Raw genomic sequence first — 57671 nt, forward strand, 5'->3', positions numbered from 1 at the left:
GCTTTAAGGCACCCTGCGATTTGAACCACAAAGCACACAAAGAGCACAAAGGAAAAGAAAAGCTCTTCTTAGTGCTCTTTGTGTGCTTTGTGGTTCCAATTCAAATCTCTCAACCTGTATCAATCCCTATGTTTGCGGGGCTTTTAAGCTTAAGTCAGTGCCATTGCAGTTTAACCGGCGTTCCCTGAAAATAGACTCACCTGATAATGTTTTATCGTCGTATAATTGCCAGTCTGATTTTTTTTGTAAGGGATAACAATGCTCTTTCTCCTCTACCTTGTCCTGGGGGCTTGTGCCGGAGTAATGGCTGGTTTGTTTGGTATTGGTGGGGGGCTGATTATTGTTCCTGTACTGATCTTCAGCTTCACCGTCCAGGGTATGTCCCCTGAGGTTTTGACCCACATGGCGGTAGGCACATCCCTGGCTACCATGGTGGTCACATCGCTAAGCTCCATCAAAGCGCACCAGGATGCTGGAGCTGTTCAATGGGCGATATTTGTCACGTTAAGTGTCGGTATTCTTGCCGGTGCTTTTCTTGGGGTTTATACCGCCGTGAATTTGAGTGGGCACCTGTTGCAGAAGCTTCTTGGCGTATTTGCGATTCTGGTGTCAGCAAAAATGTGGTTCGGGTTTAAGGTTTATGAAGGTGTCAGAGTGCCGGGGAAATCAATGCTGGTGAGTGCGGGTGTTGTCATTGGGGCTGTCTCCAGTATGTTTGGCATTGGTGGTGGGACTCTGTCTGTGCCACTTTTGCGCAGAATCAGCCTGACAATGAAGCAGGCAGTGGGTACTTCGGCGGCCTGCGGCTTCCCTATTGCCGTGATGGGGGCTTTATCAAACATGGTGCTCGGTGAAAAGAGTTCAGGCCTGCCTGCTCTGGCTACCGGGTATGTTTATTGGCCTGCTTTCCTTGGAGTTGTCTTGACCAGTGTTCTATTTGCACGGATTGGTGCCCGTATTGCTCATGGACTTGCAGCAGATAAGTTACAGAAGCTGTTTGCCCTGTTTCTGTTTATTGTTGGAATGCAGTTTTTGGCTTAGCACCGGCTGATCCGTTCATTATCCAGTTGTAATGCTGAATCTGGCGTAGCATTTCACACTTGATTTATCAGTTTATCCCGCTCTAAGGTGCTCGCCATTTCAACCAATGTTTCTTCCAGATATTCCTGACGGGGTTTAAAAGGTGGCAAACTTGAGTGGGGGTCATCATGCTGAACCGTACTGTCTACTTCGGCCATAACCTGGCCTACCGTTATATTTTCAAATCCCCTTTGCCTGGCGATAGCGACACACTCGGCAGGCAATAGTACCGGCGATGTTTTCCCGATGTACTGTATGCCATCGGATGTCTCGACAATAACGACGGCTTTATCTAACCATACTTCCTGACCGTTTACCTGCTCATGGAAAATACCATTTTCGATAGCCACCAACAAAAAATCAGCGTTATGACCTGTTGACTGGTACTTTGCTTTCGCGTCTTTTATTCTGTTGCCAGCTCCCGTAAGGGTTTCGTTTTCAACGGGCTGGCTGTTAATCCCGGAATGTGCTTTGGTCGCAATCACATTAACCTTGTAGCAAGCAAATGCATTCTCTACGGCACTAATTTTCATTGTTGACTCAGAGCCCACAACAATATCAATTGCAGGTTTGCTGCCAGGGGCGGAAAGATTCATAGCAATACCTCAGCTTTCTTTTAAAGGATTTTGAAAATTATAGTGAGCTTTTCAGATTGTGCTCATGCTAATTTTCAGTTTGGCAGTTAGCGACTTAACAAGGATCTGACTTCCCACCCTATTTGTCGGGATCGGATTTTAACGGATTGGCCTCAAACTTCTCTTAATTGAACTTTCAGTGGCAGCAGAAGTCCAAAAATTAATTACTCAAAATTTAAGTCCGTTAAACTACTATGAACATCGTAAATCTTGATTTTATTTCAAATTACCTGTTTGACCCCAATGGCAGAAATGGCCTGATACATGCCGGTACTGGAAGATCTGTGGGACCCGATTTTAAAAGTAAACTCATGGAAGTTTATAAACAGGAGGGTCTTTCCCATCACGATAAAAGGCCGCATGACACACCTGTCAATGAAAGAAATATTGAAATTATTCATGTATTACCAGCTCTTGCTAAAGACCGTGAATTTTTTGATAAATTAAACAGGCATGCCGAAAATTTCTGTAGAAATATATTGAGTAATATTGCCGATTCAAAAGAAATACAAGTCGCTCTGGAGGAGCTGGAGGAGCCGGAGAAGCTTGATGCACAAGATGTGCTGGAGGCGATAAAGGCGATAAAGGCAGGAAAGCAGAATTCGAAGGTGATACATTCAAAAGAATCTTTAAGGAGTCTTGAAGGTGTCGGTAACTTCCTGGAATCAATTCTAGAGAAATATGATAACGATGATCTAATAACTGATAATGAAAAAAAAATATTCAGGTTTCTGTTAGTCAGCATGTTAAAGATTGATCCAAATACAGACGATTCAAATATGGCGCATATTATTGGAGTGTTGACAAGATATTTTCATCCTGATAAATCTCGTAAGGATAGCGATCTATATTCCTACATTTTAAATAAAGGATTTCATCTTGCCAAGGTGGTCGGAAATGGTATCAGGCAGGAATTATATGATGACCCGTTGTTACTATCGATTGCCAACTTAAAAAAACTTCGCTATACAGGTGAGTTCGGAGCTGAAGATAAAATAATAAAAGAGATGCTGGCACTCAAGGCTAGTGGCCTGAAAGATAAGTACAAAGAAAAATTATTAAGGTTGATCATCAAATTCAACGAATCAGACCTGCTGGAAATAATGATAAATCGATTAGGGATTAATAATTTAAAAATCAACAATGAAATACCACTTATTTATGTCATTCAGAATGGTTGCAACGAGCTTGTTATCAAGAAATTAATAGAAAATGGAGATGTCAATGCCCTCGGTCTCGAAGGAAAAACACCGCTCCAAATAGCCATTGACTGTTACAAGAATTGGAAGGACAAGAATCCCTTAGAATTTGATAACCCCTTCGAAGAGATAATTCAATGGATTTTGGATTATCATAAACTCTGCGTTGATGCCAGGGACTCTAAAGGTCTTACCGCATTATGCCATATTGCCTTGTGGCCAAAGCTTACTTTATCAACTATTCAGTTAATGAATAAACTAATTACCCAGGGTGCTAATATTGATCAGCCCATTGAGAACGGTGTAACAGTACGTAGCTTTTTACAGCAGAGGTTAAAGAAGAAGTATTTTTCTGATATAGAGACATTGGCAGATAATCCGGAAGATACCAGAATTGACCTGTTGTCGTTAATACAATCGATTGGCAGCCTAAGTAAACATCACTCCAATTGGGGTTCAGGTCTTGAAAAATTAATAGAAAAGATGCAGGCACTCAAGGCTAGTGATCTTAAAGGTAACGACAAAGAAAAATTATTAATGTCGATTATCCAAGCTGACCAATCAAAACTGCTGGACATAATGATATATCGGCTAGGCATTGATAATTTAAAAGTCAACAATGAAACGCCACTTATTTATGCTATTCACAATGGTGGTGAGTATGTTATCAAGAAGTTAATAAAAAAAGAAGATGTCAATGCTCTCGGCCTCGAAGGAAAAACACCTCTGCAAATAGCCATTAGCGGTTACAAGAAATGGAAAAAAGAGCATCCCCGTACTCGTAATCCCTACGAAATGACAATTCGACGTTTATTAAATTGTCATAAACTTTGCGTTGATGCCAAGGACTCCAATAGTGGTTTTACCGCATTATGCCATATTGCCATGCAGCTAGATTTTGATTCAACAAGCCTTCAGTTTATAATTCAACTAATCAATCTGGGTGCTAATATTGATCACCCCTTTGTACCCGGTTTAACAGTGCGTGGCTTTTTAAAGAAGAGGCTTAGCGATGAGCAATTTTCGGATATAGAGATGTTGGCAGATAATCTGGAAGGTATCAGAACTGGAGTTGAATCCCACGGAGATGAAATTGACAGATATTTGCCCGATGCTGTTTCAGCAACCGATAATGTTTCAGCAATCGATGCAGTTCCAACAAACAGTAGAACTACAATGGAGTCATCAAATAGCCCGTTAACTAACACCTGAACTGCCAAATCCACACAACCGAAACGACAAAAAAAGGAGCTTATACCAATACTATAACCAGCACATTTTTTTAAAATTTTGACTGAGCGAAAACTCCAAACACTTGAAAACTTAACTGCTCTTTTTTGGCAGCCAGCGGATCAGGCTTGTAAAGCTGGAAGGAAACAGGGTTCAGCTGGTGTTAAAAATGGCGATATACCAGACATTCAGTATTGAGATTGAATTTTTGAACTTTGCGGTTTTTAGCTAAAAAGGATTACCCATGGCCCCCCCCATTGAACCCAACAAGCCTGGCTTCAGTAGCTTGACCCATGATTTTCTTCCACCTGAAAATAAAATAGCTAAAAAAAAATACCAAAAAGATGTATCACCTGTCAGTCTGAAAGAGCCCGGCATACAGGCAGATGATGGGACGCAGGGAGCAAAAGCGATCACAAGCTTTGAAACAATAAAGCCAGTTAGTACAAGCCCCCTTATGGATGAAAAAAACTGTCCAGTACCAGAGCAGGAATTGGAAGAGCTGCTCTCAACGGATGGAGAGCTTGCGAAAATTCATCGGGAAAATTCAGAAAATCACTATATCAGTGAGTCTGATAGAGCACTGAAATCATTAATGGAGTCCATAAACAATGGTGATCTGAATAATGATCTCTCCAACAAAAGAGCTCTATGTAGTTATAAAAATTTAGTCTTAAATCTTAATTTGCCTAAAGATTTAACAATCACCCTGACAATGCCATCAGGTGATACATTCTGTTTAATTCCTGTCAACAGCCGACTAATGGTTATAGATAACCTGCAACCACTGATTAGCACAGCGATCCAGCTTACTGAAGACATAAAAGATTCAAGAACCAGCCAGCAAAGAGCGCTACCCCCACCCTCCAGAAAAAAAGAAATTCTGGAAAACATCAATCAGCTACTCCCCAGGATCAATAACCCTGAACCGTTTATATCGAGACTTAACGAAATAAAAAGACCACCAATATGCATCACAACCGATAGCTGCAAACCATCTCCTGCTGATGTGCAAAGCCGATCCACACCGGAGGCAGAGCTTGCCATCACAACCATAAATACCCCGGAACAAATAGAAAAGCTGGCTGACCAGTTAACGGTACACCGGGAAAAAGTGCAATCGTTCATCCACTGGACGCAACGCTCATTGTTGGAAAATGGTCCGGATATGAGCTGGATAGCGCCACACTGGCCCAACATTGAGGGCGGCCCACTGCAACAGGCAAGGCAGCTGGTTGGCAGTGGCAGCGAACATCTCAGCGCAAGACTGATAGCAATGACTGGCGCTATTGAAGATGATATAGCGGGCTTGAAGAGATATATACGGGATGCCGCCAAATACGATTTCAGAGGTGGCGAGCAATATCTTAGACAGGTGGATATCTATGCCGAAGTGGTCAGGCGGTTATCCAACACGCAGTCTGCAAAGAAAAAGGCTGACGGGGAAATCGCTGCAATTATCGATAGTAAAAGGGCAATCGCACAGACCAGTACCGGCAAGATGGCTCAGTGCGTTCCTGACGCCATTCAAGAACTTGCCGGACTGCACAAGCAGCTAAAGAAACGATTCAATGCCGATCTATTTGAACAGGAACTTATAAAGGTTCTGGCAGAGGATAGCAAGTCGTTCAGCAGTCGACTTCATATTTATCAGCATGATCGATGGCACCAGGTCACTCTTGAATACACTCCGGCAGCGTCCATGCGTCTCCACGATGACCGTGCTGACACTGCTGATGCTGAAAACAGAGACCCTTTCGCAAATGGCTATCATGACAAATTGGCTCTTTCAATGGAGCGGAACTCACCTCATGCAATAAATATGCTGGCCTACACCATGCAAGTTGACGGTCAGGAGACAGCCAGGCATATCCGGGTCGGCTGCCCTTATGCCTACAAGGAAAAAGGAGAGAATGTAGATCGCATAACCGACCAGCGCCTCGATGAAATCTTTACCGCTCTTCTGCTTCACAACCACAAACCGGCGTTACAAAATGCCATGGAAAATCCCGATCACCAACCCATTCAGCTGGATTGCCTGTACCTGAATTTGCTGAGCCCGGATCATATCCGTGATAGCCGTATTGCCAGGGCCGCAGGCCTTGAAAATGAAAAAGAATGGACTGAAAAGCTGCACGAAAAGTTAATGGAAATGTCCAATAAAGAGCGCACGCTAACCATTCATTATGCTGATGGCAGGTCCGTTGCCGTGAAAATCAGGCCACGGCCCATCATGCTGGTTGCACCCTGCAATAAACTGGCCCTGGCAGACAGGCAAAAATCATTGTCTGGCAAAATACTGATGGCTAATGCCAACACCTGGAAAACGGTGATGGAGGTCAATGGCGCTGCACTTCAACAATTAGTCGGTTCAAACCATCAGTACGGCGGCTTACTGGGAAAAAAGCTGCCAGCACTATCCGCCAGCAACCAGTACAGGGCAAAGGAGCTGGCTGATGATTTATGGGCGCTGTACAACACACCTGGCGGCCTGCAACAGGTTGCCGAACAATCAGGCCCCTTTTATTTCTCCGGAAAATTAAGAGAGCTATCCGCCATTATGGGAATGGACCTTTTCACCGGTTGCAAAAGCAATAAAGATCGAACCGGGCTCTCTGAAGCCGTTGAACAGTCGATGTCGACCTGTGGTACTACCGGTCTTACGGAGCAGTTTATGGTCTACGGTGGCCATATAATGATTCAGATGAAAAATACCGGCCTGCCTGGCTATAAACTGGATGGCACCCAGGCCAAACAGCTGGACGACAGTATATTTTCAAAATTAACCCGCCATTAAGACAGGTTTATGGGCGAAGACATCAACGACTTTTCTTTTGCCGTGAAAGAAAAATTGCCACGGAGACACAGAGGCACGGAGACAAGATAAAGTTTTACCTCTGTGTCTCCGTGCCTCCGTGGCAAATCTTTCATACCAGAGGGTGACGAACAATCGTCATGAGTATTTGATAGCCAAACACACTGTAGGTGCCTGTGCCGGTCTGAACCGCTTTGAAATTGCCATGATCTTTTGACACCGGAAGTCCAGATAGTCTTTTATCGTTATTTCGATCCATGTTTATTTATTCCGGCCTTCTCCAGCAGGGAAGTATCATCGCTATCTGGCGTTAATCTATCCTGTTTCCGGCTGGCTCAGAAGCCAGTTACCTTGGTACACTTGAATTGTATTTTACTGATCGGAACTGGTTTGTGATTGCGTATCCTGAGATAGATCCCGTGGCGTTCAGCCTTGGCCCCTTGCGTGTGCACTGGTATGGCCTGATGTACCTTGCAGGCTTCGCACTGGCACTCTGGCTGGGTGGTCTTCGTGCCCGGAGATCCGGTGGCCTGTGGCGTCCGGAACAGGTCAGTGACCTGGTTTTCTATGGGGCTGTCGGGGTTATCCTGGGCGGACGATTCGGGTATGTCATCTTCTATCACTTTGACTATTTTGTCAGAGACCCGCTCTGGCTGTTCAAAGTGTGGGATGGCGGCATGTCCTTTCACGGTGGCCTGCTTGGGGTGCTTGTGGCCATGTGGCTCTATGGTCGTTCTCAGGGTAAACGCTTTTTTCAGGTGACGGACTTTATTGCCCCTCTGGTACCTTTGGGGCTGGGCCTTGGCCGAATAGGAAACTTTATTGGCGGCGAGCTTTGGGGCAGAGCCTCCGATGTGCCCTGGGCCATGGTGTTTCCCACCGATCCCGGTCAAATGGCAAGACACCCTTCCCAGCTTTATCAGTTCTTCCTGGAAGGGCTCGTGCTGTTTGGCATACTGTGGTGGTTTTCAGCAAAGCCCAGGCCAAGAATGGCCATTTCCGGACTGTTCCTGCTGATCTATGGGCTGGCAAGGTTTGCCGTTGAGTTTGTCCGGGAGCCGGATGCCCAGCTTGGTTTTATCGCCTTCGACTGGCTGACCATGGGGCAGCTGTTGTCTTTGCCGATGGTCGTTATGGGTATAGTGTTTATGGTTTGGGGTTATCGTCACCATGCACTGGTAAATGGCATGAATAGTGATGACGCCACCTGGCTGGCAAAGACCAGGGTGAATAACAGCCCGAAGCAAAGAAACTGCCCAGAGCTTAAGCAAAAACATAGTGGATCGAAAAAACGATGAAAGAATATCTGGACCTCCTGCGCCATGTAAAAGACCATGGCACGTTCAAGGCGGATCGGACCGGCACGGGTACCTACAGTGTGTTTGGCTATCAGATGCGGTTTGATCTTTCCCGGGGCTTTCCACTGGTGACCACCAAAAAGTGTCACCTGAATTCAATCATTCATGAATTATTGTGGTTCCTCAAAGGGGATACCAATATCGGCTACCTGCAGGAAAACGGTGTCCGGATCTGGAATGAGTGGGCAACCGACGACGGTGATCTCGGCCCGGTTTATGGCAAACAGTGGCGCAGCTGGGAGGGGGCCAATGGTGAAGTGGTCGACCAGATTCAGTGGCTATTGAATGAGATCAAAACCAACCCGGATTCAAGACGCATGGTGATCAGCGCCTGGAATCCATCGGTACTTCCGGATGTCACCTACTCGCCAAAAGACAATGCCGCTATGGGGCGTCAGGCGTTACCACCGTGCCACTGCCTCTTTCAGTTTTATGTTTTGGATGGCAAGTTGTCCTGCCAGTTGTATCAACGCAGCGCTGACATCTTTCTGGGAGTGCCTTTTAATATTGCTTCCTATGCGCTGTTGACGATGATGATTGCCCAGGTCTGTGACCTGGAGCCCGGTGATTTTGTTCATACCTTTGGTGATGCTCACCTGTACGCGAATCATCTTGAACAGGCAGAAGAGCAGTTAAGCCGCACACCTTACCAGCGACCTCAGATGAAGTTAAATCCGGCCATTCGTGATCTGTTTGAGTTTTCCATTGATGACTTTGAGCTGGTGAATTATCAAGCACATCCCCATATTAAAGCGGCTGTGTCCGTTTAACCGCGAGCCTCCTGGTGGTTTATCCGTGGGGCAACCTGCGGATTGACTCGTCAGGCGTGAACCTTTCAGGGGGGAGGATTGCATAACCCTGCCTCAAACATAGCCTGTAGTATGGCGTTTCGGTTCTCTTGAAATGTGACCAGGTTCTGGTATTGGAGGGAGTTTTGCACAAACTTCAATGATCTGCGCTGTCTGGCGGCAAGAATCTTACTGTCTATATCCAGTGGGCCCCCTTGTGGATTTTGCCCGTAGTGGCGAATGATATCGCTGGCAACAATAAATGTACCGGTCCGGCCTACCCCTGCGTGACAGTTAACCACCATCGGATTATTTGCCCGCTCCAGCACTGCCGGGTGTTTTCTCAAGGTTTCGGCAATCATCGTGATGGCTGCCAGCCTCACCGGATTGTTGGCTGTTCCATCAACCCACCCCATTTCATTGATGCGAAAGTGCGGTTTGCCATTAATTTCCAGCTGGTCAATCCTCAGCTTCATATCTGGCAGATCAATTGAACCGACCAGGCTTACTGATACGGAAGGCAATGTCTCCGTTCCTGTTGTTGTGGTGATTTCCAGTGCAGGAATGGTTTTCGGCTGATCAATGTCGGTTGGTCCAATGCGGGTGTTATCAGGCCTCTTGAGTTCATTCTCAGTGACCAGGGCAACGGAGATGGCCGTATCGTTCACTGCCAGCAGCTGCAGGAAACGGTTATGGGTTCTGTTGACGGCCCCCTGTGCCGCAATGAAACGACCGTAATGCATGTCGATGTAGTTGGCATGGTATGCCTGGCCAGGCATGGCGCAGTAGGCCTCGTGACAGCTTATATTGCTGTGCTTGGAGAGGGCATAATTTCGGAAGTTAGCGGCACTGGCCCTGGCACAGGCCCCACCATTGAGATTTTGCTCAAAGGGAACATCTCTGGATCTTTTGCGCAGCTCCAGGAAACGTTTGGAGACCTCTGCGGAGCAGAACCGGGAGAAATTGGGAAACGTTTGCGTAACCGATCCAAGGGCCTTCAGGATGTCCTGCAGAGTTTCGGTAATGGCAGGCAGTTCTGTGCTGTTCCCGGTGATGACTGTCCGGATGGGCTGGGTAACGAACTGGCGGGTATTACTGGCTGCAAAGCACTGCGAACCCGGAAGAAGTGATTCAGCCTGAGCCGGTGAGCCTGCTGTCGGTGTTGGCGAAAGCTGCGCAATATTACGCTGAGTTAATGACGATGGGTTAAGGGTTTGACAAAGTGCAGTTGCCAGGCAAATAAGCCCAACAGTGGTAAAAACTGCGGTAGGTATAAAAGCACCACCGGACGCGATCGCTGCAGCGATAAAACCCGCGCCGACAAGCATAATTGTACAGGTACGGACTTTTTGCCAGGGCACTCGGGCGATTATTCCGGTGTTATTCCCGGGCTGCGCAGCTGGATTATGGCGATAAACTCCGGTTGTTTCTGCAGTTGTCGAGGCTGTTGGCATCACTCACCCGGTACTGAAAGTCAGGTACTCCCGAAGTCAAAAACGAAACTTTTTCATTATTGTATGGTCATTGAGCTAGCAATCACTTTTAAATGGCGAACGGCCAGAGAAAATTGAGGAGTTTTCTGATGGGACCCATTTCGTGTTTCTCAATGTTCCGTGAAGTCTGGAAAGACAAAGAGGGTCAATATAGTTCTTTGTATCGAGATCGCAAGTCTTCTGAGTTATTCTGGCGTCATGGTACCGGGCATCAGACCTTTACTACTGATCTTTACAGTGACAGCCTCTTACAAGATGTAACAGTTGACCATCCAGGCTGTTGCCTGGTCTCTTTTGATTCAGGAAAGCGAAAAATTGCTCCACTGAACTCTGGCACTCGACTGCTTTTCAGACACCAGCTACCCCATGAATCGTTCCTGGAGCCGGGAAAAATCAAGGAACTGTCCGACAGGGATATTATCGTGCTCCATGGTTTTTCTGAACTTCATTATGCGCAGGCCTTTGAGCACCATCTAAGAGTGCGCTCTTATTATAACGAAGATGGCATTTGCATATTGGATAAATTCCCGAAATGGCCTTCGGCAGACCAAATGGCAAGTTATGGTTATGTATTTGCCGGGATTCAGTCCATCGGGTGCGCAACGTACCTTAATATGGATTCAATCTGGCAACCTGAAGTGTATAGTAGCTATGATATGGAAGATATGAAACAGTGGGATGGTACCCACATGACGGTGGAGGACATATACACAGATTCCCTTGAGGATGCAGCCTCAGAGTCCTGGCGAGATGGATATTTGTGGCGAGGTGGATATTATCGGCGAGATAAATATTGTATTGAAAAACAGGAATATCTTCCTCAACTCAATGATGCCCGCAGGCAACCTGTTCTTAAACAGAACTACAGAAGCTTGCAGCAAAAAGAGAGGCTAATGCCGGTTCCGGCCTGGCGTTCTGTAGTACAAACTGAACACTCTTGCCTGCCCGAACTGCAGTTAATCATGCCTGCCGATTTTGATATTTTGCCCCATTGCAATCCTTCAGGTTTTGGTATTGCTGCCCGAACATGGCCGACAGGCCCGGGTGTTAGTTATGATCCATCCTCTACAGTTCCTGTTTTCCGACCGAAAGGAACATCGCTTCTGCCTCATTTGAGGCAACCCGTCAAATCGCACCCGTCGATATATCCCTTTTCTCAGTTAAGGACTTTGCATGTGGCCAGGTCTGGTGCTGATTCCCATTCTGCCACTCTGAAATTTGCCGGGACAGTGTTAAGGCGCATGATTTTGCGGCGGTGAAGTACCCATCAGCAAAATCGCCGTAAACCGCTCCTCTAATAATTGCACCTTGCACCCGAGGGCATAGTGAGAATTTCCTTTTTTTTGATTTACATCATCCTGTTGGCTGGATGATAACCACTCGTTGGTCATTGGCAACGCATTAACTATTTCAAATTCGCAGGTTGCCTCTGGGGCGGAGAGAGTCCGGGTTCAGTAAGAGGCGAATCAAGGAGGGAACTATTTCATTATCGTATGGTCAGTGAGTTATCTGACACCTTTTAAACATAGAAAGAAACTTGAGGAGATATTTCTAATGAGTCCAATTTCTTCACATTTCTCAATGTTTCATGAATTCTGGGGCGACGACGAAAATGTTGCTCGGGATCGCCAATCTTCCAAGTTATTCTGGCGTCATGGTACCGGACACAAGACTTTTACTACTGATAGTGCCAGTAACCGTCTGATAGAACAGGCAACAGTTGACCATGTTGGTTGTTGCCTGGTCTCTTTTGATTCAGGAAAACGAAAAGTTGCTCCGCTGAACCCTGACACTCGACTGCTTTTCAGACATCAACTACCCGATGAATCGTTCCTGGAGCCGGGAAAAATCAAGGAACTGTCCGACAGGAACATTATTGTGCTCCATGGTTTCTCTGAACTTCATGATGCGCAAGCCTTTGAGCACCATCTGAGAGTGCGCTCTTATTATAACGACGATGGCTCTTGCATACTGGATGAATTCCCGAAATGGCCTTCGGCTGACCAGATGGCAAGTTACGGTTTCGTTTTTTCTGAGATTCAGGTTCACGGTCCCGAGGGCAAAGCGTGCGTGGATATGGATTCAATCTGGCAAAGTAAATTGTGGACTAACTTTGCGATAGACGATATGAAAAGACAGGATGCTGATGACCTGAAAATTGAGGATATATACTCAGATTCCTGTAGGTTTACTCTGAATGTTGATAAACAGCAATACCTTGCTGAACTCAATGCCGCCCGTAGGCAACCGGTTCTGCAACTGAACCACAAAGGCTTGAAGAATAATAACATGCTGACGCCGGTTTCGGCCTTGCGCTCCGTGGTACAAACTGAAGACGCCTCCTTGCCCGAACTGCAGCTGATCATGCCTGCCGATTTTGATATTCTGCCCAGGTCCTATCCTGAAGGTTTTGCCGCCCCAACAGGGCCGGTTGCTGTTTGTGATCCATCCTTTACTATTCCTGTTTTCCGGTCGAAAGAAATATCGCTTGTGCCGCAAGTGAAGCAACCAATCAAATCGTACCCGTTTTCTCCTGTGGAGGATTCGCACCTGGCCGACTCTTCTGCTGATTCCGATTTTGCCACGCTGAAATTTGCTGGAGCAAGTGTTACGGCACCTGATTTTTCGGCGGTAAAGTACACATTAGTAAAATTGCCTTCGGTGTATGTGAACATAGTTGTCACTCCAATGGCACCTTAATACAAAGTGAGACCTTCCTGCTTTTTGATATACATCATTCAGTGCTGGACGATGTCCGCTGTTCATTGCCAATACATTAACAGAACCCAAATTGGCAGGTCGAAGCTGTGGTGGGAAGCGGGCGGCGACATTTTTCCAGTCTGAGAATAATGATGAAGTTATTCTGGGACAAATCCTGAACTGTCTGACACCTTTTAAAGGTGAGCAGTCGGAGAAAGAAAGTTGAGGAGTTTTTTAATGGGACCAATTTCTTCACATTTCTCAATGTTTCATGAAGTTTGGGGTGGTGGCGATGACAAAAATGTTTTTCGGGATCACCAGTCTTCTGATTTATTCTGGCGTCATGGTTCCGGGCATAAGACCTTTACCAGTGATGGTGCCAGCAACAATCTCATAGAACAGGCAACCGTTGACCATGTTGGCTGTTGCCTGGTCTCTTTTGATTCAGGAAAACGAAAAGTTGCTCCGCTGAACTCTGGCACTCGACTGCTTTTCAGACACCAATTACCCCATGAATCATTCCTGAAGCCGGAAAAAATCAAGGAACTGTCCGACCGGGATATTATCGTGCTCCATGGTTTCTCTGAACTCCGGGATGCGCAAGCCTTTGAGCACCATCTAAGAGTGCGCTCTTATTACAACAAAGATGGTATTTGCATACTGGATAAATTTCCGAAATGGCCTTCGGCAGACCAGATGGCAAGTTATGGTTACGTATTTACTGAGGTGAAGTTTCAAGGGGGCAAATGGTGCGTTGATATGAATTCAATCTGGCAAAGTAAATTGTCTATTAACTTTGTGATGGAAATGATGAATAAAGATCATTCCAACCTGACGATGGAGGACATATACGCAGAGTCCTGTTACATCGGGATAGTTTATAAAGAGAAATACCTTGCGGAACTCAATGCCGCACGCTGGCAACCGGTGCTTAAACTGAACCACAATAGCTTGCAGTTAAATGACAGGCTGACGCCGGTTCCGGCCTGGCGCTCAGTGGTACAAACTGAAGATTCCTGCCTGCCTGAACTACAGCTAATCATGCCTGCCAATTTTGATATTCTGCCCAGGTGCAATCCTGCAGGTTTCGGTATTGCCGCCCGAACGTGGCCGACAGGTCCGGCCGTTGGTTATGACCTATCCACTGCTAATCCTGATTGCCAGCTGAAAGCAACATCGCCTTTGCCACAAGTGAGGCAGCCAATAAAACCGCCAGCATATCCCTTTATTCAGACAAGGGCTCTGCACGTGGCCAGGACTGGTGCTGATTCCTATTCTGCCACTCTGAGATATGCCGGGGCTGTGTTGATGCACCTGGTTTTGAGGCGGTAAATGACGGTTTACTCGTGATTTTCAGGTACCGGCAGCTGGGCAACACCCAGGTCAAGCACTTCTTCAATCACTTCCTGGTCATACTCGGTATCTGCCAGAGTACTGCTGACTTTGGCAAGATGAACCAGTGCATCGCCCTCATTGGCCAGTGGCAGCTGGCTAAGGCCAATAACAACGCCATCAAACGGTGCGGTGATGCCTTCACTGTCACTGGCGTCAAACGGATTCACAATGGTCATCATGGTGTCCCCTTCTTTGACCAGGTGACCCTGTTTGATATGAAGTAACACCAATCCATCCCTTGAGCTTCTCAGCCACTGGCTCTGGTTGCACTCCCATGGCTGAATAGCCGGTGTTTTGGCGGGTTTCCCGGGAAGCATATTCAGATGACGCATGACACGCATAACGCCTTTGAAACCCAGCTTGATGGAAGCCTGTTCCAGTCGTAATGCTTCACCGGCTTCATAAACCAGTGCCGGAATGTTGTACTCATTGGCTGCATGGCGGAAAGAGCCATCTCTCAGGGATGAGTGGAGGATTACCGGCGCACCAAAGGCTCTGGCCAGGCCAAGACATTGCTCGTTGGTCAGGTCGGTTCTCAGCTGTGGCAGGTTGGTTCTGTGAATGGCTCCGGTGTGGAGGTCCAGGGCGTAGTCAACGTGTGGAAAAATGCCCGTAGTAATCAGGTTGGCGAGCCTTCCGCCCAGAGACCCTTTGCTGGATCCCGGGAAGCAACGGTTCAGGTCTCTGCGATCAGGCAGGTAACGAATTTGCTGGATGAATCCGAGCTGATTAACCACGGGAATGACAATCAGGGTGCCATGGATTTTCGCCAGATTTTTATAGCCGAGGATTTGTCGGCAGATTTCCACGCCATTGAGTTCATCACCATGAATGGCTGCCGTCACTAACAGGCATGGGCCTTTTTTGCGACCGTGAATAACCTCAATCCGAAGATCAATGGGCGTGTCGGTGTAGAGTCGGACGACCGGGATATTAAGGTGCTGTCGTGTACCTGGCAAAATGGTATGGCCAAATAGCTCTAGGGGTTGTGCTCTTTCCATGGAAGACTCCAGCCCCGGTCATCAGGCCTGAAAGGAAGAGACCGGGATTGAAAAGCATCACTCGGGTGTTTTTTTAATCAGAGTGATGGTGGGTTGGTGAAGTGGATTTATCCGGTAATTCGTGTGTTACTGGTGCGGCGATAGTTATTTTCAAGGTATTCGATAATGCAGTTGGCTACATCGTTGGCCGTTGCCCGCTCAATACCTTCCAGCCCCGGAGATGAGTTGACCTCCATCACCAGAGGGCCGCGATTGGAGCGAAGAATATCCACACCAGCCAGCCTCAGCCCCATGGCTTTTGCCGCCTTTACTGCGGTAGCCCGCTCGTCTTTGGTCAGTTTCACCAGGCTGGCACTGCCACCCCGGTGAATGTTGGAGCGGAACTCGCCTTCAGGAGCCTGACGTTTCATCGCGGCGATGACTTTGTCGCCAATGACAAAACAGCGAATATCCGCACCACCGGCCTCTTTGATGTATTCCTGGACCATAATATTGGCTTTCAGGCCCATAAATGCCTCCAGGACACTTTCTGCCGCTTTCCGGGTCTCGGCAAGGACCACGCCAATACCCTGGGTGCCTTCCAGCAATTTGATCACCAGGGGAGCACCGCCAACCATATCGATCAGGTCAGGGATATCGCCCGGGCCACTGGCAAAGCCGGTAACCGGCAAGCCCACGCCTTTACGCGACAGCAGTTGCATTGACCGTAACTTGTCACGGGAGCGGGCAATGGCCAGGGACTCATTCAGTGAGTAACAGTTCATCATTTCAAACTGGCGAATAACCGCAGTCCCGTAGAAGGTGTTGGAGGCACCAATACGTGGAATCACAGCATCATAATGAGGCAGCTCCACCCCTTTCATATGAATACTGGGGTGTTTGTCATTGATATTCATGTAGCAACTCAAAATATCAATAACATCGATCGTATGACCTCTGGCTTCTGCAGCCTCAATGATGCGGCGGGATGAGTATAACCGCTCGTTACGGGAAAGTAGCGCAATTCGCATTGGGTAATTCCTGATAAAAGGTCATTCTGCGCTCTGGCTGAAAACCTGGTTCATGACTGATTCAAATTAAAAGGCTGAGAAAAAGTATGGCTTACCAGAGCGCTTTTTACTGAATATGCGCAGACCAGCAGATACATAAAACTGTGTTATAAAAGTAGTACTCGTTTTTTGCTATGAGCATGCGACTGTTGCTGGCTTTGTCGCCATGTCATGGTTGGCGATGAGCCGGGTGTTCTGCTCATGGTAGCTTATTCCATCGTCACAAAAGAGGTCCGGGTAATCGCTTGTCAACAGCAATATAAATCAAAGCGGGCTGACTAACTGCAGCCCTTGGGTAGAGGAGGGATCCTGATCAGTAACGGGGGGCAGTTTACCAGTGGTCAAAGACCAGGTGCTCGTCTCCGAGTAACTCCCGCAACCGTTTGCGTTCAAGGTGAAGCTCCGCTTTCGACCGTTTTTTCTCATAGTCGGCCTGGCGGGTGCGATAACGCTTTTTAGCTTTGGCCGCTTTTTCAAATTCTTCTTCGAAGTCTGGATACTCTTCCATCTCTGCCTGCTCTGAATGCCAGTCAAGACAAATAGAAAACAGCCGTTCCACATCTGCAAACCATCGTTCACAGAGGCTGGTCTACAAGAGAGCGGAACTGGCGTTGCAGCGCTAATTTCTGGTAAAACCGGGGTTCAGTCAATAAAAAAAAACAGGGCCAGAGTAAAACAGGATGAATTCCTGTTTTTTATGATTTAGTTGTTTTTTAGTCTGAAAATAAGGCGTTTTTTCTATAATTTTTCTTTTCTGATGGCATATTTTTAGTGTTTTATGTTTTTTTAGTGAGGGGCTGAGTGATTTTTCCCGGTTTTTTGCTGGATGCTGCTGAGTGAAGCGCCATAAAACCCGTGCCAAAAAGTGGTTGCTCTGGGGTTGCGGTCATCGTTACTTAGTCTCAACGCTTTTTTCGGGTATGCTCACAAACTTTAGATCAATCGTCCGGCAACCAGCTCACCATCATGTTCTTCCCTGATATCTTCCACTTTTTTCGCAATTACTGGGCAAACGACCGGATTAATTACAGTGTAAAAGTCTTTTTTGCCCTGACTGGCGTTACCCTGCCTGCCTGGTATCGGGGATCACCTGATGACATCACGCCCATGGTTCTGGGTGTTATTGCCGCTGCCCTGGCTGAAGTGGATGACAACCTCTGGGGAAGGATTAAAGCGCTGATCATGATGCTGGCCTGTTTTCTGCTGGCATCACTGTCCATTGAGCTGCTGTTTGATTATCCATTGCTTTTTGCAGCAGGGCTGTGCAGTTCGACGTTTGGATTTACCATGCTTGGTGCCATGGGGCCAAGGTATAGCAGTATGGCCTTTGCCTCGCTGTTGCTGGCGGTTTACACCATGCTGGGTGCGGGGGCAAGCCAGAGCCTGTGGGAGCAGCCGCAGCTGCTGCTCAGTGGTGCGCTCTGGTATGGTGTGCTGTCTCTGGTCTGGCATATTCTCTGGCCTAATCGCCCGGTGCAGCAATCCCTGGCCAATATATTTAAAGAGCTGGCGGGTTATCTTGACAGTAAAAGTCAGCTGTTTGATCCCGTCACCAATATGAACCCTCAGCCTCTGCGTCTGGAGCTGGCCAGAAAAAATGTCAGTGTTGTTAACGCCCTGAACCAGGCCAAGGCTTCTTTGCTCCAGAGAGTCCGCCGACAGGACAGTGTGAGCGCGCAGCCTTTCCTGCACATATATTTTCTTGCCCAGGATATTCATGAACGGGTGAGTTCCTCCCATTATCGTTATCAGGATCTGGCAGAGCACTTTTCCCGCAGCGATATTCTTTTTCGCTTTCAGAAAATGTTGCGAGTTCAGGCTAAGGCATGCCAGGCCATAGCCCGCTCTCTGGCCATGGGGCAAGAGTATCTGCATGATAACGAGAATGCAGCGGTTCTTGATGAGCTGCAGCAGTCGCTGAAATATCTGCAACAACAGGGAAACCCTCAGTGGCGATCTCTGCTGGTTCAGCTGGAATATCTGCTGAAAAACCTGACGACAGTGGAATTACAAATATCATCTGTGGGACACCCGGACTCAGAAATATCCGTCGATGAAAGTATATTGGCTGATTCCAACCCCAGGGGAATCAAGGCTCATCTGCTGTGTATCTGGCATGAGTGTCGCCTGGACAGCCCTCTATTCCGACATGGCCTTCGTCTGGCAACGTCGCTGACACTGGGTTACGGGCTGATTCTGGGGTTGCACCTGCAACCCGGTTACTGGGTTCTGCTGACCATCCTGTTTGTCTGTCAGCCGAGCTACAGCGCTACACGGCAGAAACTTGCCCAGAGGGTCGTTGGTACGCTTGCCGGGCTCCTGACCGGCATACCACTTTTGTACCTTTTTCCGGGGCAGGAAGGTCAGCTGGTTCTGATGGTGATCAGCGGCATTCTGTTTTTTGCATTTCGTACAGTACGCTATGATCTGGCCACAGCGTTTATTACCTTGCTGGTGTTGTTTTGTTTTAATCAGCAGGGATTGGGCTTTGCTGTGATTATGCCTCGTCTGGGGGATACCCTCCTGGGCTGCCTGCTGGCCGTCACTGCGGTTGTGTTTATTCTGCCTGACTGGGAATCCAGGCGGCTGAATCGGATTATGGCATTGACCATAGCCAGACATAGAGAGTATCTGGCTCAGGTTATGGCGCAGTACCAGACGGGTAAACGGGATACATTGGCCTATCGCCTTTCGCGTCGTCATGCGCACAATATGGATGCCCGGCTCAATGCCGCCATTATGAATATGCTGACTGAACCGGCCCGCTATCAGCGGGCAAAGGATGAGAGCTTTCGCTTCCTGACCCTTTCCCATGCCATGCTGAGTTACATCTCCACTCTGGGGGCACACCGGATGCTGTTGGCTGGAGACTCTTTTCACGAAGGGCTGCTGGCACAATATCAGTTTATGGATAACCATCTGCGATTGTTGGAGAAACAGTTGATGGGGATCTCTGTGCAAAGTCGTGGAGGTCTTTCTATAGCAGAATTAACCGATGAGCGGCCTGAAACCCGTTTATTGCTGCAACAGTTACAGCTAATGTTTCAAATCATGCCGGAAATGCATCTTCTGGCTGTCGAGATTTACAATAAATTAAATAAGCCTGAAAGTCAGTAACTCAGCTATCAGGACGGAGGTTTTAATCATCATATTGTCGATTAATAGCGGGGGCGAAGGATTTAAATTAAGGTGAGAAGTCTGGTGCAAGGGTCATAATGGCATAAGCCTTCTTCTACCAACTGAGAGATACTTTGATGGGCTGCATTGGATGGAATATTTTCCAGACTGAAAAATTTCAGGTTGATAGTCCAGTACTTTTGCAGCGCAATCGGATTAAGTATGAGCTGATTTCTCGATACATCATACCATTCGGTGAAATTATGGTATTCATTCACATCTTGCTTAATCCACTCAAGCATCGGGTTTTTCTGAGCCGCCAAAAGATTGGTTTTTTCCGTAACCGGGGGTTGATGACTGGCTCCTGCTTCAGATGCAGATAACGGCTTGTTGTGACTGGCCAGATCCGATGGGTCAGATGCCCGGACGAACGATGATTGCCAGAGTGGTTCCTGAGTCGTTACTTTTAACGCATTCAGGACCATAGGATGTCGTAAATTCAAAGAAAAAATATTCCGGGTTTCATCGTAGGTCCAGTAGTTCTGTACTGCAAAAAAACGGGCAACAAAATCAAACTCAGTTCGTTCACGATACCCGGATGGATTGGTTGATAGCCATTTGGTCGTCAATTTTTTCATGTCGATTATAAGCTCGCCCGCTGCTCTGTCATGCCATGTTGCAAAGCTTTGCTGCCCATCAGCATTTGAAAAAATAAAAGACAGGCAGCCTTCGCAGCTTCTTGTTGTTGGTGCTTTGTAAGTTGGCTTTATCGGATCAGCCTGTTTGGCGGACTGAGCACTCAATGGTGTTTTTCTGGCGTCTGTTCGAGCCTCAGGGAGTGTGCTCCTGGTCTGGGCCATACCAGGTGTTGAGCACCCTGTATTTGCCAATGTTGATATCGTGATTTGAGGTGGGGTTGTAATAGGAGTAGCTTGCCTTGAAGTGGATTGTGCAATGGATTGGTTATTCTTTACTGACGAGGTGGTATCAGCTGAGTAGTGTTTGAACTTAAGTTGGAAAATGATTTCATATGAATCGGTAAGCCCTACACATTCAACATCATTATTCTTGATTTCTTTTATTAAGGCATCTTGTAATGTTTCGCCATTAACTACGTTAAGTTGCCGCTGAAGTGTACTCCATTCTTTCTTCACTTGCTCAGTATTTATTACTTTAAATGTTCCCCGGTCTTTATTAATCCATTGAACAGATAGGCCAATATCTGCCTGTCTTGCCAAAAAAGTACAGGCATACAACTGTGGTGACCTTGCTATTTCATGTTGAGTCTGTGTGGTTATGTTCAGTCCTGTACCCGAAGAGTGTGTAGATAAGGATCGTTCTGGCCCTTTACGTCGCTCAGGTATATTGTAGGGCGCATGCTGATGACGCAATGCTTTGGTAGTTGTCTTTTTGGTAACCAGGTCGGCCTTATACGACGAGAGTCTGTACTGCTGACCAGACAGGGCGGTTATATCTTCTGAGTGGCATAAAGCATTATGTAATTCACTGGGATTCAGGACGCCTTTAAGACGTTGATCTTGCTTCCATTGAGCTTCTGTCAGGTACCAGTCATTTATTTTCAGAATACCTTGTTCCTTGTTAAGCCATGTGACGGGGGGCTCATTTGCACTGCTCTCTAAAAAAGCATGCAGACAGGTTGGTTTATTACGGGGGAAATGACTTTCTGTCTGGCTTCTAAGTGCCATTTGTCTTTGTAAAACCGGGGTGGATGTGCTGGATGGCGCAACCTGATACCCCGTGTGGTATAACTGTAATTGAGTATGACCTACCAGCCACTGGTTATATTCCATCTGTTCATGAGTGGCAGAGAGAGGATGGTTATAGGCAAGGGGAGTGAAGTATGTGTTTTGAAAACTGGTATTTTTAGGGTCCATTGCAATAAACATAATTTAATGAGATTGAAATCTTACGACCGAAAATATGCCTGTTAGTTCCTTTTGTTTTTACTTTTGTGGGCTCACCGGTGATTGATGAGCCCTGATTTATTGGCTTCTGATGTTATCGGCCAATGGTTTCCGCCAGGTTGATCAGCACATTGCGCAGCAGTTTCAGGCGGGGCTCGATGGAGTCCAGCACCAGAAACTCATCACGGCTGTGCATGCCGCCGCCAATCGGGCCCAGACCATCAATCGTGGGCACGCCCAGTGAGCCGGTCAGGTTGGCATCGGAACCGCCACCCACTGCCTGCCAGGTAATGTTCAGTCCCATATCCTGACCGGTTTTTTCAATCAGGGCCATCAGCTTTTCACTGCCTTCATTCGGGGTAAAGGCCGGCTTGTGGGCTTCGCGGGTCAGCTTGATATCAATGCCCGGCAGTGAAGGGTTTTCCAGCATGTGCTGGATCTTACTTTCCAGACGGGCGTAGTCATCGTTATCCCAGAAGCGGATATCCAGGACCGTGGACGCATAGTCTGGTACCACGTTACCGGCGGAACCGCCCTTAACAACACCAAAGTTCAGGGTGGTGCCAGTTGCAAAGTTGGTTTCCCGGTTCAGAGTGGTGATCCAGTGCGCCAGCTCAGTAATGGCAGAAATACCTTTCTCGGGCTCATTACCTGCGTGCGCCGCTTTGCCCTTGAACTCTACCTGGTAAGAGGCCATGCCTTTACGGGCTTTAACCAGTGAACCATCAGCACGGGCAGCTTCAGCCACCAGTACATAACGGCTTTTGCTGGCAATGCCCTTGAGCCAGTCGCCGGAGTAGATTGAGCCGATTTCTTCATCCGGATTCATACAGACGCAGATGTTCAGACGACCAACGACGTCTTCTGGCAACTGACTGATGGCCTTAAACATATTGAGCTGGCCGGATTTCATATCAGCCACGCCCGGACCGTAGGCTTTTTCACCATCATGGGTCAGGGACCATTCGGCCACCGTGCCTTCCGGGAAAACGGTATCCAGGTGTCCGATCAGCATGATGTCGTACTCTTCGGCTTCCGGCTTATTGGTCGCCAGCAGGCCCGGGCCTACTTTTTCATCAAAGGTATGACGGGTAACCTGCCAGCCGATGCCCTGGTATTTTTCGGTCATGATATCAGCAACCTTGCTGACACCCGCGGGGGTCCAGGTTCCGCAATCGACGTTAATCAGTGGCTTCAGCTCTTCCAGATATTGATCCAGATTGAAGTGTTGATCACTCATGATGGCTTTATATTTCCTGCTTTGAGGTTAGGTTGTTTACCGGAACCGGGACAGCGGTGATGATGATCATAAATAAGCCGCTGGCTTTTCTGGCAAAGCTCAATTTACGATCTTTGTACCAAATGCAGAGGCGGTTGTACTGGCGTTTAGGTAGAATTCCTGATCAGTATTTACCGTTTTTCAGCAACCTATAAGAGAAGCAATGAAAACATGAAATTGTACGCAAGGCAGCAAGGGCAGGGGGCTGATGTGATCAGTTTGCATGGTCTGTTTGGCTCTCAGGAAAACCTGGGGATGATCAACCGTGGTCTTGCTGAATCATTTCGTGTTCATGGGCTGGATCTGCGCAATCATGGGCGCTCACCCCATGATGGGGCGATGAATTATCCGGTCATGGCGGAAGATGTTCTGGCCTATATGGATGATAACCAGCTTGAGACAGTGCATTTGGTTGGCCATTCCATGGGCGGTAAAGTGGCGATGACCATTGCCCTTATGGCACCGGAGCGCGTCACCAGGCTGGCTGTGATCGATATTGCGCCGGTCACTTATCAGGAAAGGCGGCACGACAGTATTCTTGAAGGGTTGTCGTCCATGCCTTTGCATACGCTGAACAGCCGTACTGAAGCGGACCGTTTTCTGGAAGCTTATGAACCAGAACAAGGTGTGCGTCAGTTTCTGCTGAAAAACCTCTACCGTGATGAGCAGGGGCACTATCGCTGGCGGGTGAACCTGCCTGTGATTATGGCGCATTATATGGAAATTCTTGTTGGGCAGCACTCTGATACAGGGTTTGCCAATAAAACCCTGTTTATCAAGGGCGGTGAGTCTGACTATATTTTGCCGGAACACCGTGAGCAGGTGCTGGCACTCTTTCCATCAGCATCTATGCGGGTGATACCGGGCGCGGGCCACTGGGTTCACGCCCAGAAGCCAGAGTTGGTGACTCGGACACTGTTGCGCTTTTTCGGATGAGTATTTCTACAGACGCTACCCGCCTCCCGCTACCCGAAAAGCGGAACCACCTGAGCTTTTGCGGGCAGCGGGTGGCGGGAAGCGGGCGGCGACAATAATCCCTTACACAGCGTCCGGCTGGTTTTCCGGTGCCGCATCAATAAATGCAGGCTGCGCATTGCAGTGCTGGTAGATTTTATGGATTTTTGGGAAGTCTGACATGTCTATCTTAAAGCGCAGGGCATTAAACACTTGTGGTACAAGGCAGATGTCGGCTATGGAGGGCTGTGCCGAGCAGCAGAAGGGCTGGTCATCCAGCTGTGCTTCCAGTGCGGTAAAACCTGTGTGAATCCAGTGCTTGTACCACTGTGTTTTGGCATCGTCACTCACTGCCAGTTCCTGCTGCAGGTATTTCAGTATTCTGAGGTTATTGATCGGGTGAATGTCGCAGCTGATCTGGTAAGCCAGGCTGCGAAGCTGGGCTTTTTTCCAGGGATCTCCGGGGATAATGGAGCGTTCAGGGAATGACTCTTCCAACCACTCAATAATGGCCAGAGACTGGGTGAGCATTCCTTTATCGGTGGTGAATGTGGGTACCAGTCCCTGGGGGTTGATATTTTTATACTCCTCCGAGTTCTGCTCACCTTTCAGCAGGTTGATGGCCGATTGTTGATAATCAAGCGCTTTCAGGTTCAGGGCAATTCTTACCCGATAGGCAGCCGATGAGCGGAAGTAGCTGTAGAGTTTCATGGTGTTTATTCTCCAATATCCGCCCGGGCAGACAAATCAGCCTGAGCCGGTAAAACTGTCGCCTGCACTTCACCGAAGCCGATACGGGCATGTCCGGCTTTTTCACACCAGCCTGTGAAAATAACGGTATCGCCATCTTCGAGGAATGTTCTTGTCTCACCGTTGGGCAGAGTCAGAGGTTTTTTCCCGCCTCCGGAAAGCTCCAGCAAGGAACCCGCTTCTTCCGGGTCAGGGCCTGACTGAGTGCCGCTGCCAAACAGATCACCCGGCCGGAGGTTGCAGCCATTCACGGTATGATGTGCCACCATCTGGTTGATGGTCCAGTAGGAATGACGAAAGCTGGATTGGGACAGTTTCGCAGGTGAATCTCCTGCCTGTTCCATCTGTCTGCTCAGCAGATGGGCAGAGAGCTGAATATCAATGGAGCCCTGCTGGCGGTTTTTCCGGGAGTCAAGGTAAGGCAGTGGCTGGGGATCACTGGCGGGGCGTTCAAAGCTGGTCAGGTAAGGCACCAGCGCTTCCAGGGTGACAATCCAGGGGGACACGGTGGAAGCAAAACTCTTGGATAAAAATGGCCCCAGTGGCTGGTATTCCCAAGCCTGAATATCCCGGGCGGACCAGTCATTAAACAGACAGAGACCAAATACGTGTTGATCAGCCTGATCCAGCGCGATCGGTTCTCCCGGGGCATTGCCGGGGCCAATGAAGATCCCCATTTCCAGTTCATAATCCAGCCGTTTACAAGGGCCAAAAGAGGGAGCGTCAGCATCCGGCGCTTTGGTCTGGCCGCAGGGGCGGTGAAAATTCTGGCCTGATACATCAATAGACGATGCACGGCCGTGGTAGCCAATGGGCACCCATTTGTAGTTGGGCAGCAATGGGTTATCGGGTCTGAACAGTGAACCTACGCTGGTGGCGTGGTGGATGGAGGTATAAAAGTCGGTGTAATCACCAATCTGGCAGGGCAGGCGATATTCCACCTCGTCCATGGCAACCAGACAGCCCGACAGTTCAGCTTCTTCCGGGGCTCCGGTACGCAGGGCTTTGGATAACGCCGATCTCAGGGATGACCAGTGCTCAAGGCCGAGCCCCATAAATCGGTTGAGGGTTTCATCACAGCACGTTTCCAGGGCCTCACTGGACAGTCCTGAAGCAATGCTTGTGTGGGAAACGGCGGCAAGATCCAGAACCTGGTTGCCAATGGCGACACCTGCCCGAAAAGATTCACCACTGCCTTTACGTCGGAAGATGGCAAAGGGCAGGTTTTGAATGGGGAAATCACTGTTTTTGTTATTGGCTGATGTAACCCAGCTGGTCAGGTTGACATCGTGTGTTTCATTGAGTGCTAGCATGATGGGCTTTCAGTCTCCGGCGTATGTGAGAAAAACGGCAAGTTATTTATTCTTATCGGCTAAAGTGCTTCTTGAGCCCTTTCCAGCAATCAATATAGTCGGTTTGGCGGGCATTACTTTCCAGCGCAAACCGGGTTGGCGCATAGATAAAGCGAGACTCAAACATAAAGGCCATGGTGTCTTTGTAGCGCACAGGCTTCAGCTCTGCGGCACTGGCTTTGTCAAACACTTCAGCCTCGGGTCCGTGGGGGCTCATGCAGTTATGGAGGCTGGCTCCACCGGGTACAAATCCTTGTTCCTTGGCGTCATAAGTGCCGTGAATCAGCCCCATAAATTCACTCATGACATTGCGGTGATACCAGGGCGGACGGAAGGTGTTTTCAGCCACCATCCAGCGGGGCGGGAAGATAACCAAGTCCACATTGGCGACCCCGGGGGTGTCACTCTGAGAGGTTAATACGGTGAAGATGGAGGGGTCAGGATGGTCGAAGCTGACGGTGTTGATCACATTGAAGCGGGACAGGTTGTATTTATAGGGTGCAGAAGTGCCCACCCAGGCGACCACATCCAGGGGAGAATGATCCAGGCGGCAGCTGAACAGGTTTCCGGCAAACTTGGCCACCAGTTCAAACTCACCATCGATATCTTCAAAGCAGGCCACCGGATAATGGAAGTCCCGATCATTGGCATAACCATTGGCCCCTACCGGTCCGCGTTCGGGAAGAGTCAATGGCGCACCGTAGTTTTCACAGATGTAGCCTCTGGCTGTGCCTTCCGGTAGTTGAATCTGAAACTTGATACCCCGGGGAATGACCAGAATTTCACCGGGAGGCACATGCAGGTTGCCCAGCTCGGTGCGTGCCAGAATGGCTCCCTGTTGAGGGACAATCAGCAGCTCACCATCGGCGTTGTAAAAGAAGCGATTGGCCATATCCCGGTTGGCCAGGTACATGTGCACAGCAGAACCGGTCTGAGTGTGGAGGTCACCGTTAGCCGCCATGGTGACCAGGCCATCAATAAAATCGGTTTCTTCTGCCGGTAAGTCAAGAGCGTCCCAGCGCATGGGGTCCGGGGGCGCTGGCACCTCAGTTACAGGACCAGAGCGAAGCAGGTTTGATGCTATTGGTTGATACTTGCCCTGGGCTGCTGACGGGCGAATCCGGTACATCCAGGTCCTTCTGTTTTGATGTCTTGGTGCGGTGAATGCGGTTGTGGAGAATTGCTCTGCATAGAGCCCCATGGGCGCACGTTGCGGATTGAATTGCCCGATGGGGAGGGCTCCTTTCAGGGCTTCGGTTTCATGTTCGTTACCAAAGCCATGGAGGTATTGGAGTTCGGAAGGTGTTGTCATTCGTCATTGCCCCATAATCGTAAAGTCGATGTCTGATCAGCACAGAACATTTATGGCAACTGGTGCAGAAAAGCGTTACTACTGGTGCTATTGCTGTTATGCCTTATTTATGAACCATTTCTATCGGCGATGCCATAAATAAAAAATGCCACGTCAATAAGTGGCTTTTTGGGCTGGTGATATGATTCAGAGGCGGGGTTTGTAGCTGGGCTGGTTGATATCGTCAACATCATCAAACTCTTGAAAGCTTTCTGAAATACTGTTTTTCAATTTGCTTTTCTCAAAGTAGTCTTCAATGCCCTTTCTTATGGTTGATGATTTAAGCCCCTTGTGCCTTGCTTTGCGTGCTTTCGCCTTTCTGTGTTCGTGATTGCTGTTCCACAAAGCATCATCCCAATCATCCTGATGCATGGACTTTATCCTGGTCATAACTACATCCTTATGTTTACTGCTCCTAACAATAAATCTAGGAAAGGATACGGACCTATTTAATAAAAAATGGTTATATGATTCTAATCGATTAATTCTGAAAGATTTCTGAGATCCTTCAGTAATGCTGACTGTGGCAGTGCTTTAGTATTCAGCGGAAAATTGACCATCGATTGTTGATGGCCTGTCAGTAACCGTTTGATCTCAGGTCAACTTTCATTGGTTTATCACCCACTCTTACAACGTTGCTTTTTATCTGACCGTCGGGCAAAAGATCAACCACACGAAAGCCCGGTTGCCTAGTATCCGCCTGAAAATCATCCGATTCTGGCGCAAACTGAACACAGGTCGAAGGGGTTGCCATAACCGGAAGATCGCAGAATTGATAGGTTCTGGCCTGGTGCACATGGCCGTGAATGATGCCCCGGACCGTGTTGTGACCAGTGATAACCCTGGCCAGATCCTCCGGGTTTTGCAGCATGATCTGATCCATCCATCGACTATTGATGGGGGCCGGGTGATGATGGAGAGCCAGAAGCGTATGCTTGTCCGGCTCCTGCTGCAAGCAGGTAGCCAGCCGTTCCAGCTCAGTTTCCCTGAGATAGCCGTGTGTTTTGCCTTCGACCTGAGTGTTCAGCAGGACTATTTGCCAGTCACCCAGAATAATCTGCTTTTGCAGCGCCGATGGGTTTATCGCCGCCATAAGATGGGGCTGATCATGATTGCCCGGCAACCAGTAGCTGGGCGCATTGATTTTTAACAGTTTTTCTTTCAGGTGATGGTATGAGGTGGCACTGTCATCCTGGCTCAGGTCTCCGGTGACCAGAAGGCAATCAGGTTCCCGGTAGTCTTTTTGTATTTTTGTCAGCACCTCATCCAGAGTCGCTGAGGTATTTACTCCCATCAGTGTCGAGCCGGAATCAGCAAAGAGGTGAGGGTCGGTAATCTGCAGGACTCGAATTCTGGCGGTATTCATCGGCTGTTTGTATCAGTGTCTTTGTTATCCAGCCTGAGCGGTGCCTATTCCCGGGGAAGAATGTGATGTTCTCAGGCTACGGGTTTTCTGTATCAGCCCTATCAAGCTTAACCACAGGGCACCATCATAGCCCGCCACATCAGGATTGAAAATGGAGTAATGCCGGTTTTGGGAAGCCGTGCGGGGTTTTGATGGAGGCGATGTTTTTTTGAGTATGAACCCGAAACCGGGATCACAACTGTTTACCCTGTCTTTTCTGTATAAGTTCGACAGGCAGGTAAAGCGTAATCAAGCCATTGAGCCAGAAACTGATTATGCTGCTCTTTTTCATCGGGCTGATGCATTTTACTATTGGGATAATCGTACCGTGGCTGTAGTATCTGGCTTGTTTTTCGGGAGACAATTTCGGCCATTTTAACGTCGTGATAAAGACGCACTTCGGCTTTTGGCATGTTGAATAATTGCCCCCAGTCAGCTTCCATTTGCAGCGTTAACAAAGTGGTAAATGGTGACCGTTCCAAAACGTCAATGACCAGCCATTCCACGCCGCTTGCCAAACTGTTTCTGTGTTTAACCGGCAGGCGAAAGTGTTCCTGATCTGATAACTCAGGCAGCAGACGCATTAAACGCAGGTAGTTACTTTCACAAACCTGTTGCAGGCGGATCAGGTTGACACGGTAGTTGGGTTTCAGCGAATGTCTTTTCATAGCACCTATTATAGCGTTCTCCTGCCTTCACCCTGAAGAAGCAATATCCATAGAGGAATTCGTCACACTACTGCATTTTTTGTGCAAATTAGTGTAGATTTCCTTGATCTGAGTTTGCTACAGCGATTTTATCCCCAACCAGGAACCAGTCAGGCTACCGTTAGCCGGTGAAGAATGACTGGCGAACTTTCCAAGGATCACAAGATTATGTCACGAAATAGTCGTAGAGGGTTTCTGCTTGCCGCCCTGGCGGGTGCCGTATTAAACGTGCAGGCTGCACCAACTCAGTACAATCTGCTCGATGTATACAATATGGCGCTGAAGAATGATGCCCAGCTGGCGGCGGCCGAGGCATCCATGAAGGCGGTTCAGGAAACGGTTAACCAGGGCCGTTCGGCATTGCTGCCCACCCTGGGTTTGTCTGCTAACACGCAATATAACAAGACATCTTCTGAGTTGACGAATGGTTCAGATACTGATGAAAACTATAACTCTCATGGTTGGGGCGCGACATTAACTCAACCACTGTTCAATATGAACAGCTGGTTCAATTATGAGCAGGCCAAGTCTGTCGGGGATCAGGCTTCTGCTGTATTTGCCAATGCCCGGCAGCAGTTGATCCTGCGTGTGGCAGAGTCTTATTTTAATGTGCTCCGGTCCGAAGACAGCCTGATGACCGCAAAAGCCCAGGAAAGAGCATTAAAGCAGCAACTGGATCAGGCGCGTGAACGTTACAATGTGGGGCTGATTGCAGAAACAGACGTGCTGGTGGCCCGTGCAGCTTATGACAATGCCCGCGTAGCCCGCATTCAGGCTGAGAACCTGGTCTCTGTCAGCTACGAAGGGCTGCGGACCATTGTCAACCAGGATGTCACCGATATTGCCCAGCTGGAAAAGGCAATGCCAGTGGTTGCGCCAATGCCAAACAATCCTGAAGAGTGGGTGAGCATGGCACTGGCCAATAACCTGGGGTTAAAAGCGGCCCGGGAAGGATTAACGGCTTCTGAGTCCAAAGTAAAAGCCAGCAAGTCTGGTCATGCTCCAACAGTTAATGCGTTTGCCAGCTATAACTACAGCTCTAACAATTCCAGCCAGGCCTCAGGACAAGGTACTTTCTCTGGCGATCGTACTGATAGCGTTGTTGGCGTTCAGTTCGATCTACCGATCTTCGCTGGTGGCGCTATCACCTCTACTTCCCGTCAGGCAGGCTATCAACTGGAAGAAGCCCAGAAAAATTACGATCAGCAGCTCAGGGGCACCAATGCCAATACCCGTAACCTGCTGAGAACCGCTACCTCGGATGTGGACCGGGTTCATGCCAGCTGTCAGGTGATTATCTCGTCAGAAAGTGCCCTGAAAGCGACTCAGAGTGGTTATGAAGTGGGTACCCGCAACATCACTGATGTTCTGGACGCTCAGCAGCAGCTCTACTCTTCCATCAGTAACTATCTGAACACCCGTTATGACTTTATCGTTAATACACTGAAGCTCAAACAGGCTGTGGGAACTCTCAGCCCGACAGATCTCGAAGAGCTGAACCAGTGGATGACGGATGCCAGTGGCGAACTGTCTGTTCCGGATCAGTGCGGTGGTTAATTACTGATCATCATGGCATTTCTGTAAAAATGGCTTCTGGTGGAGCCATTTTTATTTGGAGTCAAATGGCTGCTGATACTGAATCCACTCTTCTATACTGAGTAGATACTCGGTTATGGACGATAATGTCATGGATGAGCATATCAGGAACTGCGAAACCCGTATGAAATCTTATGTGGATGAAGGGTGTTCTCTGGCAGAGGCCTTTCTTAAGACCTTTGCCTATGAAGACCTGGAAGAACAGCAAAGGGTTATGAATCGGATTCTTGGCAAATTGTCCATCCAGGGGCTGCAATCCGGTAACGATTACTATTTTGTAGACGGCAGTCGTCTGAATATTGATCCTGCGGTGGATTCAATGCTGGCCACCAAGTCGTCCAACACCAACTTACGCCCCGGACTGTAACAATGTTTACTTGCCGGACGGCATAAGCTGATCAACCAGCATCAATGTCTTTTGCAGTGCTCCCCGGTTGTTACGGACAAACTCTCCGGCATGCAGGCTCATACTTTTATACTCCTCTTTATCCTGCACCAGGCTGATGGCGCTCCGGGCGAGCGCTTCGCTATCGTTAACAATGTTCAAACCTCCCGCCTGAATCAGAGATTCGCTGATCTCTTCAAAATTAAACACATGAGGCCCGGACAGCACCGGCAGGTTTAATGCCGCTGGTTCCAGCATATTATGCCCGCCCGTTGGTACCAGACTGCCACCCACAAAGGCTATATCAGAGGCGGAGAACAGCTTCATCATTTCGCCCATGGTGTCCCCGAGAATAACCCTGGTCTGATCAGAAGGCTGGGTTCCCTGGCTATGGCGGACCACAGGGAGCTGGTTGTCCAGGATCAGCTGGTGGACACGGTCAAACCGCTCAGGGTGTCTGGGAACCAACAGTAATCGTACTTCCGGTGACGCTGCCAGAATGATTTTAAACGCATCAAGTACCTGCTGATCCTCGCCGTCATGAGTACTGGCGGCCACCAGAATACGAATGTCGCTGCCCATACCCTGCTGCCACTTCTGCCGAAGTGCCTGACCTGTGGTGATGATGTCCGGAGCGACATCCAGATCAAACTTGATACTGCCGGTAACGTTGAGCTGTTGCTCGGGCAGGCCAAGCTCCAGAAATCTCCGTCCCGTCTCCTGGTTCTGGGCGGCAACCATATCGATCTGTTTTAGCATGGGGCGGGTGAGAAAGCCGAAGCGCCCATACCCTCTGGCCGAGCGTTCAGAGAGTCGGGCATTGGTAACCAGTACGGGAATCGAACGTTTGTGGCAGGCGGCAATGGTGTTGGGCCATAGCTCGGTATCAATGACGATGGCCATGACTGGCTTTACCTTGTCCAGGAATCTCCTGACAGCACAGGGAAGATCATAGCTCGCGTAGACATGGTCCACGCTGTCGCCATGAATTTTGCCAACCTGGGCCGAGCCAGTGGGAGTCATGGTGGTAATTAACACTCGATGGGTTGGGTAATTCTTTTGCAGTTGCTTAACCAGCGGGCCGCTGGCAATGGTTTCTCCCATGGATACCGAGTGTACCCAGATAATGGGTTTATCTGAGGCGGGGAGACTGAAGAAGCCAAATCGTTCCCTCTTTCTCTGCCAGTACTCTGGTGCTTTTTTGGAACGCAAGTAGAGGCGGACCATTGCCAAGGGGGATATCAGATATAACAGCAGAGAATAAAAAATACGACTCATGAGATACCACAGGTTGAAAGTTTTTGGAGCTGAATGTTAACAAAATTCCTGCCTGTCTTCCGTTGAGTGAAGAAACGGACGGGAAACCGGGTAAAGACAGCATTTAAGTCATGACGCACGCTTGGAGGAAATATGCACTTCTAATTCAAATATCCATGCTTCTCTTAACCTGTGAGTATTTTGAAGATCCGATGACTTTTTACCTTTAAGATCACTGAGATCAATTCTGGAGGTATCAATTCCCTCGACAGGTTTACCTTTGGAAAGATCATACAGCTGTTTGTTATCCAGAATGTACGCTTTCATTGCCAGGGAGTAGGCTTTCTGATCAGAATCATAAGATGGAATAGTTATCATGGTTTTTTTCACCGGAGACCATATCTGAATGAAGTTGGAGTTTGTGTCAATTGTTGCGGTTGTTTCGTTGCCAGAATTATTTCCCTGCTGGCTATCGGGACTCATCCGGGTTTGGACGGGACTGTTTCGGGTCACCGCTCTGTTAAACACCGACGAAAAACGACCTCTGTGCCGTCTGGTATCTGCTTCAGGCCTGTCTATATTGGGCAATAACATGGAAAGAGTACGGGACACTCTCCTTATGAAGTTGCCAGATCTTGATGTGGCGGACCTGCGTAGCTGAACCTGATCTTTTCCAGTGCTGGCTGGTTCGGAATCTATGGCGGAACCTGTGCATTGTTGTGGAGCTGAAAATTTGGCCGCTGCACTGGTCTCCATACAATCACTAACCCGGGGTTGCGTCATGTACGTTCAATTTGACTCTTTATTCTATTAAAAGTTCTTACATTGAATATTTTTTACCCTTGAGTTTTTCTGCCCTTATAATCCATGCCTTTCTGACAGGCTGGAATTCCCGCTATGGGCAGCAACCCAACACACACTTTGATGGTACAGGGTACAACCAGTGACGCTGGGAAAAGTGCCCTTGTCGCAGGACTTTGCCGGGTATTCCGGCGTCATGGTATTTCGGTAGCGCCTTTCAAGCCCCAGAATATGGCACTGAACAGCGCCGTCACCGGGGATGGTGGTGAGATTGGCCGGGCCCAGGCGCTTCAGGCTGCAGCAGCAGGGCTTGAACCTCATACGGACATGAACCCGGTCTTGCTGAAACCAAACAGTGATATCGGTGCCCAGGTGATCGTCAATGGCAAAGCCGTGGGGGAAATGAATGCGGCTGAGTATCATGCCTGTAAACCGGAGGTCATGGCCGCCATTTTGCGCTCCTGGCATCGTTTGCAGAGCCAATATCAAACCGTGCTGGTGGAGGGGGCTGGTAGCCCGGCAGAGATTAATCTGCGCGAAGGCGATGTCGCCAATATGGGTTTTGCAGAACAAGCGGACTGTCCGGTGATTATCATTGCGGATATCGATAAGGGCGGGGTTTTTGCCCATCTTTACGGTACCCTGGCGCTGCTCTCGGAGTCCGAACAGGCACGGGTAAAAGGATTTGTGATCAACCGTTTCCGGGGTGACGTAAAACTGCTTGAGTCCGGACTCCGTTGGCTTGAAGAGAAGACCGGCAAACCAGTACTGGGCGTTTTACCTTACCTTCATGGGTTACATCTGGAAGCAGAAGATGCGGTGATTGCCCAGCAACATCTGGCAGACCGGAAAACCCTGTTGAAGGTAGCTGTACCGATTCTGACCCGCACCAGCAATCACACCGACTTTGACCCTCTGCGCCTGCACCCTGAAGTGGACATTCACTTTGTCGGAAAAGGGCAGTCCATTCCGGCATGTGATCTAGTTATTATTCCGGGGACCAAAAATACCCGAACCGATCTTGCGTTTCTCAAAGACAACGGCTGGGATCAGGATATCCTCAGGCACCTGCGCTACGGTGGCAAATTGATGGGGATCTGCGGCGGTTACCAGATGCTCGGTAAGGCAGTGCATGATCCGCAGGGCATTGAAGGTGCCGCCGGAAGCTCACAGGCGTTAGGTCTTCTGGATCTGGAAACCACCATGGTTCGTGAGAAGACACTCACCCGGGTCAGTGGCACTATGCAGTTGCCGGGCCAGGAGCCTGTACCCGTCACCGGCTATGAAATTCATGCCGGGGTGACCACCGGCGCGGCCCTGGAAAAACCGCTAATCCAGCTGGATCAGCAGGTGGATGGGGTGATGTCAGACGACAGTCAGATATTTGCCACCTATCTCCATGGCGTGTTTGAACAGCCTGATGCCTGCACAGCCATTTTGACCTGGGCCGGTTTGCAGGAAGCCTCAAGGATTGATTATCACCTGTTAAGGGAAGAGGGCATTAACCGAATGGCGGATGCTATCGAAGAGCATCTCGATATGGGTAAAATCTTTGCACTGTGTGATATTGAACCACAAAGCCACTGAGTGCAGAAAAACGCTAACAACGCTTTGTGGTACAAGCATTGACTGGAAGAACCTGAGTTATGACTGAAAAAAAAGGCTACCGGCTAACCCGTATCTACACTCGAACTGGCGACCAGGGCATGACCCGCATTGGCGATGGTCAGCAGCTGCCAAAGTCACACCCCCGGCTCCATGCCATAGGTTCCGTGGATGAAGCCAACAGCTGGCTTGGCCTGTTGATCCACTCCCTGAAGCAGGGCAATGAAGTCACTGAAAACCAGTTGCAACAGATTCAGGATATCCAGCACCGGATGTTTGATGTGGGGGGTGAGCTGGCCATGCCGGGCTATCAGCTGATTCAGGAAGCCCATACCACAGCCATTGAGGCTCTGATTGACGAACTCAATGCACCATTGCCGCCTCTGACAAACTTCACCCTGCCCGGTGGTGGTCAGTCTGCCTGCCATTGCCACATGGCCCGAACCGTATCCCGCCGGGCGGAGCGGCATATTATCGAGTTAAACGAAGCGCTTCAGGAAAGTGGTGAAAAGATCAACGAACCATTACTGAAATTTGTGAACCGTTTGTCCGATCTTATGTACGTCCTTGGCCGTCATTGTGCCCGCCAGGATGAGGGAGAGGTCCTCTGGCAGGCATCCGAGAAAAGCAAAACAGCCTCCTGTTAGCAAGAATAACAGCAAAAAAATCGACAAACCCCTAGTGATTTAAGTCAAAGGTTTAGTTAGTATTGCGCAACTTTGTAAGGGTTTCGTCAGTGATTAGTATGAATCACGACGCTTTTGACCGCACATTTCGGCTGTTGCTGAACCGGTCAAAAGAGGGAACGGGGTGAAAAACCCCGACTGTACCCGCAACTGTAATGGACGAGTTCTCTGCGATTTATGCCACTGGTTCAACCGGGAAGGCTGCCGGGAACGATGACGCCAGAGTCAGGAGACCTGCCTTTGCAAAGCCCAAGAAGTCTGCACATGCAGGCGCAAACCGGGCGGGTAACCTGGCGGCTGGGAACATATCTCCTTATACACTGGGCTTTTTTGATAAGCCCGGTGGCCGCGCGTGCCGCCCTGAGTATTGATTGTGACTCAGGGAGACCATGAAAACACATTCCGTAACCTGCAAGACGCTGAAGAACAGGCTGCCCCGGTTAATGCTGGTGCTGGCCATGGTATTGGTCAATGCCGTTGCATTGGCCTGCGGTACTGCCCGGGCCAGCGAGTCTGACAGCCAGTATTGTGTGACCGATATGAGCGACCGCGCTGTCTGTCTGGATACCCGTTCGCCCAGAATCATCAGCTTGTCTCCGGGTTCTACTGAATTGTTATTTGCTGCCGGTGCCGGTGATCGCGTTATTGCGGTTGATCAGCACAGCGATTTCCCTGAAGCGGTCAAACAGCTGCCCAATGTGGGTGGCTACCCCAATGTGAGTGTTGAAGCCATTGTGGCCATGAAGCCTGATCTGGTGGTGGTCTGGACTGCCGGTAATTCCCAAAAGGTGATTGATCAGCTGGATTCCCTGGGCGTCAGCACCTTTCATATCGATGTGGTGGATTTTGCCGGCATTAAGCGAGCCATCCGAAGTCTCGGGCAGGTGGCCGGGACTGAAAAAACAGCCGAACAGGTGGTTGGCGACTTTACTGCGCGTTTGCACACACTGCAGAGTCACTATGCCCGGCGTGAGCCGGTATCGGTGTTCTTCGAAATCTGGCGATCACCACTGCTGACGGTGGGTAATGGCCTGGTGATTGATGAAGTTATTTCGCTGTGTGGTGGCCGGAATATCTATGGTGATGTCTCCGGGCGTATTCCCAAAATCGGTATCGAATCCCTGATTACCCGTGATCCACAGGTCATTATTGGTTCTGACCCGCAAGGCGATACCCCACAAACCCGCAAAGAGTTGCTCGACTACTGGAGCCAGTGGCAAAACCTGCAGGCGGTACAGCGGCAACAACTGTTTTCGGTACCCAGTGATCTGATTGCCAGACCAACGCCCAGAATTCTGGAAGGGGCAGAGATAATCTGCCACCAGTTACAAGCGATGCGCTCAAAGGCAAGCCACTCGGAATATGTGGCTGCCCAGGCACCACTTCATTAAGAGAGTCCGTTCTGAAAAGGCGGGCTTCTGCCAATTTTTAAGACCATTCGCTTACGTTAAGGATGTAAACAAAATGTCGTTTAATCATTGTTCTGTTTTTGCACGTACCGGGCTTTCGGTTGCTGTGGCAATGTCTGTGATGAGTTCTGCTGCGGCTGCAGAAGATGTTTATAAGCTTGGAGAGGTTGTTGTTACTGCAACAAGGACGGCTCAAACTGTTGATGAGACGTTGGCTCCTGTGACGGTGATTGATCGTGAGCAGATTGAGCGGAGTCAGGCTATTTCCGTTACAGAACTTTTGACACAGGCACCTGGTGTTCAAATCGCCTATACAGGTGGTGTTGGCAGTAAGACGGGGGTTTATTTACGGGGCACAAAAACACAGCAGACACTGATTCTCGTTGATGGTCATCGTATGAATGGAGCTTACGCCGGTGAGGCTCCTTTGCAGTATTTAGATCCAGATCAAATCGAAAGAATAGAAATTGTCCGTGGACCGCGTTCAACGCTTTATGGGGCTGATGCGGTGGGGGGTGTTATCAATATCATCACTCGAAAAGGTGGAAAAGAGCCTCAATTGACGGTTAAGGCTGGTGGTGGTAGCCGAAATACCGGTGAATATGGTTTGAACTTTAATGGTTCAGTTGGCAGAACGCAGTTCAATGTGGGTGCTCGTCTGTTTGAAACTCAAGGCTATGATCGTACGACGAATCAGCTTGGTTCGGACTGGGATGATGATGCGTTTCGAAATAAGTCCATTTCGGGCAGTTTGTCCCATCGTTTTGAAAATGGTATTGATGCAGGGGTTAATATCTCTCACTCCGAAGGCAAGGCTGAATACGATAATAGTTTTGGTAGCAGCGCGCCGGAGTATCCAATTTCATTTTTTGAACAAACGACGTTCAATGTTTACGCATCCTTATCGGTCAATGAGCTGTGGAATACTAAAATTGATGCAGGTTACGTCCAGGATGATCGAAAAGATGTAGGAGCTCGCCCAAGCTATGCGGAAGGCGAAATTCTTTCCCTGAACTGGCAGAATGATATTGCCTGGGCTGATGAGCAATTGCTGATTGCGGGTGTTGACTATTCAAACGATAAAGTAACCACCAGTAATAACTATGCTATCGATGAACGTTATAATGTTGGGGTTTTTGTTCTTAATCAGTCGTCTTTTTCTGGTAGCGATCTACAGGTAGGTGGACGTTTTGACAAGAATGAAGTGTATGGCAATAACACAACGGGCAGTGTGTCCTGGGGCTTTGATTTGCCTGCTGACACTCGTCTGATCGCCTCTTACGGAACAGCATTCAGAGCACCTCCATTCGTTGACCTGTATTCTCCATATGGTCCGAATCCGGATTTGAAGCCAGAAGAAGCCAGAAATGCTGAATTAGAATTACGGGGTGTCTGGAGTCATAATACTCAGTGGTCGGTCAGCGTGTACCAGAACGATATGGATAATATGCTCGAATATAATCGTGATACGAAACGCACAGAGAACATTGCCGAAGCGAGAATGCGTGGAGTTGAGTTTGTGGTCACCTCTCGGATTTATGACTGGGACCTAAACACCAATTTGAGTTTTGTAGACCCGGAAAATCGGTCAGGAGATAATGCGGGTAAAACGCTGCATCGTCGAGCCAAACAGCTTTTTACAATGAACGTCGACAGAAATTTTGGCAAATGGACGATCGGAGGCACTTTCAAAGCTCAGGGTAAAACATGGGATGACGCCCCAAATAAGGTTGAAATGCCCGGGTTCGGTACGTTTGACTTAAGAGCATCCTTGGCGGTCTCTCCTGAGTTGAAAACACAGCTTAAAGTTGTCAACCTGCTGGATAAGGAATACACAACGACTAAAGGCTATATCGATGAACCCAGAGGCGTATTCGCTACTCTGATCTGGTCTCCCGATTTATAAACTCGACCCCGTACCACGTTTTGCGTGGGAATGCAGACCGTACTATCAATAGGCTCTGAAGTGTTTGCCAGTTACCGTATGCATTCCCACGGAAGAGCCGTGGGAACGAGGTTGCCTCTGCAATAAACAGGTTTGGCCATGCCTCTAAAATACTCCGGCGATATCCGCGAACTCTGCTACCCATTTATCTACGAAGACTCCCCCTTGTGTGATTATGAAATTATCACCGACGAACTGTGCGCAACCCTCGGTGGCGTTATCAGCGAGTTGGAAGGCGATCAACGGTTTTTCGATATCTATGATTTCCTGGATCAACTGCAACCCAGAATTTTCCATATGAATGGTTCAGTCCGTGGCAAGCAGGCGATATTTGAACAGCAGATACAGTGGCTGGCAGGTTACTTTGATCACTACCAGCAAGAGATTGAAGGGCAGCTGCACGGCTTTGTACTTCCCAGGGGCGGTCGTCCCGTACAACTACTGCACAGTTGTCGTTCACTCTCCAAGAAGGCAGTCAGGGCGCTGGTCAAGGTAGACGCTCACGGCATTGAGGTGCCGGATGAGCTGCATCGGTTTGGCAATATGCTCTGTAATCAGTTCTTCCGTTTAACGGTGGTGATCAATCGCCGACTCGGCATCGTAGAACCTGAATACCAGAGTTTGAGCTATAACCTGAAGCCGCCATCCAGGAAAGAACAGCAATAACAAGTGGCATCAGTCGGCTTCCGTCAGAAGCCGACATCGCTATGGATCAGTAGGCAATATTCCGGTAATTGAACCCTTTAAAGCTGACTTTGTACAGCAGGGAATAGATCACCGGCAGCACGATCAGTGTCAGTACCGTAGCAAAGCCCAGGCCGAAGATAATGGTCACGGCCATGGATTTGAAAAAGGCATCAAACAACAATGGAATCATCCCCAGCATGGTGGTCAGGGCGGCCATACAGACGGGCCGCAGGCGGCTGACCGAGGCGTGGAATATGGCCTCATGTTCTTCCCGGCCTTCTTCCAGCTCCAGTTTGATCTGTTCCACCAGAACAATACCGTTCTTGATGATCATCCCCGACAGACTCAGCAGGCCCAGCAGTGCCATAAAACTGAACGGTGCATTCAGCGCCAGCAGCCCGGCCACAACGCCAATCAGTGCCAGGGGAACCGTACACCAGATAGCTATAGGCTGTCGTATGGTGTTAAACAGGAATACGGTAATCAAAAACATCCCCAGATAGCCCAGCGGTATTGAGGCAAAGACCGCACTCTGTGCATTAGAAGACAGTTCATGAGCGCCACCCCATTCCAGCTGGTAACCATCGGGCAGTGGAATGGCTTCGATGTTTGCACGGACCTTGCGCAACACGCTGTCGGCGGTTTCATCACCCAGCAACTCCGGGTCAGCCATCACGGACATCATGCGCTTACGGTCCCGGCGGATGATCAGGGGGTTTTCCCATTCGGTATCGAAACTGGAAATGGCCTGGGTGATGGGCACATAACTGTTATAGTCAGCACTCCAAACCTGTAGATCAGTAATGCTATCGGCATTCAGACGTTCGGATTCCGGAGAGCGGACAATCAATGGCATTAACTGGCTGCCCTCACGATAGACGCCAACCTGACGGCCGCTGAAGTTCACCAGCAGAGCGTCGTCCAACGCCTGTTTGGAGATACCACTGCGGCGGGCACTGGCTTCATCCAGGTGAGGGCGAATCAGGCTGACCTGATTACGCCATCCGTGTCGTATATGCGTGGCCATCGGTTCATTCCGCAGTACATTGATGGCCTGTACCGCCAGAGAACGTAATACTTCCGGGTCTTCGCCATAGAAACGGGCTTCAATTTCTGCTGCGGGTGAAGGGCCATTCTGTAAGTATTTGATCCGATATTCCACATCACCGAAATCTTCGGTCAGACGGATTTCCAATGTCGGGATCAGCGGTGTGATGGCTTCCAGGTTATCCGTCTCGATAATCAGCTGGCCGAAACTGCTGTATTGCTTTTCCGGCATATAAGGGAGAATAAAACGCTGTGCGCCCTGGCCAATCACCGTTGTTACATTTTTTACGCCGGGGAGCGTCAGCAGTAGTTGCTCAAACTCCGCCACCCTTGTTTCGGTAGCACGGACATCACTGCCCTCAGGCATCCAGAAATCCACAAAGAACATTGGCGTATTGGATGGTGGGAAAAAGACATTTTTCACCGAACCAAACCCCATAATCGCCAGTACCAGTGCCAGAATCGTCAGGCTGATGGTGATGGGGCGGTGAACCAGAGAGAACCCGAGCAGCTGTTTATACAGGGTGAACAGTGCACCCTGGTAAGGATCTATGGATTCACCCGCCGCCTGTCGGGCAGCCAGCTCGTCCTTTTTAAACAGAATGTTGCAGAAGAAGGGGGTCAGGGTGATGGCTGTGATCCAGCTCAGGAACAGGGAGATCAACAGCACCTGGAACAACGACAGACAGAATTCACCGGTGGCATCATCAGAAAGGCCAATAGGGGCGAATGCCATAATGGCAATGACGGTGGCACCCAGCAATGGCCACTGGTTCTGGCTGACAACCTGTTTGGCGGCCTGCAACCGGGTGAGTCCCCGTTGAATACCAACCTGAATCCCTTCTGTGACGACAATGGCGTTATCCACCAGCATCCCCAGGGCAATGATCAGGGCACCCAGGGAAATCAGCTGGAGTTCAATGCCGATCACCTTCATAACAATGAACGTGCCGAGGATGGTCAACAGCAGAACAGCGCCCATCAGCAGGCCTGCACGTACGCCCATGGCCAGCAGCAGTACGACAATAACAATGGCAATGGATTCCAGCAGGTTGATCAGGAAACCATTGACCGATTCCGAAACGGTTGCCGGTTGGTCGTATACTTTGGTGAGTTCAATGCCAACCGGTTGCCCGGACTGAAGCTCATCAATGCGCTGACGAATAGCGTCGCCTATATCCACCACGTTAACACCGGAAGCGAAGGAGATGCCCAGTGACAGAGCCTGGCGGCCATTGGAGGAATAGAGTGTGTCCGGTGTTTCATCGAAGTCTCGACGAACAGTGGCGATATCGCCGAGTCGAACCAGCTGTGTGCTCCCCGGCGGGCTGATGATCAGCTGTTCCAGTTCACGAATGTCATTGAACTCACCGGTGGGATGAATGCGAATGGAACGCCCTTCAACCAGCATATTACCGGCATTGGAGACCACGTTCTGATTCTGGATCAGGGAGAATATCCAGGCTGGATCGATACCCAGGTTAGCCAGCTTGGCCTGGGACATCTCAACCACCACCTGCTCCTGACGGGCACCGGCGATGGAGACTTTCTTGACCCCTTCAACCAGCACCAGCTCACGTTTCAGGTAATCGGCGTAGTTTTCCAGGTCCCTGGAGGTGTAGCCTTCCCCGGTAATGTTGAACAGCATGCCATAGACATCGCTGTAGTCGTCCACCACAACCGAGGCGTAGACGCCGGGCGGCAGACCACTCTGGGTGTCATTGACCTTGCGGCGCATTTCATCCCAGATCTGGGGCAGTTGATCTTTGTCGTATTGTTCTTTCATCTCCACCATAATCTGGGAACGGCCATTGCTGCTGATGGAATCGATGTGTTTGACATACTCCATCTGCTGAATGGCTTCTTCCAGCGGCAGGGTCACTTCTTCTTCCACCTGTTCCGGGGAAGCTCCCGGATAGTGGGTAATCACCATGGCCTGTTTGATGGTGAACTCAGGGAACTCCAGCTGGCCCAGTCCAAAAAACGACATTGCACCACCAACCAGCAGGATAACCACAAACATCCAGCTGATCACCCGGTGGGATATGGAATATTCGGCAATATTCATGGCTTATAGTCCCCGTTCCTTGCGCAGCGGTTTGACTGGCATGCCATCGTATAGCTGACTGAGACCTGCGGTAACGATCTGGTCACCGGTATTGAGGCCTGACAGAACCTGAATTCCCGCTTCGGTAATCCGTCCTGTGGTCACTTCGACAGGGGTAACCTGACTGGTATCCTGATCAAAACGCCAGACCACCGTCTTATTGTCAGTGTCAGTTTTGGAAACGGCTGAAATGGGGACCAGAACGTATCCTGGTTGCCCCCGGGTATCGATGACCCGGGCCAGGTCAATAATGACTGTGGCGGTCATGCCGGGAAGAATGTTCATATTGGTTGGTGCCATCCGGGTGAAAATGACTTCATAACTCTGGGTGCCCGGAGTTACCCGTGTAGCATGTTCTTTATAGTTGACCGGAAACTCCTTGCCAGGTGCACCCGGGAAGGTGGCAATGGGCTGATAGCCATTGTTGACCGCCTTGGCGTTGACATGGGAAACGATACTTTCAGGTACCTGGATGCTGATATCGAGCCGGTCGCTGCTTTGCAGAATAAGGACCGGTTGCTGGGCCTGAACCTGCTGGTGCGATTCGGCCAGAGTCTGGGCAACCCGGCCACTGAAGGGTGCTGTCAGTGTCGTATACGCCAGTTTGTCCCGGCTTAATTTCAGCGCCGCTTCCGCAGATTTCAGTCTGGCACTGGCAGTATCGTAGCTCGATTGTGAAATAACTCTCTTTTCTAACAGGGAGCTGGCGCGTTCAAACTCTGCCTTGGCCAATTCATAATTCGCCTGACGATCCTGAAGCTCATTGCGGATATCCCGGTCATCAAGATAAGCCAGCACCTGTCCTTCAGTCACATCATCGCCCTGTTTGACCTCGATCTTGTCGATCTGTCCGGGTATACGGAAGGATATTTCAGCTTCTTCGGTCGCCGTTACTTTGCCTGGAAAATAACGTAACTGCTGCTGCTGGGGATCTTTTACCGTAAAGAGTTTTACTGGCCGGATGACTTCTTTATGCCCGGTTTGCTCCTGATCGCAACCGGTCAGCAGGGTGAACGTCATTAACACCATCACGGCGATGGATGATCGGGATGAAGGGGTGAGATGCATTCTGAGGTAGCTCCAAAACAGTTGGGTAGAAGTATCTGGTAGACATGCTTGATGTGTACCGCGTTCCTGGAATCAATAAATTCTGGCTGGTTAACTGCTTATATATGTAGCAACAACCTGCTCAGCCTGAAGCTTGCAGTTGTCAATCATGGGTGGTGGAAACGGCGATCTCCATCCCCAGCCCTGCAGGTATTTGGCCAGGTTGGAAGTGAGAAGGCTGAAGCCATTGTCTTTCTGCAGGGAGGATTGTTTAAGGCCAAACCCGGACATGCTGATCTGGAACAGACCTTCGCCCAGACTCCAGATGCCCATCACAAAATCAGTCAGTGCATCCTCGCGATTCTGGTCGGTTATTTCAGGGTTGTCCGCCATTAACTCAATAATCAGTGCTTTAACCATCTGGCTCATCTTATGGTAGATGTCGTCCAGTGTCTGTGCCCGTCCTGTTGATGCTCGTTGCCAGATATCCGGGGTCATTGCCAGTTGTCGTAGAAAGTAGTGATTGGGCTGTCTGGCATAAGACAACCAGATGGCAATATTAAGCGTCAGAAGACGTTCCATGGCGGGTACCGGGCTGCTGAGCACTTTATGGAATACAGTCGCAATCGTGCTGGAGATAGTAATGGCGCAACCCAGCAACAGATCTTCCTTGCTGGAGAAGTGCGAATATACGGTTCCCATTGAGAACTGGGCTTGTTTGGCAACTTCAGACATTTTCAGGTCCATAAAGCCCTTTTCCTCAAGAATGGTCAGGGCGGACTGAATAATGGTCGTTTCTCTCTGTGCCCGTTTGTCGGATGCTGACATGGCAAATAACCGTGGTGGAGAGCAGGAAAATTAAGTAGCAGGACTGTTTGAATAAAAATCGAATTATATTCGAATTTTGTTTTAAATAAAGGTAATTATTCAGGTGTACAAAAGTAGTTAACGTTAATAAAGAAGAAAAGTGGTCGAAAACAATATATTACAGGCTTTTTACATGCTGGCGGGCTTGCTCGGCTAATGGTCCCCCACTTAAACTGCTTGCTGTCTAATTGCTGTTTTTCTGGAGGTATGGATGCTCCTGGTCGTTCTTTTTGCATGCCTGATTGTCGCTGTTACTGCTTTTTTATCCCTTCTTGAATCATCGTTGGTGGCGGTTGATGAGTTAAGGCTGGTCACGATCCTGTACAAAAGGCCCGACAATAAAAAGGCTATCCAGCAAGTCTTTCAGAAAAAGCGGGAGCACCTGTCAGCGATTGTTTTGTTGAGCACACTGATCAGTATTTCTGGCAGCACTTTCCTTGGAGCGCTGGCTGCCAGAGAATTTAACGATCTCTGGATGGTTGTTTTTACGGCACTGCTCGCTTATTTTATGCTGGTATTCGCCAAGGTTCTGCCCAAGCTGCTGGCAGTGCAGATTGCTGATAGGGTCGTTGCCAGATATTCACCTTTTATCCATCTTATGTATTCAGTGACCAGACCTGTGCTGCTGTTAGCCTTGGTCTGGACCCGTCTTTTACCCAAGCCCATTGAAGAAGACAGAAGCAGTGATGAACTCCGGAGTATTATCAAGCATTACAATAAGCGTGGGGTGATTGGTAAACGTCAGCGAAAACTGGCCGACGCTGTACTGACTTCCCATCAGCGCCAGCTGACTGAGCTGGTTGAGCGCTCAATACCCGCTGTCTGTCTCTTATCCGAGGCAACCGTCGCTTCTGTTGAAACGACGATTCGCTCATATCCCTGTAAGCGTTATGTGGTTCTGACCGATGGCAAGCCTACAGGAATTGTTCTCTATCGGCATATCGCCCGTTGTCTGGTTAATGAAAAGGCTGATATCTCAGTGGGAGAGCTTATGAGAAAAACCATTAATCTGGCACCGGAAACCTCATTGCATGAGGCAATGACAGCGCTTCAGGAGGCCAGGGCGTCCATTATCCTGCTTTTGGGAGAGACGGTAGAACAGACCCGGATTGTCACCGCGAAAAAGTTGTACCAGGCTTTACTGCGCTGACTTCAAATCAGGCGACAGATATTGTTAACTGGCTGTACCCCAATTCATCTTCGACAATTTCTCCGGTGGTAATTTCAAGGCGTTGATAAAAGGTATTACAGGCACAATATCAGGAGCCTCTTACGGTCTGACCACACTGATATTCTTTCTTCGGGAGTATGCATCCTGATGCTGGAAATAGTGAGGAAGTGTCATTTTCACCAGTTCAGAAAACCATTCAAACTCTACGCAGGGTGTGTTGCAGGAATCAATGTTGCCTATTTTATCCATAAAAAATGAGTAGTCATAGTCAGGGCATTTTCTTTTGATGTTCAGGAAAATACCCTGGCGGGTCATCACTTCAAGCAATTCCCGGGCAAATAATTTTTCAAAATACCCATAGCGGTAAAAAGTCCCTGGGGTATGGCGCGTTCGATGTTGATCTGTGCACCCATCGGCTCCTGGCAGTGTCCAGTTATCCTGGTAGCCATGGACGGTCATTTTTGCACGCCAGCAACAAAATTCCGGGTCCCTGGTGGTGGGTTCTGATTTAAAAAAGACTTTCGTCAGGTTAAACAGTACTTTTTTGGCGATTCCCTCCATTATGACGGCGGCATCAGGAATAAAGTTTGGTTCCCAGTACTGGGCATGATCACGGAGATGCTCCGGCAGCTGGTGTAGCTGGACGTCACTCAGGCGGCAGTTCACGCCGCCCATATCACGGTAGATAAAATCAATAGCGGGTAAATCGTTGTGATCCATTGTCAGCTTCAGCAATACGTTTTGACCATGAAACTCAAGATAAAAGCGCTGCCTGTAAATGTGATCGACCATTTCTTCCGCAATGGGCTTGAGTAATGCGTCGGTAATAAACTGGGTAGGCGTCTTTTGGCTTTGTTCAACCAGGGTGTTGAGTAAAGGCCAGTTGTTTACGCCAAACAGTGCATATAGTGGGATAATGTAGTGGCCTTGAGTCGTGAATAATTCCGGAACAGGTCTATGGATCATGCCGGCACCGGATAGCTGTATGGCTTCTTCTTTCGGGTCAATCAGGTGGGCATCAGGAACGAAAGACAAATTTTCTTCCAGACACGTAAACTTCTCTGTTTGTTTATTTTTTAATACCGACGAATTCGCTACGCTGGCTGCACACTCTTTTTGATAAAGCAACCTGCGAACACCCCCTATTTCCTCATTCAGGCTGACTTTGACCATGGCGAATTCTGTTGTGCTGCCAGTGGGCAAGGCAATCAACAAGGTTCTGAATGAGCTTAACGCTAAAGCGGGAACATCAACCTGTGCATGCTGATATTTTGATATCAGGGGGGAAAACAGCGTTGTGGATTTCGGGTGTACCAGATACAGGATTTGATCCTGACCTTCGACCGTGCGCGTGATTGAGCAATGCCCTTTGCGGAGCTGAAACAGTTTTCCTTCAGAACAGGGAATCCAGTAGCCTTTCATCATAAACGGCTGGAAAGTGCCGGGATGGTATTGATCATCGCTGGCCTCATACCCATGATGAAACCCGGCAACGATCTGTTGATTTTCATTAACAACGTGCCGGCTCTCTTCTGCCATCGCCAACCGGGTTTTTTCGGCGTATATATACGCCAGGAAGGTATCTGGCAGAGCTTTGAAAGTATCCCATAGTGGACTTCTATCCATTTTTTCCCTGCAGGATTGGATTTCAGTCTGAAAAAACTGATCAACAAGAGATAAGCAGTTCCGTTCGGATAACTGACTATTGCCGGGGGGGAGTGAACGATTTTTCGTCTCTGTCAGCGCAGTGTAAACATGGGGGATACCTGTTGTGGCCGCAATCATCTTCCTATCCTATGATGTTTCCACTCTGTATCCAGTCTGAGCCATCCTGCTTTCTGGCTGAAAACCAAATCGACGGTCAGCTTCCAATTGACTGGTCTCCTGCGTGCCGACGGTTACAGGCAGGCGACGTGGCTGCATGATTTTATCACTGCTTTGTGAAGCTTCCCGATGGATATATAAGCCGTCGTTCTCATTCGGACCTCTGGCGTCTATGAATTGCTCTTTAACCAGATAGCCAACCAGGTGCTTGGGCAGATCCTGCTGAAAGAGTGCGTATTGCCAGCGATTAAGTGCATTACCCCTAACCCGGTATTGTTGATCAAGTTTTTCTCGATATGTCTCATTATCAGCACCTGATGATTGATCAGTCCCAAAACCGAGCAGGTGCATCAGTTGATAAATGTCATCATCACTTCTCTCGTGATTAAGACGCCAGAACTCATCGGATACAAAACGATAAACATGTTGATAAAGCGAAACGGGGGTGTAGTGGGAGTGCAAAAGATGGCTAATGGTTTGCTGACTTTCAGGCGTGAGGTTCTCATAGGCATCAGCTTGAGCCCGGCCGGAGACGATGGACAGCCCTGTAAAGTGATTAACTTGCTCCTGACAGCGAGCTGCCATGGAGGATTCACTACTGTGTCCAATGGCACTGGCAAGAGATGCTGTAACGCTGTCTTGCAAAAATTGCTGAATACAATCCTTTATGTGGCTGTTACTGCCAGAAACCAACGGAAGTAACAGCGATTGTATTCTGCCTGAGAAACCTTCGTTGCATCCTTCTAAATCATTGCCAACAATAGCGACAAGATTATTTAGAGCATTGCTGATTGAGTTGTCTGTCAGGTTGTAAACTTCGGCATAGAATAACTGGCTGACAAACATTTCAAAATACTCAACAGACTCGTCAACCATCCCGCGACCGCTGTAGCCATGGTCTCTCATGCCTGAATAGCGATTAAGTCGCTGGATAAAGTTTCTTTCCAGTGCGGCTAGCGCCCCATCAATACCGGGGTTGCTGGCTCTGTATTGCTGATACGCATGGCAATCCCGGAGTGTCTGGCACAGAGCCTTGATGTTCCTGTGCAGCTGGCTCCCCGCGTACATGACATCCCTTTCGCTATCACCATAGATCGCGTAGAGTTGCTCCTCGTCAATGACCGGTTGATCCGCCGGTTTCCTGAAGTAGCATACTGCGTGATGCCGTAAAAGGTCATGGCAGCGTTCCAGCGATTTCGCCTCAATCCCTGAAATGTGTTGGATATTCGTCAAGGCGTTTTGAATGGACAGTAATGCCTGAGGGCTGTTGGTACCTTTTATTTGTTGGTAAATCTCATAGAGTAAAGCTGATTTATAACTTTTAATGGAATCCAGCTCGCTTATTCCCATTTCCTTCAATACGTCAATGGCAGTGCGCAGGCTTCTGGTACTTGTCAGCTCTTTAAGCAATTGTTGAAGCTTTAATAACTTGTTGAGGTGCGGACAAATGAGACGTAACTGTGCAACATTCAGATTGGTGCTGTAGGTTCCGCGCAGAAACTGCTTGGGTTCTCCGTTAGCACCATACATCGCAAGTTCTGCGTAAATTGATTCAAACTTGTCCTTAAGGAAGTCCCTGTCATCATGATTCTCAAGATTGATGGAAAGGGTATTGAACAGCAGACAGGGTTGCGCCTGGGGTAAAGGGCTGATCAAACGTTGACACGCTGTTGTCATACGTAATGGATTTCTGAGAATTTCGGCCATTGATTTTTTTCCGATGCTGACAAAATGATCAGCGCTATCCTCTGAAATCCTGTCATCCACTCCCAGCAGGTCACCCACTATACATAAAAAATCGTCATACCATTTGTTTAATTCTTCCAGATGCTCTCTGAGTTTGATCATTTGATCTTTAGTTAATGAAAATCCGGTTTCTCCATCATAATTTGCTTCCACATCATGCAGTAGGTTCTGGCTGAATAGCAGGTCGAAAAAGCTATAGCCAAGGGCATGATTGCCATCGGGGATTTTGATCAGGAAACGCCCCTCAGTTTCATAGGGAGCCTGTTGGTAGCCAATGTCTACCGTATACATCTCTCTAAACTCCGGTTGTACTTCAGCGAGTTCTATTAGATGAGAGAGCCTGGCCCTGACGCTGTCTCCCAGGTGCTTATCACTTTTGCACTCCCTATAGGTATCTGCAAGAGTGCTTGCGGCTAACTGATCGACTTCGTGTTGGTCCCAATGAAGCCAGTGACTGATCAGCTTTCGTTTCTCAATGGCAGCTTTTTTCTCCGCCTGTTGATCAACATGGTTGGCAGTGGCTGTTTCAATAGTATTGGCATCCCCGCCATGTTCATGGAAAAAATTCCGAAGGTACTCCAGATGCCCGGCAATTTGCTGTCGCAATGGTAGAAGCTGCCTGAATGCTGATGCGTCTTCAAGAAGGGTAATGACTTTGGCCCGGATCTTTAAATCAAAACATTGAGTGAGATGTTCAATGCTTTGATGTGACCAGGTTCCTGACAGGTTTGATGTGCTGATAATTTGCTGAATAATATGACCATAATCAATATCAGGGGTTGTCTCACAGGGAGGCTGTGGTATATCCATGGCTACTGCCAATGGTTGATCAGTATGGGAGGACGATACTGATTGTTGCGCCCCGGCAGCAGATGTAATTTGAGGGGTTGTAGGGGTAAAGGGCCTTGGATGAATAGGGGGCATGGATAAAACCTGATAAACGCAGAAACTGAATATATTGACCCGGGAGTTGATAGGAAGTTCACGGGAATGCCGATTTTTTCTGCAAGGAGAAACACTTGACCCGATGAGAGTCTTTTCATATCGGGGCGAAGATTTATCTGCGATTATTTTGTATCATCCTTAACTTGCTCTTCAAACATACCCGGTCATAGATTGAGTTGTTCTTATTGGAATAAAGAGTAAAGCCAGAGTATTGAGCTCAGCCTTCTTCGGTCAAAAAGTAGCTCAAGCTCTTACAACTGAAAAATAATAATATAAGGGCTGTTTAGATGAAGCTAACAAGATTGAGTATTTTTTTGCTAGCCATTATAACCTCAGGCTGGTCCGGCGCTGCTGAAGCAATTTCTATTTCCAAATTGTACTGCATGTTTTTCTATTGTGGATCAGAACCAGAGCCAGAACCATTACCAGAACAAGTACCAGAGCCAGAGTATGACTTTGTTGTTGTAGGTGCGGGTTCAGGTGGAGGAACTGTGGCATCACGACTTGCGCATCTGGGTCATTCAGTATTACTCATCGATGCGGGTGACGATCCAGCTGACAATAATCCAACCTACCCTGTTCCTGCTGCTCACCCTTTTGCCAGTGAAAAGCCAGGCAAAAGTTGGTCCTATTATGTAGAGCACTACAGTGACCCTGCGAAGGCTGCACGCAACACTAATGCGATGTGTCGTATCAATGATAATCCTGAGAGGCGCGTCAGCTGTATTGTTCAAGACAATGGCAACTGTGATTGTCCCGACGGAACTTCTCGAGAAGGCATTTTCTATCCTCGAGGTACCGGGATAGGTGGCTCCTCAGCTAACAACGCCATGATAAATGTGCTGCCAAAAAATTCAGACTGGGATTCGTTAGCTGAATTGACGGGCGATTACTCCTGGTCGGCCAGCTATATAAATAGTACCTATCTGCCTATTCTTAATGATTGGGCCTCTATTGAAAAATATGAAGCGGACTGGTTGGTTAACGATATACATGGTCAATATGTTCAAGAGATGGTTGAGTCTGCAGTATCCGTTGTGAACCCTCCCAATTTTGACAGTAATAAATCCATTGTTGAAAACCTGAATGACAATAACCTTTTAGAAGCATCGCTGGCTAACGAGGAAGAGGGGATGTGGGTGTTGCCTGTGGCTCATAAAGATGGCTTCAGGGCGAGTGTTCGTGAGCGAATCCTGGCAAGTGCCTGTTTGGCGGATCCCTTAAACCCGGATGGGTTGTCGGATAGTCAGCGCGAAAACAGGTGTAAAAACGATGGTCTCTGGGACTATGACAATGATAGTCCGTTGCTGGTTATTCAGTACAATTCTCTGGTTACAGAGGTGTTGTTTGATAGTCAGGACAGTAAACAGGCGACGGGGGTTGAGTATGTAGTGGCTGAAGGCGCGTACACAGCAGATAAGACTCATCAGGATGCTTCAGGCCAGACTCGTAATCAAGCCTATGCGGCCAAAGAGGTGATTCTGGCGGCAGGTGCGTACAATACACCGCAACTGCTGATGTTGTCCGGTATTGGTGATCCTGAAGTGTTTAATCGTGCTGATATCAATATTCCCCTGCGTCATGCATTACCGGGAGTCGGAAGAAATCTGCAGGATCGCTATGAAGTAGGCATGGTATACGAGGCACCCACCAAACTGGAGTGGTTTGAGCGCTGTTTGTCATTCTTTAATAATATTCTTGGTGAAGGCTGTGTGGCGTATTTGAAGGGGGTAGCGACGCTGAATACACAGAGTGAGAAATCGGTGTTGTCAACCAATCTGAGCTTTGCGTCAATACTGACAAAGTCTTCACCAGATAAGCCTGAGGAGGATCTGCATATCTTTGGCCTGGTGAATCAGTTTACCGGTTATTTTGATGGCTACAGTGCGGTGGGATTGCAACCAGAACGATTCACCTGGGTGATATTGAAAGGTCATAATGAAAATCGTGGCGGTATTGTTACGCTGAAAACGGATAGCCCTTTTGACCGGCCTTCAATTAATTACCATTACTTCGAAGATGGCAATGAGAACACACTGAAACTGGGTGGAAATCCGAATTCAGGCGAGACTGACCTGGAAGGTATTCTCACGGGCGTAAAGTTGGTGCGTGATATTGTTCATAATGCAGAAGCCGTGTATGGAACACAATATCAGGAAATTTGGCCGGGGAGATCGTTGCAATCAGATGAGGAACTCAAGCAGGCAATCAGAGATGGTGCCTGGGCTCATCATGCGTTCAGTACTGCGGCTATCGGTAGAGACGATGATACTTTTTCGGTGCTGGATAGTGACTTTCGTGTACGGGGCATTGAAAACTTACGTGTTGTGGATGCATCAGTATTCCCAAGACATGTGGGGACTTTCCCGATACTTGCCATTTACCTGATGGCCGAAAAAGCTGCTCATGATATTGATCGGGTAAACTAGGAGGCTATTCCAAAGTTATATTTTTCAGGTCCATTAGACACCCTGCCTGTCCTTTAACACAGGCAGGGTGTCAACCTCATTCGATAAAGGACTGGCATGCAGTTATGAGTCCTGCCATGTTATAATTCCAGCTATTTCAAGTCATCCCAGATAGTTGAACTCCCTTATGTCTCAAACTGTAGAAGCCGATGTGGTGGTGATTGGCGGTGGCATCGCTGGTCTCTGGTTATTTCGCACCCTGAATACCCTGGGCTATCGAACCTTGTTGCTGGAGCAGAACGCTCTGGGCGGTGGTCAGACCATAAAATCCCAGGGCATTGTTCATGGTGGTACAAAATACACGTTAACAGGTCAGTTAACCAATGCTTCCCAGGCCATTGCCGGTATGCCGGAGCGCTGGCGTAATGCCCTGGCAGGCAAGGGTGGGGAGGTGGATCCGGATCTCCGTTCGGCCCGCATACTGTCTGAATACCACTATCTCTGGTCGCCGGGTGATATTGGCTCACGAATGACCTCTTTCTTTGCCAGTAAAGCGCTTCGTGGACGGGTTGATGCATTAACCAGTGAGCAGTTTCCGGCCATTTTCAAACATGATGGTTTCCGCGGAAAGGTATATCAGCTCAATGAAATTGTTCTGGATATTGCCACCGTTACCCGTGCTCTGGTCAGTGGCCTTGAAGATAAAACGCTGAAAGTGGACTGGAGCGAGCAGGGTAATGCCCGGTTGTTAACCAATGCCAACGGTGAGATTGATGCTGTTGCCCTGGCGGATAACAATGGTCAGACCACCCTGTTGCAAGCCAAACGGTTTGTGCTGGCTGCGGGTGAAGGCGCTGAGGCGCTATTGAATACCTGGGGTGTCAGTCATCCAAAAATGCAGGTACGTCCCTTGCAGATGGTGATGGTTCGCCATACCCATCCTGAGCCTATTTATGCCCATTGTCTCGGCACAACACCATTGCCGAGAATGACTATTACCAGTCATCCGGATACCGATGGCAAGTGGGTCTGGTATCTCGGCGGAGGCATTGCGGAAGATGGTGTCAAACAGTCTGCAGAGGAATTGATTGCCACGGCGAAAAAAGAGCTGAAAGCGCTGTTGCCCTGGGTAGACCTGAGCCAGGCTGAGTGGGACACCCTGCGGGTCAATCGTGCCGAGCCAAAACAGAGCCGCCTGCTTCGTCCGGATGCGGCTTTTTGTCAGCCGGTGGCCAACGGTATTGTCACCTGGCCGACCAAACTGGCACTGGCTCCCAATCTCTCTGATGAAGTGGTTCGTTTGCTGCAGGAGGATAATATTCGTCCAGCGACGGATGACAGTTTCGCTATGCCTGAAGGATTTTCCCGGCCTGAGATCTGTCCAAACTTCTGGCAAGGGCATTTTGCACAAAGGAAGACATTATGAGCCAGTGCCTTGTTAAAAAGCAGATTATCGGTACTGATCTTGAAGTGTCGCCATTAGGTTTCGGTACCGTTAAGTTTGGTCGGGACCAGGGCGTGAAGTACCCGGAACATTTTACGATTCCTGATGACCGTGAAATGCTGGATCTGCTTACCCTGGCCCATACCCTGGGCATGAATCTGCTGGATACGGCTCCGGCCTATGGCACCAGCGAGGAACGCCTTGGTCAGTTGTTTGCCAGACATAAAGGGCTGCGTGAACAGTGGGTCATCTGCAGTAAGGTTGGTGAAGAGTTTGTCACTGTTGAAAATGGTCGGGGAGAGTCTTATTTTGATTTTTCGGAGCAGCATATCCGCTTCAGTGTCGAGCGAAGCCTGAAGCGTCTGAACACCGATGTGATTGAATTGCTGCTGGTGCATTCCAATGGTGATGATGTCAATATCATTGAGCAGACGGGCTGTCTGGAAGTGCTGGCTGATCTGAAAAAGGAGGGGAAAATCCTCGCTTCGGGTATGTCCACCAAAACGGTTGCCGGTGGCATCCTGGCGCTGAAACATTCCGACGTTGCCATGGTGACCTATAACCTGAACGAACAGGGTGAAAAGCCGGTGTTGGACTACGCGCTGGAACATGGCAAAGGCATCTTTATCAAGAAGGCCCTGGCCAGTGGTCATGCCTGCCTGTCAGGACAGGACCCCGTTCTGGAAAGTATGAAACTGGTGTTTTCACACCCGGCGGTTTCTTCAGCTATTGTTGGCACCATCAATCCTGTTCATATGCGACAGAATGTGGAGGCGTATCTGAAAGTCAGTGGGATTTAAGGCGGTTCGGGAGCTTCTAACTATCTATAGGAGAGGCTCCCATGAATAAAGAATATGGGTTTAAATAATTTTCTTTTATGTTTTTTTGAAATAAAAAACAAACAAAAATTTGACGAAACCACTTTTTGGTTATTTACTGAAATAATAAGAAGTAATTTAATTTCGAAAATTTGTATCTACGCTGTAAAAATTAATCGGATGACAAGGATCGTCGTCTTATGGAAACAGCTGAGCAGGTACTCATCATTGAAGACGCGGAGCAGCGTCGGCATGACTTCAGCACTATTTTGCAGTTTATGGGCTATCACACAGTGGCTATCGGTTCAGCCTACTGGGAAGATGCCGTTAGTGCTTATTCCCCGGAAACCTTCAGTGCCTTATTTCTAGGTGATTTTTTACAGGCAGAAAGCTCCCTGCAGGGAATGCTTTCCAGAGTTCAGGGCTGGTGTGGTGGCGTTCCGGTCATCCGGATTGCGGAGTCACTGCCAGACAATCTGTCGTTAGCGCTTGCCAGGCAAATCATTGCACGGGTTGACTGGCCATGCAGCAAGCCGCAACTTTTATCCAGTTTGCATTATGGTCAGGTCTATCGTGAGCAGTGGCGTCAGGCACACCAGACTGGCTACAACCAGCAGGTACAACTGTTCCGTGGACTGGTTGGCAAGAGTGAGCGTATCCGGAAAGTTAGGGCCGCCATGGCCCAGGTGGCGGATCGGGACGTCAATGTTTTGATCACCGGTGAGTCCGGCACGGGCAAAGAAGTGGTTGCCCGCAATCTTCATGAGCATTCCTATCGCAGAAGTGCGCCATTTGTTCCGGTCAATTGCGGTGCTATCCCCACAGATCTGTTGGAAAGTGAGCTCTTTGGCCATGAAAAGGGTGCTTTCACCGGTGCTGTGACCAGTCGCAAGGGACGGTTTGAACTAGCCCAGGGCGGAACACTGTTTCTTGACGAAATAGGCGATATGCCTCTGCATATGCAGGTCAAGTTGCTCAGGGTTCTGCAGGAGAGGACGTTCGAACGGGTTGGTGGAACAGAGCCCATTGAGGTGGATGTTCGAATTATTGCGGCAACCCATAAAAATCTTGAAGGTATGATCACTGAGGGAAGCTTCAGGGAAGATCTTTATTACCGTTTGAATGTATTTCCCATTGAGATGCCTTCGCTTAAAGAGCGGCCTGAAGATATTCCACTGATGATTAATGAGCTGACCCATAATATGGAGAAGCAGGCCAGGGGATCAATTCGACTCAGTTCCGCAGCAATATTATCGCTTTGTCGGCATGACTGGCCGGGAAATGTCCGGGAAATGGCCAATCTTCTGGAGCGTTTGGCGATTATGTATCCCTATGGGGTTATTGGTGTTCAGGATCTGCCAGAAAGTTTCTGTCATCTCGATTTGATCAGCCAGGAAGATGATGGTGTGGCTGATTTATTTCCGGACAGTATTCAGCCAGCCGGTGCTGCTACTTCGGAAGACCTTGCAGTACTGCCGGTAGGAGGGTTGAACCTGAAGGAGTATCTGACCCGACTGGAAAAGAGTTTGATTCAGCAGGCGCTGAGTGACTGTAATAGCGTTGTTGCCAGGGCAGCAGACAAGTTGCAGATTCGGCGAACGACCCTGGTGGAAAAAATGCGCAAGTATGGTCTGCAGAGATATGAGGATTCTGTGAAAACCTGATATTCAGTGATGCAAAAAAAATGGCTACATATTTTTGTAGCCATTTTTTTTGCTAACAGATTTATTCTCAGATTTACTGAGTTGGTGCTTTCTGGTTTTTGTTTCTGTATTGTTCTGTTGTACTTCGTCTCCCTTCTTCTTGCTGCTCCACTGTTCGATAATTATTGCTGATTGGTTTTCAGGTAATCCTTTATTTGCATATTTAATGAATGCGCTAATCGACTTCATGTCACGATCTGGTTTTTTCCTTCCCTGTTTTGTCGGTCAAATGCTGCCATTTTTGCGTCACTATAAAGTGACACTGTCAAATAACTATCTTTTTAGAAAGTTCAAAAAAGTGTTCAAGATATTTTCAAAACAACCGAAAATTAATCTATGTCAAAAAAATAGCGAAATGAAATTGATGTTGTTTTAGAAAGTCGTTAAAAAACAGGCGGTTGTGTTTTTTTATTTTTCTTTATGCATTCTTTTGGGGTTTGGTAGCTGTTTTTATTTTTCAAATCAAAGTTGGCATGTTCATTGATATGTATATTTTGTCGTTTTTCTATATGCATTTTCTGAGCAATTGAAAAATTAAAGTGAGAACGATGGCGCAAGCAAAGAAAAGAGTGATTGCGGTTTCAGGATGT

Annotated in this window: 46 protein-coding genes and 1 riboswitch (1 of these 47 running past the window's edge); of the genes, 24 read left to right on the forward strand and 22 right to left on the reverse strand. The window is 48.6% G+C overall.

Annotated features, from left to right (window positions below; all coding sequences use genetic code 11):
* On the forward strand, nt 1–188 hold a 188-nt coding region (locus tag J7438_RS09845; RefSeq protein WP_209276405.1), incomplete at its 5' end, for a hypothetical protein.
* A gap of 70 nt (nt 189–258) precedes the next feature.
* Complete coding sequence (locus tag J7438_RS09850; protein WP_209276406.1) at nt 259–1041, forward strand: sulfite exporter TauE/SafE family protein; 783 nt, start codon at nt 259–261, stop codon at nt 1039–1041.
* A gap of 53 nt (nt 1042–1094) precedes the next feature.
* Here the strand turns inward: J7438_RS09850 and J7438_RS09855 are convergent, their stop codons facing one another.
* Nucleotides 1095–1676 carry a DUF84 family protein gene (locus J7438_RS09855; protein ID WP_209276407.1) on the reverse strand — a complete coding sequence of 194 codons (582 nt, stop codon included), beginning with the start codon at nt 1674–1676 and terminating at the stop codon, nt 1095–1097.
* Nucleotides 1677–1909: 233 nt separating this feature from the next.
* On the opposite strand from J7438_RS09855, the gene J7438_RS09860 reads away from it, so the two are divergent.
* Together J7438_RS09860 and J7438_RS09865 are read left to right on the forward strand one after the other, a co-directional pair.
* Nucleotides 1910–4126, forward strand: a complete 2217-nt coding sequence (locus J7438_RS09860) for an ankyrin repeat domain-containing protein (protein ID WP_209276408.1) — start codon at nt 1910–1912, stop codon at nt 4124–4126.
* 262 nt (nt 4127–4388) lie between these two features.
* Nucleotides 4389–6941 carry an inositol phosphate phosphatase SopB gene (locus J7438_RS09865; RefSeq protein ID WP_209276409.1) on the forward strand — a complete coding sequence of 851 codons (2553 nt, stop codon included), beginning with the start codon at nt 4389–4391 and terminating at the stop codon, nt 6939–6941.
* A 130-nt stretch (nt 6942–7071) separates the two neighbouring features.
* Here J7438_RS09865 and J7438_RS09870 read toward each other — a convergent pair whose 3' ends face one another.
* The gene (locus J7438_RS09870; protein WP_209276410.1) at nt 7072–7218 is read right to left on the reverse strand and encodes a hypothetical protein; all 147 of its coding nucleotides are present in this window, start codon (nt 7216–7218) and stop codon (nt 7072–7074) included.
* Between the two features lie 133 nt (nt 7219–7351).
* Between J7438_RS09870 and lgt the strand changes: the two genes are divergently transcribed.
* A complete protein-coding gene (lgt, locus tag J7438_RS09875; RefSeq protein ID WP_209276411.1) occupies nt 7352–8257 on the forward strand; it encodes a prolipoprotein diacylglyceryl transferase in 906 nt (301 codons plus the stop codon).
* Nucleotides 8254–9087: a thymidylate synthase gene (locus J7438_RS09880; RefSeq protein ID WP_209276412.1), complete on the forward strand. Its 834-nt coding sequence runs from the start codon at nt 8254–8256 to the stop codon at nt 9085–9087. Before lgt ends, J7438_RS09880 begins: the two co-directional genes overlap by 4 nt.
* 65 nt (nt 9088–9152) lie before the next feature.
* Here the strand turns inward: J7438_RS09880 and J7438_RS09885 are convergent, their stop codons facing one another.
* Nucleotides 9153–10559: a protein-tyrosine phosphatase family protein gene (locus tag J7438_RS09885; RefSeq protein WP_209276413.1), complete on the reverse strand. Its 1407-nt coding sequence runs from the start codon at nt 10557–10559 to the stop codon at nt 9153–9155.
* Between the two features lie 92 nt (nt 10560–10651).
* On the opposite strand from J7438_RS09885, the gene J7438_RS09890 reads away from it, so the two are divergent.
* The 3 genes from J7438_RS09890 (at nt 10652) to J7438_RS09900 (ending at nt 14630) form a co-directional block, all read left to right on the forward strand.
* Complete coding sequence (locus J7438_RS09890; RefSeq protein ID WP_209276414.1) at nt 10652–11857, forward strand: hypothetical protein; 1206 nt, start codon at nt 10652–10654, stop codon at nt 11855–11857.
* A 295-nt stretch (nt 11858–12152) separates the two neighbouring features.
* A complete protein-coding gene (locus J7438_RS09895; RefSeq protein WP_209276415.1) occupies nt 12153–13298 on the forward strand; it encodes a hypothetical protein in 1146 nt (381 codons plus the stop codon).
* A 237-nt stretch (nt 13299–13535) separates the two neighbouring features.
* Nucleotides 13536–14630, forward strand: a complete 1095-nt coding sequence (locus J7438_RS09900) for a hypothetical protein (RefSeq protein WP_209276416.1) — start codon at nt 13536–13538, stop codon at nt 14628–14630.
* Nucleotides 14631–14638: 8 nt separating this feature from the next.
* Here the strand turns inward: J7438_RS09900 and J7438_RS09905 are convergent, their stop codons facing one another.
* The 3 genes from J7438_RS09905 to J7438_RS09915 form a co-directional block, all read right to left on the reverse strand.
* Nucleotides 14639–15694 (reverse strand): succinylglutamate desuccinylase/aspartoacylase family protein, encoded by a 1056-nt coding sequence (locus J7438_RS09905; protein WP_209276417.1) that lies wholly within the window; start codon nt 15692–15694, stop codon nt 14639–14641.
* 107 nt (nt 15695–15801) lie between these two features.
* Nucleotides 15802–16704: a 30S ribosomal protein S6--L-glutamate ligase gene (gene rimK / locus J7438_RS09910; RefSeq protein ID WP_101747669.1), complete on the reverse strand. Its 903-nt coding sequence runs from the start codon at nt 16702–16704 to the stop codon at nt 15802–15804.
* 370 nt (nt 16705–17074) lie between these two features.
* On the reverse strand, nt 17075–17302 hold the full coding sequence (locus J7438_RS09915; RefSeq protein ID WP_209201067.1) for a hypothetical protein: 228 nt from the start codon (nt 17300–17302) through the stop codon (nt 17075–17077).
* Between the two features lie 407 nt (nt 17303–17709).
* Between J7438_RS09915 and yccS the strand changes: the two genes are divergently transcribed.
* Nucleotides 17710–19860: a YccS family putative transporter gene (gene yccS, locus J7438_RS09920; protein ID WP_209276418.1), complete on the forward strand. Its 2151-nt coding sequence runs from the start codon at nt 17710–17712 to the stop codon at nt 19858–19860.
* A 62-nt stretch (nt 19861–19922) separates the two neighbouring features.
* Here the strand turns inward: yccS and J7438_RS09925 are convergent, their stop codons facing one another.
* Nucleotides 19923–21767 (reverse strand): hypothetical protein, encoded by a 1845-nt coding sequence (locus J7438_RS09925; protein WP_209276419.1) that lies wholly within the window; start codon nt 21765–21767, stop codon nt 19923–19925.
* A 112-nt stretch (nt 21768–21879) separates the two neighbouring features.
* The gene (locus J7438_RS09930) at nt 21880–23025 is read right to left on the reverse strand and encodes a M20 family metallopeptidase (protein WP_209276420.1); all 1146 of its coding nucleotides are present in this window, start codon (nt 23023–23025) and stop codon (nt 21880–21882) included.
* A gap of 210 nt (nt 23026–23235) precedes the next feature.
* Between J7438_RS09930 and J7438_RS09935 the strand changes: the two genes are divergently transcribed.
* Entirely contained in the window at nt 23236–24000 is a 765-nt protein-coding gene (locus J7438_RS09935; protein WP_209276421.1) for an alpha/beta fold hydrolase, read from the forward strand.
* 102 nt (nt 24001–24102) lie between these two features.
* Here the strand turns inward: J7438_RS09935 and maiA are convergent, their stop codons facing one another.
* The 6 genes from maiA to J7438_RS09965 all read right to left on the reverse strand — a co-directional run bounded on the left by maiA (nt 24103) and on the right by J7438_RS09965 (nt 29544).
* Nucleotides 24103–24729 (reverse strand): maleylacetoacetate isomerase, encoded by a 627-nt coding sequence (gene maiA, locus J7438_RS09940; protein ID WP_209276422.1) that lies wholly within the window; start codon nt 24727–24729, stop codon nt 24103–24105.
* A gap of 5 nt (nt 24730–24734) precedes the next feature.
* Nucleotides 24735–26081, reverse strand: a complete 1347-nt coding sequence (gene fahA, locus J7438_RS09945) for a fumarylacetoacetase (protein WP_209276423.1) — start codon at nt 26079–26081, stop codon at nt 24735–24737.
* 52 nt (nt 26082–26133) lie between these two features.
* A complete protein-coding gene (gene hmgA, locus J7438_RS09950; RefSeq protein ID WP_209276424.1) occupies nt 26134–27432 on the reverse strand; it encodes a homogentisate 1,2-dioxygenase in 1299 nt (432 codons plus the stop codon).
* Between the two features lie 186 nt (nt 27433–27618).
* Nucleotides 27619–27861, reverse strand: a complete 243-nt coding sequence (locus J7438_RS09955) for a hypothetical protein (RefSeq protein WP_209201075.1) — start codon at nt 27859–27861, stop codon at nt 27619–27621.
* Between the two features lie 187 nt (nt 27862–28048).
* Nucleotides 28049–28837, reverse strand: coding sequence for a 3',5'-cyclic-AMP phosphodiesterase (gene cpdA, locus J7438_RS09960; protein WP_209276425.1), 789 nt, complete (start codon nt 28835–28837; stop codon nt 28049–28051).
* A gap of 242 nt (nt 28838–29079) precedes the next feature.
* Nucleotides 29080–29544, reverse strand: coding sequence for a DUF1249 domain-containing protein (locus tag J7438_RS09965; RefSeq protein WP_209201077.1), 465 nt, complete (start codon nt 29542–29544; stop codon nt 29080–29082).
* A gap of 207 nt (nt 29545–29751) precedes the next feature.
* On the opposite strand from J7438_RS09965, the gene J7438_RS09970 reads away from it, so the two are divergent.
* Nucleotides 29752–31140, forward strand: coding sequence for a TolC family outer membrane protein (locus J7438_RS09970; protein WP_209201078.1), 1389 nt, complete (start codon nt 29752–29754; stop codon nt 31138–31140).
* A gap of 115 nt (nt 31141–31255) precedes the next feature.
* On the forward strand, nt 31256–31546 hold the full coding sequence (locus tag J7438_RS09975; protein WP_101745894.1) for a hypothetical protein: 291 nt from the start codon (nt 31256–31258) through the stop codon (nt 31544–31546).
* A 6-nt stretch (nt 31547–31552) separates the two neighbouring features.
* Here the strand turns inward: J7438_RS09975 and waaA are convergent, their stop codons facing one another.
* Together waaA and J7438_RS09985 are read right to left on the reverse strand one after the other, a co-directional pair.
* A complete protein-coding gene (gene waaA / locus J7438_RS09980) occupies nt 31553–32842 on the reverse strand; it encodes a lipid IV(A) 3-deoxy-D-manno-octulosonic acid transferase (RefSeq protein ID WP_209276426.1) in 1290 nt (429 codons plus the stop codon).
* A gap of 108 nt (nt 32843–32950) precedes the next feature.
* Complete coding sequence (locus J7438_RS09985; protein ID WP_209276427.1) at nt 32951–33199, reverse strand: hypothetical protein; 249 nt, start codon at nt 33197–33199, stop codon at nt 32951–32953.
* Nucleotides 33200–33718: 519 nt separating this feature from the next.
* Here J7438_RS09985 and J7438_RS09990 point away from each other — a divergent pair.
* The 5 genes from J7438_RS09990 (at nt 33719) to J7438_RS10010 (ending at nt 39933) form a co-directional block, all read left to right on the forward strand.
* Nucleotides 33719–35209, forward strand: coding sequence for a cobyric acid synthase (locus tag J7438_RS09990; RefSeq protein ID WP_209276428.1), 1491 nt, complete (start codon nt 33719–33721; stop codon nt 35207–35209).
* A gap of 59 nt (nt 35210–35268) precedes the next feature.
* Complete coding sequence (locus J7438_RS09995; protein WP_209201082.1) at nt 35269–35874, forward strand: cob(I)yrinic acid a,c-diamide adenosyltransferase; 606 nt, start codon at nt 35269–35271, stop codon at nt 35872–35874.
* A 102-nt stretch (nt 35875–35976) separates the two neighbouring features.
* Nucleotides 35977–36169, forward strand: a riboswitch (cobalamin riboswitch).
* Between the two features lie 133 nt (nt 36170–36302).
* The gene (locus tag J7438_RS10000) at nt 36303–37304 is read left to right on the forward strand and encodes a cobalamin-binding protein (protein WP_209276429.1); all 1002 of its coding nucleotides are present in this window, start codon (nt 36303–36305) and stop codon (nt 37302–37304) included.
* Nucleotides 37305–37377: 73 nt separating this feature from the next.
* Nucleotides 37378–39228 (forward strand): TonB-dependent receptor domain-containing protein, encoded by a 1851-nt coding sequence (locus J7438_RS10005; protein ID WP_209276430.1) that lies wholly within the window; start codon nt 37378–37380, stop codon nt 39226–39228.
* A gap of 138 nt (nt 39229–39366) precedes the next feature.
* On the forward strand, nt 39367–39933 hold the full coding sequence (locus J7438_RS10010; RefSeq protein WP_209276431.1) for an ATP:cob(I)alamin adenosyltransferase: 567 nt from the start codon (nt 39367–39369) through the stop codon (nt 39931–39933).
* A 46-nt stretch (nt 39934–39979) separates the two neighbouring features.
* Here the strand turns inward: J7438_RS10010 and J7438_RS10015 are convergent, their stop codons facing one another.
* The 3 genes from J7438_RS10015 to J7438_RS10025 form a co-directional block, all read right to left on the reverse strand.
* The gene (locus tag J7438_RS10015) at nt 39980–43069 is read right to left on the reverse strand and encodes an efflux RND transporter permease subunit (protein ID WP_209276432.1); all 3090 of its coding nucleotides are present in this window, start codon (nt 43067–43069) and stop codon (nt 39980–39982) included.
* A gap of 3 nt (nt 43070–43072) precedes the next feature.
* The gene (locus J7438_RS10020; protein WP_209276433.1) at nt 43073–44176 is read right to left on the reverse strand and encodes an efflux RND transporter periplasmic adaptor subunit; all 1104 of its coding nucleotides are present in this window, start codon (nt 44174–44176) and stop codon (nt 43073–43075) included.
* A 90-nt stretch (nt 44177–44266) separates the two neighbouring features.
* Nucleotides 44267–44983 carry a TetR/AcrR family transcriptional regulator gene (locus J7438_RS10025; protein WP_209201088.1) on the reverse strand — a complete coding sequence of 239 codons (717 nt, stop codon included), beginning with the start codon at nt 44981–44983 and terminating at the stop codon, nt 44267–44269.
* 250 nt (nt 44984–45233) lie between these two features.
* Between J7438_RS10025 and J7438_RS10030 the strand changes: the two genes are divergently transcribed.
* Entirely contained in the window at nt 45234–46172 is a 939-nt protein-coding gene (locus tag J7438_RS10030; RefSeq protein ID WP_209201089.1) for a CNNM domain-containing protein, read from the forward strand.
* A gap of 120 nt (nt 46173–46292) precedes the next feature.
* Here J7438_RS10030 and J7438_RS10035 read toward each other — a convergent pair whose 3' ends face one another.
* Both J7438_RS10035 and J7438_RS10040 read right to left on the reverse strand, forming a co-directional pair.
* The gene (locus J7438_RS10035; protein ID WP_209276434.1) at nt 46293–47819 is read right to left on the reverse strand and encodes an IucA/IucC family protein; all 1527 of its coding nucleotides are present in this window, start codon (nt 47817–47819) and stop codon (nt 46293–46295) included.
* A gap of 168 nt (nt 47820–47987) precedes the next feature.
* A complete protein-coding gene (locus J7438_RS10040; RefSeq protein WP_209276435.1) occupies nt 47988–50687 on the reverse strand; it encodes a hypothetical protein in 2700 nt (899 codons plus the stop codon).
* Between the two features lie 512 nt (nt 50688–51199).
* On the opposite strand from J7438_RS10040, the gene J7438_RS28245 reads away from it, so the two are divergent.
* The 4 genes from J7438_RS28245 to J7438_RS10060 all read left to right on the forward strand — a co-directional run bounded on the left by J7438_RS28245 (nt 51200) and on the right by J7438_RS10060 (nt 57042).
* Nucleotides 51200–53137, forward strand: a complete 1938-nt coding sequence (locus J7438_RS28245) for a GMC oxidoreductase (RefSeq protein WP_209276436.1) — start codon at nt 51200–51202, stop codon at nt 53135–53137.
* A 166-nt stretch (nt 53138–53303) separates the two neighbouring features.
* A complete protein-coding gene (locus J7438_RS10050) occupies nt 53304–54542 on the forward strand; it encodes an NAD(P)/FAD-dependent oxidoreductase (RefSeq protein ID WP_209276437.1) in 1239 nt (412 codons plus the stop codon).
* Entirely contained in the window at nt 54539–55360 is an 822-nt protein-coding gene (locus J7438_RS10055) for an aldo/keto reductase (protein WP_209276438.1), read from the forward strand. The genes J7438_RS10050 and J7438_RS10055 overlap by 4 nt, the downstream gene beginning before the upstream one ends.
* Before the next feature lie 218 nt (nt 55361–55578).
* Nucleotides 55579–57042 carry a sigma-54 dependent transcriptional regulator gene (locus J7438_RS10060; protein WP_209276439.1) on the forward strand — a complete coding sequence of 488 codons (1464 nt, stop codon included), beginning with the start codon at nt 55579–55581 and terminating at the stop codon, nt 57040–57042.
* 24 nt (nt 57043–57066) lie between these two features.
* Here the strand turns inward: J7438_RS10060 and J7438_RS10065 are convergent, their stop codons facing one another.
* Complete coding sequence (locus J7438_RS10065; protein ID WP_209276440.1) at nt 57067–57270, reverse strand: hypothetical protein; 204 nt, start codon at nt 57268–57270, stop codon at nt 57067–57069.
* 359 nt (nt 57271–57629) lie between these two features.
* Between J7438_RS10065 and J7438_RS10070 the strand changes: the two genes are divergently transcribed.
* On the forward strand, nt 57630–57671 hold the beginning of the coding sequence (locus tag J7438_RS10070; RefSeq protein ID WP_286196515.1) for a MinD/ParA family ATP-binding protein. It continues 816 nt past the right edge of the window; the window shows 42 of its 858 coding nt (coding positions 1–42); the start codon lies at nt 57630–57632; its stop codon lies beyond the right edge, outside the window.

Source organism: Thalassotalea sp. G20_0, assembly GCF_017744175.1.
Taxonomy (GTDB): Bacteria; Pseudomonadota; Gammaproteobacteria; order Pseudomonadales; family Endozoicomonadaceae; genus Endozoicomonas.

Coding starts and splice junctions, on each gene's coding strand:
- J7438_RS09850 (WP_209276406.1), top strand. CDS start 259: ATGCTCTTTCTCCTCTACCTTGTCCTGGGGGCTTGTGCCGGAGTAATG.
- J7438_RS09855 (WP_209276407.1), bottom strand. CDS start 1,676: ATGAATCTTTCCGCCCCTGGCAGCAAACCTGCAATTGATATTGTTGTG.
- J7438_RS09860 (WP_209276408.1), top strand. CDS start 1,910: ATGAACATCGTAAATCTTGATTTTATTTCAAATTACCTGTTTGACCCC.
- J7438_RS09865 (WP_209276409.1), top strand. CDS start 4,389: ATGGCCCCCCCCATTGAACCCAACAAGCCTGGCTTCAGTAGCTTGACC.
- J7438_RS09870 (WP_209276410.1), bottom strand. CDS start 7,218: ATGGATCGAAATAACGATAAAAGACTATCTGGACTTCCGGTGTCAAAA.
- J7438_RS09880 (WP_209276412.1), top strand. CDS start 8,254: ATGAAAGAATATCTGGACCTCCTGCGCCATGTAAAAGACCATGGCACG.
- J7438_RS09885 (WP_209276413.1), bottom strand. CDS start 10,559: ATGCCAACAGCCTCGACAACTGCAGAAACAACCGGAGTTTATCGCCAT.
- J7438_RS09890 (WP_209276414.1), top strand. CDS start 10,652: ATGGCGAACGGCCAGAGAAAATTGAGGAGTTTTCTGATGGGACCCATT.
- J7438_RS09895 (WP_209276415.1), top strand. CDS start 12,153: ATGAGTCCAATTTCTTCACATTTCTCAATGTTTCATGAATTCTGGGGC.
- J7438_RS09900 (WP_209276416.1), top strand. CDS start 13,536: ATGGGACCAATTTCTTCACATTTCTCAATGTTTCATGAAGTTTGGGGT.
- J7438_RS09905 (WP_209276417.1), bottom strand. CDS start 15,694: ATGGAAAGAGCACAACCCCTAGAGCTATTTGGCCATACCATTTTGCCA.
- rimK (WP_101747669.1), bottom strand. CDS start 16,704: ATGCGAATTGCGCTACTTTCCCGTAACGAGCGGTTATACTCATCCCGC.
- yccS (WP_209276418.1), top strand. CDS start 17,710: ATGTTCTTCCCTGATATCTTCCACTTTTTTCGCAATTACTGGGCAAAC.
- J7438_RS09925 (WP_209276419.1), bottom strand. CDS start 21,767: ATGTTTATTGCAATGGACCCTAAAAATACCAGTTTTCAAAACACATAC.
- J7438_RS09930 (WP_209276420.1), bottom strand. CDS start 23,025: ATGAGTGATCAACACTTCAATCTGGATCAATATCTGGAAGAGCTGAAG.
- J7438_RS09935 (WP_209276421.1), top strand. CDS start 23,236: ATGAAATTGTACGCAAGGCAGCAAGGGCAGGGGGCTGATGTGATCAGT.
- maiA (WP_209276422.1), bottom strand. CDS start 24,729: ATGAAACTCTACAGCTACTTCCGCTCATCGGCTGCCTATCGGGTAAGA.
- fahA (WP_209276423.1), bottom strand. CDS start 26,081: ATGCTAGCACTCAATGAAACACACGATGTCAACCTGACCAGCTGGGTT.
- hmgA (WP_209276424.1), bottom strand. CDS start 27,432: ATGACAACACCTTCCGAACTCCAATACCTCCATGGCTTTGGTAACGAA.
- J7438_RS09955 (WP_209201075.1), bottom strand. CDS start 27,861: ATGACCAGGATAAAGTCCATGCATCAGGATGATTGGGATGATGCTTTG.
- cpdA (WP_209276425.1), bottom strand. CDS start 28,837: ATGAATACCGCCAGAATTCGAGTCCTGCAGATTACCGACCCTCACCTC.
- J7438_RS09965 (WP_209201077.1), bottom strand. CDS start 29,544: ATGAAAAGACATTCGCTGAAACCCAACTACCGTGTCAACCTGATCCGC.
- J7438_RS09970 (WP_209201078.1), top strand. CDS start 29,752: ATGTCACGAAATAGTCGTAGAGGGTTTCTGCTTGCCGCCCTGGCGGGT.
- J7438_RS09975 (WP_101745894.1), top strand. CDS start 31,256: ATGGACGATAATGTCATGGATGAGCATATCAGGAACTGCGAAACCCGT.
- waaA (WP_209276426.1), bottom strand. CDS start 32,842: ATGAGTCGTATTTTTTATTCTCTGCTGTTATATCTGATATCCCCCTTG.
- J7438_RS09985 (WP_209276427.1), bottom strand. CDS start 33,199: ATGATAACTATTCCATCTTATGATTCTGATCAGAAAGCCTACTCCCTG.
- J7438_RS09990 (WP_209276428.1), top strand. CDS start 33,719: ATGGGCAGCAACCCAACACACACTTTGATGGTACAGGGTACAACCAGT.
- J7438_RS09995 (WP_209201082.1), top strand. CDS start 35,269: ATGACTGAAAAAAAAGGCTACCGGCTAACCCGTATCTACACTCGAACT.
- J7438_RS10000 (WP_209276429.1), top strand. CDS start 36,303: ATGAAAACACATTCCGTAACCTGCAAGACGCTGAAGAACAGGCTGCCC.
- J7438_RS10005 (WP_209276430.1), top strand. CDS start 37,378: ATGTCGTTTAATCATTGTTCTGTTTTTGCACGTACCGGGCTTTCGGTT.
- J7438_RS10010 (WP_209276431.1), top strand. CDS start 39,367: ATGCCTCTAAAATACTCCGGCGATATCCGCGAACTCTGCTACCCATTT.
- J7438_RS10015 (WP_209276432.1), bottom strand. CDS start 43,069: ATGAATATTGCCGAATATTCCATATCCCACCGGGTGATCAGCTGGATG.
- J7438_RS10020 (WP_209276433.1), bottom strand. CDS start 44,176: ATGCATCTCACCCCTTCATCCCGATCATCCATCGCCGTGATGGTGTTA.
- J7438_RS10025 (WP_209201088.1), bottom strand. CDS start 44,983: ATGTCAGCATCCGACAAACGGGCACAGAGAGAAACGACCATTATTCAG.
- J7438_RS10030 (WP_209201089.1), top strand. CDS start 45,234: ATGCTCCTGGTCGTTCTTTTTGCATGCCTGATTGTCGCTGTTACTGCT.
- J7438_RS10035 (WP_209276434.1), bottom strand. CDS start 47,819: ATGGATAGAAGTCCACTATGGGATACTTTCAAAGCTCTGCCAGATACC.
- J7438_RS10040 (WP_209276435.1), bottom strand. CDS start 50,687: ATGCCCCCTATTCATCCAAGGCCCTTTACCCCTACAACCCCTCAAATT.
- J7438_RS10050 (WP_209276437.1), top strand. CDS start 53,304: ATGTCTCAAACTGTAGAAGCCGATGTGGTGGTGATTGGCGGTGGCATC.
- J7438_RS10055 (WP_209276438.1), top strand. CDS start 54,539: ATGAGCCAGTGCCTTGTTAAAAAGCAGATTATCGGTACTGATCTTGAA.
- J7438_RS10060 (WP_209276439.1), top strand. CDS start 55,579: ATGGAAACAGCTGAGCAGGTACTCATCATTGAAGACGCGGAGCAGCGT.
- J7438_RS10065 (WP_209276440.1), bottom strand. CDS start 57,270: ATGAAGTCGATTAGCGCATTCATTAAATATGCAAATAAAGGATTACCT.